Genomic DNA, 55,816 nt, shown 5'->3' on the forward strand with positions numbered 1-55,816 from the left:
ATTCCCAAGCACAGACCCAAAAAGGGGATTCCCTGCTCACGGGCATATTGAATGGCAGCAATTTTCCCCTCTACCCCCCGAATGCCAAAGCCCCCGGGCACTACGATGGCTGCAACGTTGCTGAGGGCATGTTCCACACCATTTTCAACGATTTCTTCGGAGTTGACCCAGCGGATGCGCAGTTCGTGGTCCAGGGCAATCGCTGAATGGCGCAGGGCTTCGACCACCGAAAGATAGGCATCACTCAGGCGCACGTATTTACCGACAATTGCCACTTCTAGCGGGCTACGGGAACGGTAAAGTCGCTCCACCAGTGCCTGCCATTGACTGAGATCTGGCTGCCGTTGTTCCAGGTTCAGGAGGTTGAGGACTTGGGTGGCCAGGCCTTCGCGCTCCAATAGCAGCGGCACTTCATAGATACTGTTGGCATCCGGGGAAGGAATCACACACTCCACCGGCACATCGCAAAACTGGGAGAGTTTTTCCTTGATGCCGGGGACAAGGGGGCGATCGCACCGGCAAATGAGAATATCCGGCTGAATACCAATGGAGCGCAACTCCTTCACCGAGTGCTGGGTGGGTTTTGTTTTCATTTCCCCTGCCGAGGGAATCCAAGGCACCAAAGTCACGTGCATAAACAGCACATGGTGCCGCCCCACCTCCGTGCGAAACTGACGAATCGCCTCCAGAAAGGGCAGCGACTCAATATCGCCAACGGTGCCGCCAATTTCAATAATCACCACGTCGGGGTTTTTGTCCTTGGCAACGCGCAAAATACGTTCTTTAATCTCATTCGTAATGTGGGGGATGACCTGCACTGTTCCGCCCCTATAGTCACCCCGTCGCTCTTTGTTAATAACTGCTTGGTAAATGGATCCCGTCGTGACGCTATTAAGGCGGGACATGGGCGTATCGGTAAAGCGCTCGTAGTGCCCCAAGTCCAAATCCGTTTCCGCCCCATCGTCGGTCACAAACACTTCCCCATGCTGGAAGGGACTCATCGTGCCCGGATCAACATTGATGTAGGGATCCAGCTTGAGAATAGACACAGAATACTGCCGCGATTTCAGCAACCGTCCTAGACTGGCGGCAACAATTCCTTTACCAATGCTGGAGACAACACCGCCGGTCACAAAAACATATTTGGTCATTGTTGAATGCTGATACTAAACCCCAGAGGGCATACTCATCAAAACCTACGCCCCTATTCTCGCATATTGCGGCTTAGGAGAAATTATTCACCAATTTCTTGACGACTTGGGATTGCTCCTCAATGCGCTGCCTCAGCCGCTGACAGACTAAATCACACAGCGGAAAAATTGTCGGGTCGGCAATTTCGTAATAGACGGTAACCCCTTGAGGCTGTCGGCGCACCAGACCAGCCTGGGCAAGGGTTTTCAAGTGCTTTGAGACATTGGCCTGCCCTAACCCCGTCTCTTGAATAATCTCCGAGACATTGCGCCGTCCTTGTTTTAGGGCACAGAGCACTTGCAGGCGGCTCGGTTCCGACAGCACTTTGAAATACTCGGCAACGTGGGTGAGCAACTCAGGGGAAGGGAGGTCAACCATCGGAGGTATCGCACATTAGGACCATAGATTAATATATTATTAATATAGTCTAGGTTAGCAATTCTTTCATATAGCTGCACAGTAAGTAAAGTACTTTACCCTAGAGAGGGGAAATCCCGCGAGAAGCCTTAACGCAGTTTTACTGGCAACTTGATGGCAGGTTTAGGCGAGTCAGATGTTGTCTTTTTTGGGCGTAGCCGTTGGGCATAGAAGGAGGCCGCTTCATCACCGCGGGCACATTCTTGGGCAAAGTGAATCAGATGATGCCCCACCACACCCACGTGGATCACTTGTTCAATCTGGCCTTTTTTTAGGGCAGGCCATGCCAGTTTCCAGAAGGTTTTGCGGTAGCTCCCCCAAAGTCCCACGTGCCAGAGGAGATTTTTCATAATCCGCAGTCCCCGCAGGATATTTTCACGGCTGAGGCGAGCTGGACTATTGGGCACTGCAATGCGGTTGGGATAGGTGTGTTCCATTTGATAGGCAAATCGCTCGTAGAGAAATTCCGGCTCATAGGCTGTTGTGATAGTGCGGCGCCACATTTCCACCACTTCTTCGTAGGGCATGAGGAACTCAACATTGGACTCGCGGCTTTCGTCGTGGTTGAGGCGGCCTTCCGCTTCCAAGCGACGCCAGAGGGGAGTATGAGGCAGGGCGTGCAGCAGGTTAATCGTCAGTGTGGGGATGTGGGAAGCGCGAATAAACTCAAGGATGCGATCGCCCGTTTCTGGCGTGTCCGTATCAAAGCCAATAATGATGCCGGAGACCACTTCCATGCCATAGCGATTTAAAGTTTGCACAGCCTCCAAAATTGGCATACTCAGGTTTTGATCCTTGTGGATAGCGTGGAGAGCTTCAGGTTCTGGGGTTTCAATGCCACAGAAAATCGTACAGAAATAGGCTTCCCGCATCATTTCTAGCAGTCTGGGGCTTTGAGCAATATTCAGTGTTGCTTCGCAGGCAAATTGCAGCGGGTAGCCATTGGCCTTTTGCCAGTCAATAAGATGGGGCAGCAGTTCCATGACAGCGCGGCGATTGCCAATGAAGTTATCATCCACAAAATAGACCGCCCCCGGATTCCCTGAGGCCAGCATGGTGTCCAATTCCTTGAGGATCTGCTGTGGCGTTTTCAAACGCGGATTGCGGCCATAGAGTTCAGGGATGTCGCAAAACTCACAGCGAAAGGGACAGCCACTGGAAAACTGAACACTGCCGAGAAAATAGTTTTCCATGCGCACATGCTGGTAGGCCGGCACAGGAAATTCACTGAGGGGCAAGCGAGCAGTGGTTTCAAAAATGAGTTGCTGGGGTGGACGCTGGCTACCGTATTCATCAAAGTAGGCAATCATCTTGTCGGTAGCATCCCCCAGTTCCCCTACATGGAGAATATCCACATCGGGATAGTATTCGGGACAACTGGAGACCGAGGGCCCGCCAAGGGCAGTGAGCTTACCATGACGATGGGCAATTTCGTTGATTTCTAAAATTTGTGGCCGCTGAATGTGCATGCCACTGGTAATGACAATATCAGCCCAAGCATAGTCAGCATCGGTTGCTGGGCGTACATTTTCATCAATCAGGCGCACCTCCCACGATTCTGGAAGATAGGCGGCCACTAGCAAAATCCCTTGGGGTGGCATAAAGGCGCGTACCGTACCCATGAGGGGGTAGGCGTGGTGAAACGTGCCAAAGGAGCGGCTGTAGCGGGGAAAAATGCAGAGGATGCGGCGATGGTTACGGGGGGTATAGGGGACTCGACCACTGGTCATCTCAGGAACCAGTTTTATCTCATCGGTGCTCCGACTGAGGTTCATCGCCCACCACTCCTACCTACACGCACTTTTCAACAGGTATAGCCTACAAATGCGGCTATCGCCTAGGTTTTAGTACCCTTTGGCACTAAAGTCCAGTGTGAGGGGAATCTCTACCCGCTCAATGTGGGTTTTAAATGTGCCATCGGGGTATAGCGATAGATGACGAAAACCGGGACCCACGGGTTCAAGGGAAAATTCAGGGGCGCGGGGCAAAAACTGGATACAGGTGGAGGGACAGCCGAGATACGTCACCCCTTGCCGCTCAGCTGCTAAATTCTTGATGGATGTGGCCGAAGAGGACGAGCTTCACCTGCCGATGGCGAATCTAATACGGCAAAAAGGTGCTCAGGGTTTTGTAGGCGGCTACTATCGAGCCAAGGGGTACCGGTCTCAAAGGGGGGATGGTGCAGGGCAATGAACGTGGGCCGATCGCCCGTGTGACTCAAGGTTGCATCTAGCCAACTGAGGGTCTCAGGACTCAATTCACCATGAACTTTGCCATCCGCTTGGGAACTGAGGAGCAGGCCTTGCCAAGTCCCAAGATTGACGTGGCGATCGCCCCGTAGCGGCGGACGCTCTAGCGCCGGCACCATTGCCCTTGGCTCATCATGGTTGCCGGGAATCCAGTATACGGGACAGGTAAAGTCCCCAAAGGCGGTGGCCAAACGCTCGTAGGTTGCAGGAACCGGTTCTTGGGCCAAGTCTCCCGTCAGCAGTAGGGCATTGGGACTGTGGCGGCGAACTGCCTCTAAAACAGCGGCCAGGGATTGAGCCGTAGGCAGGCCAAGGAGTCTGCCTTCATCGGTGGCAAATAAATGCAGATCGGATAACTGGATCAGGTAAAGGGGTTCATTCATAAGCTCGTTGAGGTCTGGGAACGCTGTAGCCCGAATGCTCAGGCTACTTCATCTGATCAACCACCTTAACGCTGACAGACGTTGCTGACTCCCGCAAGCGCGTGGATAAGGGGAGTTGTTGCCACCACTGCCCAAGCACTTGGCGCTGATTAATGAGGTAAATGCTAACGAGTGTCAGACCCACTCCTAGTAACTGAACCTGACTCAGGGTTTCCCCCAAGAACCAATGCCCAAAGGTGAGAGCAAATACTGGGGTGAGAAACGTCAGGGCACTGAGACTGGTGAGATTCCCCTTGGCAGCGAAATAGAAAAAGACACCGTAGGACAGCGCACTACCAAAGAGAGTCGCATAGCCAAGGTGGAGGAGATCCGACCCCTGGAGGGCTGCCCAAGGCGCTGGGGTATTTAAGCTCGGCCAGATCAACAGCGGCAACCCGCCCAAGACCATGTGCCAGCCGGTAGCGACCACGGGATCGGCATGGTTTGCCAAGGGGCGCATTAAAATGGTGCCCACTGCCATTGAAAGCGCCGCCAACAGCATCCACAGCTCACCGCGCTGCCACCACTGTCCCCAGGGCATTCCTTGCCATGCTGTGGGTTGCTGGAGCAGGGTTAACAGATCGTCCCCTAGACCAATGCTGCTAATGCCCACCAAGCCAAGGAATAGTCCCAGCCAGCCCCAACCGCCAACCCGCTCTCCATAGAGCCAGCGAGACAACAGTGCCACCGCTAGGGGTTGGGAGTCAATCATCACAGAGCCAAGACCGGCGCCCGTTTTGGAGAGGCCAGTGGCCAGAAGCCCTTGAAATAAAAAGCCATCCACAAGGGCAAAAAGCGCAATCCATCCCCAGGCGCGCAGGCCAGTGGGCTGGGGCTTACCGCGGGCGATCGCCACCACTAAAACTAGCAGACCTGCCGGCACAAGGCGCACACCAGCAACCCACAGCGGCGAGGTATGGGGCATGACCTCCTTCATGGCCACCATGGCCGTTCCCCAAAAGAAAAAGGGGGAGATTAAAATTAAGCGTTGCCAGAGTGCGGTCACGGGCGTTGCCAAGCCAGGAGAATGTTAAGGATTATTGCAATTCGTATCCTTAAATTATAATCCTGCCGTGGGCAACGGCAACTTCAGGAGGGAATTGTCAACTTGATTTGCTATAACGAGTTCTAATGACCTCCCTGGCATCCTAGGGAAATTTCAGGCAGTGGGTGAGGAGCCGCAGCAGGAGATGAAAGCACTAGAGGTTTGGCAACGGTGGTTCCGGCGGGTTCCTAAGTCAGCGGCGCTAGCGATCGCCCCCGTGGAGACAACAGTCACTGAATCGATGCCCTCCCGCTGGCAAGTCTATCGTCAACGACTCATGGCCTATGAGGGGTGGCCTTGGCTTATCCCCTTTTTTATCTCCGGGGCAACGCTCATGGCGGCCAGTGCTTGGCTATTGCTGTTACCCCCCTTGCCCGATTGCCGTCAGCCCGTCTTGATCATGAGCGATGGCGATCGCCTCTACTGCGCCGATCAAGCAGCCCGCCACGGCAACCTAGCTTCCCTGGCTCAGGCACTGCAAACGGTCAGTGGTTGGTCCCAAAATCACCCCCTCTTTCCCCAGGCCCAGCGGCGGGTTGATGAATGGTCGGCTGCCCTCTTGGTCGTCGCCCGCCAACAGTTGAGCCAAGGCAATATCAAACTGGCAAGGCTGCTCCTGAAAAAAATCCCCACCACCGCAGCGAGCTACTCCCAAGCCCAAGAGCTACTAACCGCAACGCATGGGGGAGAAGGTGGAACCTTATTGGCGACAGCTGAGGCGGCCCTGCGCCAGCAGGATTGGGGATTGGCTTTGCTGCAAGTGAAACTCATGAACCAGCTGGGTACTGACTACTGGCGCGAACAGGCACAAAAGCTCTCGGTGCGCATCTCCCAAGAACAGGATGCGTGGGTACAACTGGTGCAGGCTCGGGATTTGGCGGCTTGGTTGACGGCCAATGAACTGGCGGAGGCAGTTATGCTGGCTCTGAAAATTTCCCCAGAGGCGGTTGTCTATCCCCAGGCCCAGGCGGATATTCGCCGTTGGCTTCCTGAAGTGTTTGCGTATGCTGAGGAACGCTTAGCGGCCGGCGATCGCGAGGGGGCCTTAGCCCTTGTTGAAAAAATTGCCCCGGCTCTCGATGTTTCCTACCACGATCGCCCAATCGTCATCCTCGGTCAGGCCAAAGCCCTTGCGGCGAAGGGAACGGTTCTCGGTTACTGGGAGGCGATCGCCCGCGTGCAGCAGATTCCTACTACTGACCCCTTCTATGAATTGGCCCAAGCCTACCTCAAAACCTGGCAGCAACAGTTGCGCAACCAGCAGCAGCTGCAGTGGGCGACGTGGCTTGCCAATACCCGTTTGCGCTGGGGCTATGCGTTGGCCATTGCCCAGGCGCAGCAAGTCCCCCTTGGTCAGTCGCAGCGGGATCAAGCGCAGGCCTTAATTGCTCTTTGGCAGCGGGATCTGGCCACAATTGACGAACGGCCCTTGCTCAATGCCGCGATTGCCTTTGCAGAGCAGCAGCAGTATCGAACTGCCCTTGAAGTTCTCAAACACTTCCCCAACAAGGCAGTCCTTGCCCCCCTAGTGGCCAAGTACCACGATCAGTGGCAGGAAACACTGGAGGCGATCGAGGATCGGCCAATTCTGGATCGGGCGATGCGCTTAGCACAGGCGGGGAAGTTGGAAGAGGCCATCGGCACTGCAGAGCGAATCGCACCGGGTCGTGCCCTTTACCGTGAAGCTCTCAACAGAATTTGGCAGTGGGATTATGAACTGGCGCAGCGCCAGCGCCCACCAGCAGTTTCCACAACCCCCTGGTGGGAAAGCCCAAGCCCCACTGAGCCTACCCCCTCGCCAGAGCCCCCTGCCCCAGCCGCCCCCCCAGCGGCGGCAGTCACACCCTCGCCACCGCCTGAGGTTGCTCCTACCCCTACCCCCGAAGCCACGGCTGCCCCTGATCCTGCCAGGGCGACCCCTACCCCAGAGGCCACTCCTGAGCCAGCGCCTGCGCCGCCCCCGGCGGACCAACCTGAGCCATCCCCCACCCCCTAGGGATACGAGTCGTCGTAAAATAAAAGCTTTGTGCAGTATCAGTTGCCCAGTCATGCGCCTATCGCAAATGCTCTTTGTGACGCTTCGCGATGATCCCGCAGAAGCGGAAATTCCCAGCCACAAATTACTCCTGCGGGCGGGATATATTCGACGGATCGCCAGTGGCATCTATAGCTATCTGCCTTTGATGTGGCGAGTGTTGCAAAAAGTGAGTGCAATTGTTCGCGAGGAAATGAACCGCAGTGGCGCCTTGGAATGTTTACTGCCGCAACTGCAGCCCGCTGAGCTGTGGCAAGAATCGGGACGCTGGGATACCTACACTAAAGCCGAAGGAATCATGTTTTCCCTGACGGATCGCAGCGATCGCCAGCTGGGACTGGGGCCCACCCATGAGGAGGTGATCACTGCCCTGGCCAAGGACTTGATTCGCTCCTATCGGCAGTTACCGGTGCACCTCTACCAAATTCAAACGAAATTCCGCGACGAGATTCGCCCCCGCTTTGGCCTAATGCGGGGACGGGAATTCATCATGAAGGACGGCTATTCCTTCCACGCCGATATGGCCAGTCTCAAGGAAACCTATCAGCAGATGTATGACACCTACAGCCGGATTCTCCGGCGCTGTGGCCTGACGTTTCGAGCCGTGGAGGCCGATTCGGGTGCGATCGGCGGATCGGGTTCCCATGAGTTTATGGTGTTGGCTGCCGCCGGTGAAGATGAGGTGCTCTATACTCCTGATGGCCGATACGCTGCCAATGGGGAAAAGGCCGTTTCGCTCCCCCCTGACGCGGTGCCGACAACCTACAAAAAGGTGGCGACGCTGGATACCCCCAATGCAGCGACGATTGATGCCCTGGTTGAGCAGTTGCAGTGCCATCCTACGCAAATTGTGAAAAATGTGCTCTATCGAGCAGTCTTCGATAATGGGCGAGTGGGTCTTGTGCTGGTGAGTATTCGCGGCGATCAAGAGGTGAACAGCGTCAAGCTGCACAACACCCTCACTTCCCTTGCGCCCAATTACGGGGCAACAAAACTGCTGGATCTGCGGCTGGCAGATGCCAATACAGCCCAAGAGTGGGCAGCCACCCCCATTCCCTTTGGTTACATTGGCCCTGATTTAGAAGATGCTGTTATTAAAGCCGATTCCCAAATTATTCCCCAGTGGATTCGCATTGCCGATCCCACTGTCACTGAGTTGAAGCGATTTATTACGGGGGCAAATCGGGATCAACAGCATCGTGTCGGGGTCAATTGGGGGAAATCCTGTCCCTTGCCGGCCATTGTGGCGGATGTGCGCAAAGCCCAGGCGGGCGATCGCGCCTGTCACGATCCAACCCAGCACCTAGAAACCGCCCGTGGCATTGAGATTGGCCATATCTTCCAGTTGGGAACCAAGTACTCTGAGGCAATGAAGGCCACCTACACCAATGAACAGGGGGAAGAGGTGCCCTTGGTCATGGGCTGCTATGGCATTGGTGTTTCTCGCTTGGCTCAGGCCGCAGTAGAACAGCACCACGATCACAACGGCATTATTTGGCCGCTGGCGATCGCCCCCTATCAAGTGATTATTGTGGTGCCCAACATTGAGGACCAACAGCAAAGGCAGACGGCCACTGATCTTTACGAGCAGCTTCAGGCGGCAGGGATTGAGGTGCTCCTCGACGATCGCGATGAGCGGGCAGGGGTGAAATTCAAAGATGCGGATTTGATTGGCATTCCCTATCGGCTAGTGACGGGACGCGCGATCGCCCATGGGGAAGTGGAACTGGTGATTCGGGCCACCGGTGCCAAGTCCAGCCTCCCGCTAGCCGAAGTTGTGGGTTATCTTCAAAGGGAAATTGCTCAGCAGCTCAGCACATGATTCTCACCCCCCAACAGCGCACAAAACTAGATAGCCGTAGGGATGATCTCTTTTACGCGACAGCGCGCTTTGTCACCCATGTGGACGGGTTCTTTTTGGCTCGCCTCACGGAGCTCTATCGCCAATACTTGCGGCCACAGATGCGAGTCTTAGACCTAATGAGTAGTTGGGTGTCGCACTTACCGCCAGAGCTGTCCTTTCAAGAAGTGGTGGGGCACGGGATGAACGCCACGGAGCTAGCCCGCAACCCCCGGCTGGATCGTTATTTTGTTCAGAATCTCAATAAAGAGTTGGCCTTGCCCCTAGAGGATGCCAGTTTTGATGCCGTGTTGATGGCGGTGTCGGTGCAGTACCTCCAATATCCTGAGGCAACTTTTACGGAAATTGCCCGCATCCTTAAGCCCCAGGGGGTAGTTATTGTCAGCTTCTCAAATCGCATGTTTTTTGAAAAAGCGATTCAGGCGTGGCGTGAGGGTAGCGAGGGCGATCGCCTGCAGTTGGTGCAAACCTATATCAACAGCATTCCTTCCCTCAAGGTGATCGAAACGCATCTGCCTCGCCCTTGGTCTTGGTTGGGACTTACCGATCCCTTCTATGCAGTTGTTGGTCAAAAACAGGCGGCCTAATGGTTCAAGGGGGAGTCTATGAGCAGTTTCGTGGTGCCCTCCTTGGACTCCTCTGGGGGATCGCTAAAGAGCATGGTAATCTAGCGCAGACACTGCCCCACCAATGGTTAACTCGCAACCAAGGGGAGTGGCTAGTTCAGCTGCCACAGTTGTTGGCATCATGGGATCAACCTTTGGTTCCAGTCCCCGAAGGGCTGCAGGAGATTCAAGCCCTGCTCCATGAGTACCTAGAAGCAGCTTGGGCGCCTGAGCCTTTGCCTGTCCCCCCCGAGAGAGGGGACATGCTCCGCTATGCCTTGGCGATCGCCCCTTGGGACTTAGAACTGGCCCATCAAATTGTCAGCAAACACCAACCCAGTGCCGCTTTGCGCTTAAGCTGTCTTTTTGGTGCCTATTGGGGGGCATTGGCCCTACCCCTAGGTGCTTGGGAGTATTGGACGCCCACCGTGGCTGAAGTGCTCAGGAAGGTGATGGCGCAATGGACAGGGGGGATGGGAAACGAGATTGGGATTGCCCCCCAGGCCAGACTACAAAACTGGCGAAGAAACTGGACTGGGAACATAGCGCTCTAGCTGTGCGCCCAAACCCCGCAATTTGGCTTCGATTTGCCAGTAGCCCCGATCTAAGTGCTGCAAACCATAGACGTGGGTTTCCCCGCGGGCAGCGAGTCCAGCAACGACTAAAGCCGCTGTGGCGCGCAAATCTGTACCTGTTACCGGTGCACCGGAAAGATAGCGCACCCCGCGAATGGCAGCGTGATTCCCCTTGACGCGAATATCGGCACCCATGCGATTCAGTTCAGGCACATGGCCAAAGCGATTTTCAAACACGGTTTCACTGACTAAACTATTCCCCTCACTAATGGCCAGCAACGTCATCATCAGCGCCTGCATATCCGTGGGAAAGCCGGGGTAGGGGAGCGTTTCAATGTCGGTGGCACGATAGCGCTGGGCAGGGGTGAAGCAGACGCGGGTGGGATCGGGAAATTCGATCTTCGCTCCCATCTCTTCGAGCTTGGCAACCACAGGCGTCAGGTGACTGGGAATCACAGGCGCAAGAGTAATTGCCGAGCGGGTGACAGCAGCGGCCAAGAGAAATGTACCCGCTTCGATGCGATCGGGGATGATTTCGTATTCAGTGCCGTGGAGGCGATCCACCCCAACAATCGTGATCGAATTGGTGCCGGCGCCATAGATTTTGGCTCCCATCGTGATACAGAAGTTGGCCAAATCCACCACTTCGGGTTCTTGGGCAGCATTTTCAATCGTGGTTTCCCCCTCGGCAAGGGTGGCAGCCATCATTAATGTTTCGGTGGCACCGACGCTGGGATAGTCCAAGTAAATCCGCGTTCCTTTAAGTTTGGTCGCACTGGCGGTGACAACACCGTGATCAATGGTGACTTCGGCACCCATGGCTTGCAGACCACGCACATGCAGTTCCACCGGACGGGCGCCAATGGCGCACCCCCCCGGCAAGGGGACGCGGGCAACACCCAACCGTGCCACCAAAGGGCCAATGACAAAAAAACTTGCCCGCAGTTGGCTAACGAGGGTATAGGGGGGATCGTTGGTATTTAATGCTGTGGCATCAATGGCGATCACCTCACTCCCAAGGCGTTGTACCTTGACCCCCAAGGCCTGTAAAATTTTTCCCAGGCGGCGAATATCTGCTAGATCAGGCACGGCACGGAGAATCGTTGTATCCGCTGCGAGGAGTGCCCCCGCCATCAAGACCAATGCTGAATTCTTGGCTCCGCTAATCCTCACCTCACCCGATAACCGATAGCCCCCCTGAATCTTGAGGTGTGCCTGCTCTGTGGTCAGCGGCGTTGTGGTCGAGGCTAGCATATTTCACTCTCACAGCCAAAAGAATTCCAAGCGATTATATCCTATCAGTGCGGATTTTATGCAAAGATCAACAGAAAAAAGACGGTTGTTGTGCAAGTAATTTAATCCTTTGATGGAACCTCAAAATCTCAGCGATTTCCTGCGGCAAGAGCTAGCTAAACAGGGTCAAGCGCCCCGCAAGCGGAGTCGCCACCAGCCCACTAAGGCAGAACTAGAGCAAGAACTGGCCACCCTCAAAGCAGCCTTAGCAGCCGTAGAAGCTGAGAAAACCGCTCAGAGCGCCCAGATAGAGCAACTGCAACAGGAATTACAAAGGTGGCGCGATCGCGCCCAAGCCCTAGAAACAGACCTTCAGGAACTGCAAACCCGTCATCAAGCGCTAGAAGCCGAATTTGAAGAGGCCAAGGCAGTCATTCGCCAACTCACTGTCCCGCAGCCTTACCGTTTCGAGGATGTGGGATTTAAGCCCCTCGTCAATGAAATTCCTACCCCTAATCCCAACACCTCTCCCCTTGGGGATGCGGAAATGGGGTGGTTTGACTAGGGATCGTCCGAGCCCTTCGGAGACTCTTTGAGAAGATTAAAAAAATGTAAAGGCAGATAAATCAATTATTAAAATTCCCGCAGCGGTAATCTAATGTACATTTCACAAATCTGTATTAGCCTTAAGTTATTGCCGATTCCTGCAGAGCCACAGTTTTCATGAATAATCCCGCCACACCTAACGGTTACCCTGTTAATTCAGTCTCCCACACCAACCCTGCTGCCAACGACGAACACTGCGATTTGTATATCGAGAGCGATCGCACAGGGATGACAGTGCAAACCCTGAAGCGCGCCTTTGTTGATAATCTCCACTACATCCAGGGCAAGGATGCCATGTTTGCCACACCCTACGACTACTTCATGGCCCTGGCCTACACGGTGCGCGATCGCCTGCTGCATCGGCGGATTAAAACCGCCCAAACCTATTTTGAGCAGGATGCCAAGGTGGTCTATTACCTGTCGGCAGAGTTTCTCATTGGTCGCTTGCTCCTGAACAACCTAATTAACGTCGGCCTCTACGAGCAAACCAAACAGGCCATGGCCGATTTTGGCCTTGACCTGAATGAACTGATGGAGCGTGAACCGGAACCGGGGCTAGGCAATGGCGGTTTAGGACGCTTGGCGGCTTGTTTCCTCGACTCTCTCGCGACCCTTGAAATTCCCGCTGTTGGCTACGGCATTCGCTACGAGTTTGGCATTTTTGAGCAAATTATCACCAATGGCTGGCAGCACGAAGTCCCCGACAACTGGTTGCGCTTTGGCAACCCCTGGGAGATTGCCCGTCCTGATTATAACGTTGAAGTTAAGTTTGGCGGTTATACCGAAGCCTACACCGATGCCCAAGGGCACTACCGCGTCCGTTGGCTCCCCAGCACTACCGTTTTTGGCACGCCCTACGACACGCCCATTCCCGGCTATGGCAAAAATACGGTGAACACGCTCCGTCTGTGGAGTGCCCGTGCAGCCCAAGACTTCAACCTTCAGGTGTTTAACGCGGGGGACTACACCCAAGCAGTCTCTGAAAAAACCTTTAGTGAGAACATCTCGAAGGTCCTCTACCCCAACGACAACACCCCCCAGGGGAAAGAATTGCGGCTGCGGCAACAGTATTTCTTTGTCTCCTGTTCATTGCAAGACATTATCCGCCTCTACTTGCGTCGGCACACCAGCTTTGATGCCTTCCCCGACAAGGTGGCCATTCAGCTCAACGATACCCACCCCGCTATTGCTGTGGCTGAACTGATGCGATTGCTGGTGGATGAGTACCAACTGACGTGGGAAAAAGCGTGGGACATCACCCAGCGCACTTTTGCCTATACCAACCACACGCTGCTGGCGGAAGCCCTTGAACGCTGGTCGGTGGATCTCTTTGGTCAACTGCTACCACGCCACTTGGAAATCATTTACGAGATTAACTATCGTTTTCTGAATGAAGTTCGCCTCCGCTACCCTGGCAATACCGCGCGGTTGGCACGGATGTCCCTGATTGAGGAAGGTTATCCCAAGCAGGTGCGCATGGCGCATCTGGCCTGTGTTGGCAGTCATACGGTCAATGGCGTGGCAGAACTGCACACAGAGCTGATCAAACAGGAGCTGATGCGGGACTTCTATGAGATGTACCCAAACAAGTTCCAGAACAAAACCAATGGCATTACTCCCCGCCGTTGGCTCCTGATGAGTAATCCCCGCTTGGCCAGTCTGATTACCGAAACGCTGCAGAGCGATCGCTGGATTACCCACCTTGAGGACCTGCGCGGCCTAGAACCCTACGCGAGTGATCCCGCTTTTCAGGCGAAGTGGCAACAAATCAAACAAGCCAACAAAGAGCGCTTAGCGGAGTACATCTGGCGCAACAACCAAATCGAGGTGGATCCCTACTCCCTCTTTGACATTCAAATTAAGCGCATCCACGAGTACAAACGTCAACATTTGGCTGTCCTCCACATCATTACGCTCTACGAGCAGATCAAAGCCAACCCGCACATTGACATTCAACCGCGCACATTTATTTTTGGCGGCAAGGCAGCTCCCGGCTACTTTATGGCCAAGATGATCATCAAGCTGATCAATTCGGTGGCCGATATGGTCAACCACGACAGCGATGTGAATGGTCGCCTCAAAGTGGTGTTCCTCAGCAACTACTCTGTCTCCCTTGGGGAAATGGTTTATCCTGCCGCAGATCTGTCGGAGCAGATTTCTACCGCCGGCAAGGAGGCCTCTGGCACTGGGAATATGAAGTTTGCCCTCAACGGAGCGCTGACCATTGGCACGCTAGATGGCGCAAATGTGGAAATCCGCCAAGAAGTGGGGGCAGAGAACTTCTTCCTCTTTGGTTTGACAGCTCAAGAGGTGATAAGCCTAAAAGCAGAGGGCTACAATCCCCGCGAGTACTACAACAGCAACCCAATGCTCAAGAAAGTGATTGATAGCCTCATTTCCAATTACTTTAATCCCCGCGAACCAGGGCTGTTTGAGCCTATTGTCAGTTCCCTGCTCAATGAGGATCCATATATGCTCTTGGCGGACTACCAATCCTACGTGGACTGTCAACAACGAGCAGCTCAGGCCTTTCGCGACAAAACCCACTGGACACAGATGTCTATTCTCAATGTGGCGCGCATGGGCAAATTCTCCAGCGATCGCACGATTGCCGAGTACTGCAAGGACATCTGGCGCGTTGAACCTGTTCCTGTTTCCTTGGACACGTGTCGGCCTGCTTTTCGCCCTAGCCGCATCAGTTAGGTCAGTGGTCTTTAGGTGACTGCCGCTTTTGCTCTACACTAGGGCAAGTCTCAAGCAGTGGAACGAAATGAATGGCGGGAATCGGCGCAGCCCTACGGGTTTTTCAAAGTCGCAAAATGGCGGCACTGCTCTTGTTAGGTTTTTCGTCAGGGTTGCCCCTGTTTCTCACCAGCCGAACACTGCAAGCCTGGATGACCGTTGAGGGCATTGACTTGACGGCCATTGGCCTCTTTAGCCTGGTGGCGTTGCCCTACTCCCTGAAGTTTCTCTGGTCACCCTTGCTGGATCGCTATAGGATTCCCTTTTTGGGACGGCGGCGGGGCTGGTTGCTGCTGATTCAGGTGCTGCTGTTGGGGGCGATCGCCCTGATGGCGGTGCAGGATCCCAGTAGGAGCCTGCAGCTGTTGGCGATCAATGCCTTCGCTATTGCCTTCTTGAGCGCCAGTCAAGATATTGCTGTGGATGCCTACCGTGCCGATGTCCTCGAACCCCTTGAAATGGGAGCAGGTGCGGGTATTTATGTCCTTGGCTATCGCATTGCGCTTTTGGTCACCGGTTCCCTCGCCTTGATCCTTGCGGATCAACTGCCCTGGCCAGTGGTTTACGCCCTGATGGCGCTGCTTATGGTGGTGGGCATGGTCACTACCCTTTGGGCACCAGAACCAGAGGTGCATCCCCCGGCTCCTCCGTCATTGGCACAGGCAGTCATTCGACCCTTCCTTGATTTTTTCCAGCGCTACGGCTGGGGAACGGGGTTAATTATCTTGCTCTTTATCTGCCTCTATCGCTTGGGGGATGCCCTCACGGGCAACATGATGACTCCTTTCCTGTTGCAGCAGGGCTTTAGCCAAACCCAAATTGGCGCCGTACAGGGGGGGGTGGGGCTGATTGCCACCCTCTTTGGCGCCCTTGTCGGGGGAGCGGTGATCAGTCAAATTGGTATTCACCGTGCCCTGTGGATTATGGGGGGATTGCAAGCTTCTAGCAATATCTCCTACTTTGCTTTGGCCAATGCCGGTGCCAATCCAACAGTGATGGTGGCTGCCATTGGCATTGATAACTTCTGCGGTGGGCTGGCGATCGCTGCTTTGACGGCTCTTTTAATGAGTCTTTGCAACCCCCAATTTAGTGCCACACAGTATGCGCTGCTTTCTAGTCTCTTTGCTTTTAGTCGGGATATCCTGGCGGCCCCTGCGGGTAAAGCGGCAGAAATGATGGGGTGGCCACTCTTTTTTCTCTTTACAATTGGCGCTGCCTTACCAGCGCTGCTGCTTTTGCCGTTTTTTGCGCCTTGGCAAGCAAGGCCAGCCTTTCCCCGCCCCGGCAGTGATGATTGAAAATACATTGAAAATACAAAATACCGAGTGTCGATGTCCCCAGCAAATCCGACAATGACAACGCTGATTCCCGTTCCCCTTGGTGAGCACTCCTACTGGATTGCCATTGGTGCCAACAGCCGGCGGCAGTTGCCTGCCCTTTTGGCCGAATATACGCCCTTGACCCCGCAAGCCCCCGCCCTCATTGTGTCTAATCCACAAATTTGGCGGCACTACGGCACGGATGTGCAAGAGGCATTAACACAAGGGGGCTGGCGGGTTGTTCCCTGCATCCTACCGGCGGGGGAACGCTACAAAACCCTCAGAACTGTTGAAAAAATTTATGATGCTGCCCTAAGTCAGCGTTTAGAACGGGGTTCCACCCTCTTTGCCCTTGGCGGTGGTGTCATTGGCGACATGACTGGCTTTGCGGCAGCGACATGGCTGCGGGGAATTGCGGTGGTTCAGATTCCCACCAGTCTGTTGGCGATGGTGGATGCGGCCATTGGCGGGAAAACAGGGGTAAACCATCCCCAAGGCAAAAATCTCATTGGTGCCTTTCATCAACCCCGTCTGGTGGTCATTGATCCCGATGTTTTGGCAACCCTGCCCCCGCGAGAATTTCGTGCTGGCATGGCCGAGGTAATTAAGTACGGCGTTATTTGGGATGCTGAGCTATTTGATTTGTTAAGTCAGCTGCCGCGCTTGGATCGCATGGGTGCTTTGCCCTCTGAGCAGTTGATCCAAGTCCTGCAGCGTTCCTGCCAAGCGAAGGTGGATGTAGTTAGCAAGGATGAGCGGGAGGCGGGGCTGCGTGCCATTTTGAATTATGGGCATACGATTGGCCATGCCCTTGAAAGTATGGGCAATTACCGGCTCTTGAACCACGGCGAGGCGGTGGCCATTGGTATGATTGCCGCTGCGGAACTGGCTGTGGCCTTGGGATATTGGTCAGCGGCAGCCGCCGCTGCCCAACGGGCACTGATTCTCAAAGCAAAGCTGCCAACAACGATCCCCGCCCACTTTGATGTGGAGGGACTGCTGGCACTCCTGCAGCACGACAAGAAGGTTCAGGCGCAAAATGTACGGTTTATTCTCCCCACCGCCATTGGTCATGGGGAAATTTTTGATCAGGTACCGGCAGAACTGATTCGAGAGACACTCCATCGCCTGCAGGCCTAGCTAGAGGGTGGGGTATCTAGCAAACATTTTTTGCTGGCTTTTAATTCTTTCCAGAGATTTTTAATTTGCCTATAGGCTTCCTGCGGGGAGAGTTTGCCGCTGTTTTCGAGGCTGGCAATGTAGCTCACGCGGGTCGCAAATTCCTGCAAGTTGGCGTCAAATAAAAAGTTTTCAGGTGTAAACTTACCATGGTAACGGCTCTGGGGATATAAAAACTCGTATTTATCCATTGCTTATCTATCCTTTGCCGGCAGGCGTTAACCTATTTTTAACCTTATTTTAATCAATTTTCCCTGGCGTCACTGTAGCTGCTGTAACAAAACTCTGATCTCCCTAGGGGTAAAACGGGGTTTTGTTAACAAATATTAGCAAAAAATTAAGCATTATTAACTTCGATTGATTAAATAAAGCAGACTTATCACACTACATAAGGGAAGCGTGATCCCTAGCGATCGCCCGATATCAATGCTGTGATTTAGGAAATGGGTAAATGATGCACGGACTCTCCTTGGCTCCCCGTTATCGCTTAGATGATGTTGATCCTTGGCTTTTGGGAATTGATCCCAGTCGTCACTATTGGCTGCAAGTCAATGGAGATCCCCAGCAGCGGGTGGCCATTCCGGGAGTCTGCGTCCAGAGCATCTCCGAGCTACGGGAGATCATGGCGGCGGTGCGATCGCTCCTACCGGGGCAGCAATTGCAAATTCAGCGGGCGGCTACCTGCTTAGAAATTCACTGTGTTGCTGAAAATCTGCTGGCGATCGCCCACCCTGTTGCTGGTGCGCCCGTTTGGCATCTTTTTGATCGCGAAACCCTCGAAAGTTTAGTGATGAGTGCCCATCCCCACTGGCAATGCCGGCCTGAGGACGTGGAGTTGGGGCGGCAGCAATTGTGGCAGTCCTTTCAGTTACCAGTGGCTGCCTGAGCCGTGTTAAGGACTTCGCTAATCCGTCGCAGCACGCCATTGATAAAGCGGTGGCTGCCCTCATCGCTATAGCGTTTGGCCAGTTCAATAGCCTCGTTAATTGCCACCTGCTTAGCGACCTCAAGGTAACGCATTTCGACTACAGCAATTTCAATAATGGCACGATCTAGCTGCGTCAGCCGCTCCAATTGCCAATCCACCATTGAGCGATTTACCAGTTCTTCAATCTCCGTTTGGTATCGCTGTAAACAGCGAAGGAGGGCGATCGCGTAGGCCTGAACCTCCTCCTGATGGGCAAAGTAGAGGATCTCAGGTAAATCCAGAGCAGCGCCTATTTTGTTCAAGCCCTTTTCCGCCCGCTGCAGGGCATCCTGCAGCACCATCTGTGCCTTTTCCAGGTGGGGCAACTGGAATTCACTGTGCCGGAGCAGGCGTTGACTTTCACTAAGTTCGGTGCCGGCCTGTTCGAGGGTATCGCGCACATCACTCGCCAGTGTACGTACAGCCATCAGGATCAAACTGCGGCAGTCGCTTTCATCCAGCAGTTTCGGTTGGCGTAACAGTTGAGCGGCACTGAGCAACGCAAGTTCCCGAGCAACGCGGCGAGCGGTGGTCATAGGTTCATCCTTCAGGGAGGGCAATAGCAGTCTTTTTCTAGCTTAGCGGTTGCTGCCACTGCGGGCACGGTGAAAGGCCAAACTGCTGTAGAGCATGAAGGCGGCATCCCAAGGACTGTCCTCACGGCGAAAGAGGTGAATATGCGGGGGGATTTTACTCAAGAGTTCTGTAAAGTCCAAGGCGGTTTCTGCAAAGCTGGTAAAGTCTTGCCAGACGGGGCGATCGCCACAGTGCTGCTGCCAAAGACTCGATAACTGCCGCCACTTCGCCCATGAGGTATTTTGATCCAAATGCAACTCACTCTGGATTACCTCTGCCACTTTACTCAGGGGAATCCCTTGGTGAAACTGGTAACCACCGCGATAAAAGCGCAGGATTTGATTTTGCTGCAACAGGTGGAGATCACAGCACTGGGCATGATCCTGAATTTGTTCTTTGCGGGTGACTTTCCCTTGGCGATCGCGGTCGAACACCTGCTCAAAAATCGGCAGCAACCCCTCCACTCGCTGGCTGACCTGTGACCAAGTAAACGTAAACTCCACTGGCTCTGAGGATAGGGAAGTGGTACACACCACACGCGGCTGTGGCTCTAAGGCTGCAAAATAACGCACCTGCAGGACGGGTGTGGCCGTCAGCGCCTCAAGGGGGACACAAAAGAGGGCAAACCCCTGCTGCTTTAGTTCTTGGCAATAAACGGTGAGTTCCGCAAAGTTGCCCGTGCGGATCAAACGCCAGCCCTGCGACGGGATCAAAAGGCGCGCCGTGTAGGGATCAATCTTAAACATGGTGGCCAAAAGGCGGGCAAGAAGCAGCCGCTGCTCCGAGGCGGTCACCCCTTCGAGGATCAGAACGCCCTGCTGCTCTACCCCCAAGACAGTATGGGTTTCTAAAATGGCCTGCTGCCGCTGCTGTTGGCGAATTTGCTCAATTTTTTCAAGGCCGCGCCGTGCCATTTGCATCAGCTTGGGGCCACAGTTTAGCCGCAGTAATTGGCGAAAGTCTGACTCAGCCGCCTCTAGCCGGTTTGTCTTGAGATAGAGTTGGCCTCGGCATAGAAGTACACGGGCATCCCCCGGAGGCAAAGTAGCCAGCAATTGCTCTGCCTGCTGAAAATTTCCTTGATCCAAGGCTGTCAAAACCTCAGTCAGCATCGCCAGCGCCCCCAACATTTTTTCTATTTTAGGCAATACTCCCTAGCCACCAAATAGACTGCCGAGGAAGCCCTCTAAACCGCCTTTGCCCAGGCGCTCACCGCGAATTTTCGCCAATTTCTCCAGCAGCTCTCGCTCCTCATGGGTGATATGGGTGGGAATTTCGACATCAACGGTAATGAGGTGATCGCCCCGCGCCACGGGATTGCCTACCCGGGGAACACCGCGACCTTCTAGGACTAACACGGTCCCGGGTTGGGTCCCTGCGGGAATTTTCAGTTCTGCCTCCCCATCCACCGTGCTGACGGGAATCCGACAGCCCAGAATCGCTTGCAGGTAGCTAATTTTAATCCGCGACAGGATGTTGTTGCCTTCGCGCTGAAACTCAGGATCAGGTTGAACAAAAAGATAGACGTAGAGATCGCCAGGAGGCCCTCCCTGCAAACCGGCATCCCCTTCCCCTGAGACCCGCAGCCGCGTGCCGTTGTCCACCCCAGCGGGAATGGTAATTTTTAGCTTTTTGCTGACTTGGATATGGCCTTGGCCGCCACAGGACTCACAGCGATCTTCAATCACCACGCCGGAACCGCCACAGGTTGGACAGGTGGTTAGCTGGGTAAAACTGCCAAAGGGGGTTCGTGCCGATCGCCGCACCTGACCAATACCACCACAGGTACTACAGGTCACTGGTCGTGTGCCGGGCTTTGCCCCTGTGCCTTGACAGGTCTTACAGGTTTCCAAATGGTTAATGCGAATTTCCTTTTCACCGCCAAAAACGGCTTCGCGAAATTCCAGTTTCAGGTCATAGCGTAGATCATCACCTCGAGTCGGTCTTTGCTGCCGCCGACTGCCAGTGGCAAAGCCCCCAAAGAAGGTTTCAAAAATATCGGCGAAGCCACCCATATCGCCAATACCAAAGTCACTAAAGCCAGCAGCTCCGACACCACTCACGCCGGCTTCGCCAAAGCGATCGTAGTTGGCTCGCGCTTGGGGATCCGAGAGCACCTCGTAGGCGCGGTTGATTTCCTTGAACTTTTCTTCAGCGCCCGGTTCTTTGTTGACATCGGGGTGATACTTGCGAGCCAAGCGCCGATAGGCCCGTTTTAATTCTTCAGCATCTGCAGACCGTGAGACACCTAGGATCTCATAGAAATCACGAGCCATAGCCACCGTTACCTAAATTAATCAACCGCTTCATAATCTGAAACAACTGTTTCTTCATTATCGCTGATTATTGTGGCCTCACTATCTAAAACTTGAGTTGCTTGGGAACTCATCGTAGCTCCCCCTATTGTCGGGGTTGAGGTCATCATTGAACCGCCTGCCGTCTGTTGATACACCAGGCTCCCCAAGGTGACTAAGGCCTGCTGCAGGGCTTCCATGCGCTTGCGAATTTCATCGGGGGTAATGTTGTCATCCACCATCGCGGCCTGCATACTCTGAACCACTGGCTCAATGCGTGCCCGCAGATCTGGGGTCAGGGTAATGCCATGGTTTTTGATTGTTGATTCATAGCTGTAGAGCAGAGCATCCGCTTGGTTGCGCAGTTCGGCAATCTCTTTCTTGATTTGGTCTGCTTGGGCATAAATTTGCGCTTCTTGACGCATGCGCTCGATTTCCATGCTGCTGAGGCCACCGCGATTGGTGATGCGCACACTTTGTTGGCGGCCCGTGGCGCGATCGACGGCAGACACACTCAGGATACCGTTGGCATCAATATCAAACGTAACATCAATTTGCGGCACCCCCCGCGGGGCGGGGGCAATCCCCGTGAGTTCAAAGCAGGCCAGTTGTTTATTGTCCTTAGCAATGGGGCGCTCCCCTTGATAGACGGCAATTTCCACCACCGTTTGGCCATCGCTAGCGGTGGAAAAAGTCTGAGTTTTACTGGTGGGCAGGGTAGTGTTGCGTTCAATAATTTTTGTAAATACACCGCCCAGGGTTTCCAGCCCCAACGAGAGGGGCGTGACATCCAGCAGCAGGAGATCTTTGACGGTGGTTTCCTTGCCCAGAATCCCCCCTTGAATGGCGGCACCTATGGCAACTGCTTCATCGGGATTAACAGAGCGATCGGGATTTTTGCCACAGAATCGCTTCACCAACTCCTGAATAGCGGGAATACGGGTAGAACCACCGACGAGTAATACGCGGTCAATGTCTTCAACGGTAAGGCCGGCATCGGCGATCGCCTGCTGCATCGGTTCGAGGGTGGCCTGCACCAAGTGGGCGCAGAGTTCCTCAAATTTACTGCGGGTAAGTTCCATTTCAAGGTGCTTAGGCCCCGTTTCATCAGCGGTAATGAAGGGCAGGTTAATGGAAGTACTCAGGGTGCCCGATAACTCCACTTTTGCCTTTTCGGCAGCTTCGCGGAGGCGCTGCAGGGCCATTTTGTCCTTGGAGAGATCGATTCCCTCCTGCTCCTTGAAGCAGGCCAAGAGCCAATCAAGAATACATTCGTCAAAGTTGTCGCCCCCTAGGTGATTGTTGCCAGCTGTGGAGCGCACCTCAAAGACCCCATCCCCCAGTTGCAGAATCGAGACATCAAAGGTGCCACCGCCCAAGTCAAAAACCAGAATGGTTTGATCTTGATCCTGCTTGTCAATGCCGTAGGCCAAGGCGGCGGCGGTGGGTTCATTGATAATCCGCAGCACCTCTAGGCCGGCGATCGCCCCCGCATCTTTGGTCGCTTGGCGCTGCGCATCACTAAAATAGGCCGGCACCGTAATTACGGCTTGGGTCACGGGTTCCCCTAGATAGGCCTCCGCATCCTGCTTCAACTTTTGCAGGATCATGGCCGAAATTTCTTGGGGGGTGTAGGGGCGATCGCGAATCTGCACATCCACCATGCCATCGCGACCTGGCACACAGGTGTAGGGGACGCGGGCACGCTCTTCAGCGGTCTCTTCCCAACGGCGACCAATAAACCGCTTGATACTAAAAATGGTGTTTTCAGCATTGGTGACAGCTTGTCGCTTAGCCAGTTGACCCACCAGCCGTTCGCCCGATTTGCCAAAGGCGACAATACTCGGGGTGGTCCGCCCGCCCTCTGCACTGGGGATCACGACGGGATTTCCCCCTTCTAGGACCGCCACACAACTATTAGTCGTTCCCAAGTCAATACCAATGACCTTACCCATAGCCGTAATCGCCGCTTCCAAAAACGCGCTGTTAAGAGGAGACTCCTTGCAAAGAAGACTTCTTGCAAAAAGTCTTAACTCTTTAGGTTAGAATGCCGCAATGATGATGCTATCCTAACACCTGAACTCAGGGCAAAAGTATCTAGGAATAATCTTAGTCAACTGGCACAGGGTTGACCACAGGCCTAGTCGCGAATCAGCGCCACTGCTACACGGTCATTGCCCTGAGCGGTAATGGTTACCCGAATGTTCGGGCCAAAGAACGTCTGCATCTTGGCTTGCTTTGCTTGCCACACCTCAAGGGGAACCGCCGGGGAGTCAAATTCCAAAATTAATGTATAGGCGCCATCGGTTAGCGTCTCGGCGATCGCCACCAAGACAGGACGCTCGACATTCGAAGGACTCAGGCCTAAACTAGCCAATGTGCTATCGAGGTGGGCTTCTTGACCATAACGATAGCGGGTCACATCCCTGCGGATTTGGGTTTGGGTGGCTGTGGCTTGGGCACGGCCGGCGATCGCCGCTGGGGTCGGGGCTTCACGATAGGGCACCGGCTTCAGTTCTGCCGCCTTTAAGGCCAATCCGCCCAACAGTAGGGGCACACCATAGAAAAAGCCAGCTAGATTCAAGGTGGCATTCCCCGCCGCATAGGCCGCTACCCCCACCCCCGTCAGCAGTAAACCGACAATGAGCCCCAACGTTCCCAGCGATATAGACCCCACCATGGCCCTTCAACCCTTAACGATAATTGGTAAATTGTAATGGCACGGGATAATCTTCCGTTTTCAGGCGTTGAATTACCGCTTGTAGATCATCCTTTGACTTGGCACTGACTCGCACCACATCCCCTTGGATTGAGGCCTGCACCTTCTTAAATTCATTGCGGATGAGCTTGCTAATTTCCTTGGCTAGTTCTGAATGGATACCGCGCCGCAATTTAATAAACTGTTTGACCCGTTGGCCCCCCGCTGCCTCCACAGGCCCATAGTCAAAGATTTTCAGAGACAGCTGCCGCTTCGCTGCCTTCTGCTGCAGAATTGTTTGTACTGAATTGAGTGTAAACTCACTCTCGGTGTGAATCGTCAGTCCCTCTTTTGTCAGTTCAAGGGTAGTCTGGGTATCCTTAAGGTCATAGCGGGCTTTGATCTCTCGCTCAGTCTGATCCACCGCATTGACCAGCTCTTGCCAGTCAAAATCACTCACAATATCAAAGGAAAACGTGCTTGCCATGCCTAGGGTTTTTGGGGATTCACCTGACCAATTACCTTTAATTTACCGTCATTGGTGACCTCCCAAATGTCATAGACGCCCACAACATCGCCATTTTCATCAATATCCACATTGCCACTGGCGCCTTGGTAGTTAATATCTTTACCTTGCCGCAGTAAAGCTAGCCCGGCGCACACATCATCCACTTCTTCCCCTGGTGGATTGGCCACCTCTCGCACCTTGCTGCGAATCCCTTCACCGGTATTTTGTCCGGCGGCCTGGGCAGCCAATACAAGGAGCGCGGCGGCATCCCAAGCCTGAGCGCCAAAGGCAGGGAGATCACCACCTTTTTTTGTTCTCCAGAGTTTTTGCAGTTCAGCGAGAGCTTTACCATCGGCACCGGGAACGGTGCCCTTGGCGCCGGCAATAATGTATTTGCCATCGGGAGTGCGTCCCACTTGCTCTGGGAAACTTTCAGACTTCACACCATCGGTGAGGAGAATGGCCACGTTTTGGGTAAGGCCTTGCTCAAAAGCGGATTTTAGGAGCAAGCTGCCAGTTTCCGGATACAGAATGGCCACCACAGCATCCGGTTTGCCGCCAAAGGCAGCAGCGGCCTCTGTTGTGAAGGTGGTTGCCCGCTCATCATAACGGGTCGGGCGGTCTTCATTGATCACTGTGCCCCCTAGGGCTTTAAAAGCACGGGTAAATTCCTGCTCAAAGCTGCGGCCATAGTCGTTGTTGATGACAACTGTAGAAACCCTTTGATAGCCTTGCTGTTTGGCCAGTTGGGCGAGGGCTTGGGCTTGGTAGTTATCAGGGGGAGCAGTACGTGCCCAATAGCCCTTAAAGTCCCCTTTCTTAGCCCGTTCTGTGAGCAGTGTACTAGTACTGCCCGGCGAAATCAACATCACCTGACCGCGGGTGGCAATATCGGCTGCGGCGTTCGAGACACTGCTGCCAAAGGAGCCAACCACCCCTGCGACTCGGTCAATCTCGACCAGCTTCGTCATTGCTTCTGCCCCAGAGGCGGGATTAGATTGATCATCGGCAGCAATGAGCGTGACGGGCTGGCCATTAACACCACCACAGGCATTGACGGTTTCCACCAGCAGGGGCACTACCTCAGCAATGGGGGTTCCCACGGAGGCGAGGTCACCGGTTGCGGGCAATAATGAACCAATGCGCAGCCCTGCTGCTGTGGGAGTGGTGGTAGTAGTATCCGCCTCGCAGGCACCAATGGTAAAGAGAAGGAGTAACCCTGCCAAAATTTTGGCGGCTGCCCATCCGCTTGACGGCTGTTGACCCATAGCTATACAGTCTCGCAATTTGCCAGAATCCTACTGCAACTAGGGAGATATTGCAATGCACGGAGACGAGACCTTGGACAAAAAAAGGGGCATTCCGACATCACCAGCCCCTTTGCATCTAATGCTCTGTGAATGAGTTTTCCTAGGTCGAGGGACGAACTTGCCGCGCCATGTTCAAGAATGCAGCCATATTGGCTCCCGGACGCCGACGGGCAAAACGGGTGTAAGGAACACTGGGAACAACAGGGGTAGGTGTGGGTTCTGCGGGAGCGGTGGCAACGGCTTGAGCGGGTTGAGGCGCCGCAGCAGGTTCAGGGGTCGGAGCAGGTTCTGTTGCTTTAGTAGGGGTTGGCGGTGCAGCAGGGGCAGCCGTATTGCCATCTAATTCAATGTAAAATTCGCCCTTTTTGCCCAAGCCAAAGAGTTTGGCGATCGCCCCCAATAGACCAAAGATAGGACCAAACAGTTTCTTCAACAGATTCATCTCAAAGCCTCCCAAGCGGTCGTTATGCGTGCAGGTAGTAGAGGGTACAGCTCCAAGGCGTCCTGAAGCTGTTGAGACTTTATTATCGGACGGCAGGTGGCACCAATCAACCTGAAAGCGCCTGTGCATCCCTATTTCTATAAAGTGGGACACATCAAGGGGAGGCCAACCTCTAGGTTTTCACAGTTTTCAGGGTGTTCTACCCCTGGGAAAAGGGCTGTAGCTGAATGTGGAAAGTCTGAGAGGGCTTATGTTACATTTTTCAAAGTAAAGCAGCGGTTTCGCAGGACTAATCACTCTTATGAACAAAGTTTACGACTGGTTTGAGGAACGCCTCGAAATTCAGGCGATCGCTGACGATATCACCAGCAAGTATGTGCCGCCCCACGTAAACATTTTTTACTGTCTTGGTGGCATTACCCTCACCTGTTTTCTCATCCAATTTGCCACAGGCTTTGCCATGACGTTTTACTACAAACCTACGGTGGCTGAAGCCTTTGCTTCTGTGCAGTACATCATGAATGAGGTCAACTTTGGCTGGTTGATCCGCTCCATTCACAAGTGGTCCGCCAGCATGATGGTCTTGATGATGATTCTGCACGTCTTTCGTGTCTATCTTACCGGTGGCTTCAAGAAACCCCGCGAACTCACTTGGGTGACGGGTGTGGTCTTGGCGGTGATTACCGTCAGCTTTGGTGTCACGGGCTACTCCCTGCCTTGGGACCAAGTGGGCTATTGGGCGGTCAAAATCGTTTCCGGTATCCCTGCAGCGATTCCCGTGGTGGGTGACCAACTGGTGGAACTGATGCGTGGTGGTGAAAGTGTTGGTCAAGCCACCCTCACTCGCTTCTATAGCTTGCACACCTTTGTGCTCCCTTGGTCGATCGCCGTCTTTATGCTGATGCACTTCTTGATGATTCGTAAGCAGGGCATTTCGGGTCCCCTGTAATTTAGGCATCAAGAAATGTAACAGAGCCTGCTATTTTTAGCGGTTCTACTTGTTATGCTCCAAGTAATCTCCCCCTTGCTGACCCTCTAGGAGAACGATTGATTTATGGCAAAAGTTTTGAAAAAGCCTGATTTGACCAATCCGGCACTGCGGGCAAAGCTGAAAAAAGGCATGGGCCACAACTACTATGGCGAGCCCGCTTGGCCCAATGACCTGCTCTATATCTTCCCTGTGGTGATTATGGGCACGATCGCCCTTGTGATCGGGCTGGCGGTGATGGATCCTGCCATGGTGGGTGAACCGGCGGATCCCTTTGCCACCCCCTTGGAAATTTTGCCAGAGTGGTATCTCTATCCCACCTTCCAGATTTTCCGGGTGGTACCCAACAAGCTGTTGGGTGTGCTCATCAATGCCTCCATTCCCTTGGGCTTGATGCTGATTCCTTTCATTGAAAGTGTCAATAAGTTTCAAAACCCTTTCCGTCGTCCTGTGGCCATGACGGTCTTCCTCTTTGGCACACTGGTGACGCTGTGGCTGGGTATTGGTGCAGCTTTCCCCTTAGATAAGTCCCTCACTCTTGGCCTGTTCTAAGCACCTAGAAAATACGCCATGACTTGCGCATCTAGCAATGCTGGGTGCGCTTTTTAATTTGAATGTTGCGGGTCAATTTTTTCAATAAACGGGCGAATTTCATTGAGATCGATGTAACGATCAGTGGCGTTGCGCAGTTCCCGCGCAATCATCCCTTCGGTGGAAACAACTGTGATATGGGTGTTTTTGGAACGCAGCAGCTCGATCGCTCGCTCAAAATCACCATCGCCGCTAAAGAGAACCACGCGATCGTACTGACCAACGGTATTGAACATATCAATCACAATTTCAATGTCTAAATTGGCTTTTTGGTAGTACCTGCCAAGGGTTTCGTCGTAGTATTCTTTCAACAGCTTTGTGCGCACGGTATAGCCAAGGTTAATGAGTGCATCGCGAAACGAACGCTGATCTTGCATATCCTTGAGGCCGGTGTACCAAAAAGCATTCACCAATACAATGTTGGGATCGCGGGTGAAGAATTCGAGAACGCGACGGGGATCGAAAAACCAGCCGTTTTTCTGCTGGGCATAGAACATATTATTGCCATCGATAAAAATTGAGAGCCGTTCTTGAAAGGGAAGCATAATTAGGGGGAACCTATGGATCAGTAATGTATGGGTAATAGGAGAACAGTTGACAGAAGCTTGAATAGGGGATGGGTTTTATAGATTTCCTTAGGAGAGCGCTTAACAGGATTCAAAAGAAGAGGAGCCCGCCCATCAACAGGTAACAGGGTAAAAACATACGAACAGTTCTGCGATTGCTAGTAATCAGACAAATAAAAGTTGGCTATTAGTTCAGTGGGAACACTTTTAAGAAAGAGAAAACATTTATTAATGCTTTTTTAATCACTGCAATCTATTTTAATGGAACTCCATAGGAGATGCTACAGTTTTTTCCTTGGCGATCGCCCCTTAAAAGGCCAAAAAGGGGGCAGTGCCCCCAATCGTTAACGTTTTCCCACAAATTTTCAATACCGGGCACGTACTGGTGGAGCCGGCATCGCTGCTGGGCGGGGTGGGGGGGCAAAGAGGGGCGGTTGCGAGGGTGGCAGCGACGACTCCACCATCAAATTACAGGGAAAAGGCGTACCGTACATCGAGGTACAGAAGGGACTATCGAGATCACGGGTGCGAATGGGGGGGTGATTGCTTTGCTGATACCATGCATCCGTAGAAAAATAGTTAATTTGCTGTGCTCGGTTGCTGATGTCATTATCCCGATAGGTGGGTGCACCAAAGGTAAAGGCGGCATCGCCAGCGATCGAGTCATCCCGCCAGTATCCCTGCGTGCCACTGATGCGATCAATAGCCTCTGGTAGGGTGGGTTGGCTAATAGGAAGCTGATTGAGATCAACAGTTTGGCGGCGGCTTTGGGCAGTTGCCGGAGCGACCACCGCTGCCACCATTGCCACGCATACCAGTGGCACCAATTTCATGCCCATAGGTTCATCTCCATAAGCGTTTTACACTTCGGCAACAGTGATAGGTCTAAGGGGTGTTAGGCATCCTAGGATTTTTTGCTTAAAATTATTCTAAATTTATTCTAAATTGACTTCTCTTGCTGCCTCCAGAAGACTGTGCCGCTTTCTGCAGCGCTGACAATTCTTAAAATGATCTCAGGGTTTAGGCCAGTGTAATGCCAGACGCCGATTTAAAGCCGATACAGGCCGCCCTACGACATTACTGGGGCTATTCTGAGTTGCGATCGCCCCAAGCAGCGGTGATGACCGCACTCTTGCAACGACGGGACGCCTTAGTTGTCCTGCCGACGGGCGCGGGCAAAAGTCTTTGTTTTCAGTTGCCAGCCGTGCTTCAAGGGGGCTTGACGTTGGTGATCTCACCACTCCTTGCCCTCATGGAAAATCAGATCGCTGAATTGCGGCAACGGGGTCTTGCGGCCGCCGCCTATCACAGTGAACTGCCCAGCAGCCAACGCCGCCAGATTCTGTCGCATCTGCGGGACTACCGTTTGCTGTATCTTTCGCCGGAGTCGCTATTTTCTAGCCCGCTTTGGCAATCCCTCTGTTCAGGGCCGGTGCAACTCAATGGCTTGATTGTGGATGAAGCCCATTGCCTTGTGCAGTGGGGCGATCGCTTTCGACCCGCTTATCGTCGCTTGGGAACGGTGCGACCGGCCCTGCGTCAATGCCAACCCCAGCACCCCCCTTTCCCGATCGCGGCCTTTACCGCCACTGCCGCTCCCCATGCCCAACGCACTCTCATTGAGGTTTTGGGTCTAGAACAGCCTGTGCAGATCATTCACAGCCCCTATCGTGCCAATCTCCATTTGGCCGTACGTTCTGTGTGGAGTCGGGGGTATCGCCGCCATTGTCTTCGGCAATTTCTCAAACAGCAGGGGAGGACCTCAGGATTGATCTATGCCCGCACCCGCCATGACTGCGAAACGATTGCCACTTGGCTGCAGGGGCAGGGGCACTGCACCACCGCTTACCATGGTGGGCTACCGGCAGCACAGCGACGCCAAATTGAGAGCGATTGGTTACAGGGCAAACTGCCTTTTGTGGTCTGTACTAATGCCTTTGGTCTAGGAGTCAATAAACCCAATGTGCGTTGGATTTGCCACTATCAGCCGCCCCTGCAACTCAGTGAATATCTCCAGGAGGTGGGGCGCGCTGGGCGAGATGGTCAACCGGCACAGGCCCTGCTTTTGGTGAGCGATCGCTGGGGTTTGGATCGCGAAGATCAACAGCGTTGGTATTTTTTTCAGCGCCAAAGTCAAGACACCTACAATCGCGCCATGGCACTTCAGACGCAGCTGCCCCTCAGGGGCAATCTGCAGCAACTGCGGCAACACTTTCCTGAGGTGGAACTGACGCTGGCGTTACTGCATCAACAGGGGAGCCTCCGCTGGCAAGACCCCTTTCACTATTGCCGTCACCCCTTGGCCCAGGTGCCCTCCCCGCCCAAAGACACGCAAGAACAGTTGATGCAAGCATTTGTCTATCACCGGGGCTGCCGCTGGCAGTTTCTCCTCCAAGCCTTTGGTTTTGCCACTGAGGCAAGGGGATGGCATTGTGGCCATTGCGATCGCTGTTACGCCCCCAGTCATCCCTGTAAAATACCGTAAACTTAGAGATTTTAGAGATTTTTTCAACGGTGACTTTGTGTACACTGGCACATAGAGCAGTCGGTTTGCTGTTACCGGGGAAAAGTTGGGGAAAAGTTTTGTCAGCAGTGATTCTGTTGCTACCAAGTAAGGGTTGCGGCCATGGGGCTACTACAAGTTGAGCAAATTCGTGAAACCCTGCAGGATATACTTTCAGAACATGCCGTTGTTGTTCAAGTCAATCAGTTTCGCAACCAATTAAACATTGTTTTGAACAAGCGCCCCGGCACCGTTGCCCACTACTGTGCCCTGGTGGATCTCCTCAAGTCTCGCTTGGGACAGTTTCACCTCGACGATATTGCCCGCATTAAAATTATTGGCCGCATACAAGGTTCGCCTAAACCCGATTGGGAAGAGGTTATTGATCTGCGTCCCCCCAACCCCGCTTTAGCTGCCCCTGTGTATGCTTCCTCTGCCCCGTGGGTGGTGGCGATCGCCGCTGGGGTGGTGAGTTTACTGGTGATCTTTAGTTATCATCTCGGTCAGTGGCAGCAACAGCAACGAATGCAGCCGTTGATTGGCAGTACCCTGGGGCAAGAGGGCGTCACCATGACCGATTTTAAGTGGCACCTCGAGGGCGATGCCCTGTTTATCGTGGGCGTTCTGAAAAACTACACTCAAGAGCACTTGCGCATGATTCAGGCGGATTTTGAACTCCTGGATAAGGCGGGGCAGCAAGTCGGTGCCGTTTCGGTACAGGTCTATGGCCTTGGCCCCGAGGAAACCTGGCACTTCCGTGAACCTGTGGGCAATCATCAAGCAGTGCGGGCCCGACTAGTAAAATTACAGTCATTCCGTTAATTTTTTGCCTAAAAGGGTTCAGAAAAATTCTCTATGGCTCACCTCAAAGCCCTCATTTTTGATGTGGATGGCACCTTAGCAGATACGGAGCGGGATGGCCATCGTCTGGCCTTCAACAGGGCCTTTGCTGCGGCCGGTCTAGATTGGGAATGGGATGTTTCCCTCTATGGTCAGCTGCTGGCGGTGGCTGGGGGTAAGGAGCGGATGAAGTATTACCTTGATTGCTTTCGTCCCGATTGGCCACGCCCCCAAAATTTGGATGCTCTGATTGCCGATTTGCACCAGGCCAAGACCCGCTATTATACGGAGCTCTTAGCCGCAGGAGCAATTCCCCTGCGGCCGGGGGTCAAGCGGCTCCTTACAGAAGCCCGTGAAGCGGGATTACGGCTGGCGATCGCCACCACCACAACCCCAGAAAATGTGACTGCCCTCTTGGCAAATGCCCTTGCTACCGATGGCGTCAGTTGGTTTGAGGTTATTGCCGCCGGGGACGTGGTTCCGGCCAAGAAACCAGCCCCCGATATTTACTTCTACACCCTTGAAAAGATGCGCCTCTCCCCCCAAGAGTGCCTGGCCTTTGAGGATTCGGCCAATGGGATTCAGGCCGCCACCGCCAGTGGCCTAGCGACCATTATCACGATTACTGACTACACCAAGGATCATGATTTTCGTGATGCCGCACTTGTTTTGGATTGCCTAGGGGAACCGGACTATCCCTTTCAAGTTCTGCGCGGTGAGGTGGGTTGGACAACCTATGTAGATGTGCCCCTATTGCGATCGCTGCACCAGCAGTGGACAAGCACGGTGAGTCAGCGCTAATTTTCTGGCCACAGCGTTTTACATTGAATATTACCCCCTTAGTCTGAGAATGAAGGAACATAAATGTACACGATTGATTTAGTTCTGCGTCATGTCCCCATGCCCGTCAGCATTGAACGCAAAGAGAGTGCGGCAGCCCTGGCAGCCTATCAGCAAATTCAGCAGGCCATGGCCAGTGGCACGCCCTCTATCCTCGAACTGACGTGCGATCGCCAAGTAGGCAAGAAGTTAACGGTGCTCACCTCAGAAATTGTGGCCGTGCAAATGGCTGATAAGGATGCTCCCGCCGGTGTCACCAGTCGTGGGGGATTCTTTGCTCAATTGGTGCAGCAAACCAGCAACTAAGAAATAAGGTTCTCAATCAAGTTTGGTTTTTCGGCGCAAGGGTGATTCTTTGCCGTTAGGATACTAAGCAGACTGATCCGTAGGGGAACGTCAAGCAAGTCCTCCCCGTCTGAAAGTCAGGTATCTGTGGTGTTTTGTAATAGGGTTGTCTATGGTGAAGCGTTTCCTGCCGGTTCTGATTCTGTTGGGGTGTAGTCTTGGTCCTGTGACCCCCGCCCTTGTGCGCGCCCAAGCCAATCAGGGCTTTACGTTTACATTTGGTGACGGGCCGACTGGACGACAGCAGTTGCAATACCACTTAGATAACGGCACCCCCGGCTTCATGGGCGATCGCTATTGGCTGCGTCTGGGGCAGCAAAAAGTGGCCATCAACCGCATTAATATTACCTATCCTGACTATTACACTGGCATCATTGATCCCAAGGGCATTGAAGTGCGCATCGGGGGTAATCGCGGCAACAGCTTCTTCCAGTTTCGCCGTGACCTGGGTCAGAAAATCCCACTTGCTGAAGTGTCGGTTGACCGCGATAATCGCGTCATTGACATTGTGCCTGCGGAAGTGATTCCGGCTGGAACCCCTGTACAGGTAATCCTCAACAATGTCCGCAACCCCAACAATGGCGGCATGTACTATTTCAATGCCCGCATTGGTTCCCCTGGGGATATTCCCCTGATGCGCTACGTTGGCACTTGGATTCTCAGTATTGCCAACAACTAGGGCTTGGTCATTTAGCAACAGTCCCCCGCTAGTGGAGAGCGATCGCCCCTGCTCTTTCTAGGGCGCTTCAGCCGATTCGGGGGGGCGCCGGGGTTTGACATAGATTACCGGCTCTTTAAGCCTCGGTGGCAACAATCAGGGCTTCAAATTGTTGGCGAATCTGGTCAGTCACTTCCTTGACGGCTTGCCGTGCCCCCTGGCGATCGCGCCGATACAGAGGCCAATAGCTCTCTAAATTAAGAGGCTTGCCGACGCTGAGGCGCACCTGCCGCAACCCCACCAAGCGATTTACATTTGGTCTTTTTCCCTCCAGCCAATCAAACGTGCGCCAGAGAATCAGCACGATATCCGCAAAGCGATCAATTGTGAATTTCTCACGGATGTAGCGGCCCGTCATTGAGGTAAATCGCTCCGCAAGACGCATGTGACGTAATCGCACATTGGCTTCCTCAGCCAACCAATCGGCTAAACAGCGCTCTACGGCAGAAAGCTGTGCCAAATCACTGCGAAACATCCGCTCCCAAGCAGCCTGCTCAATCCGGCGGCAGCGGCTCACAAAGTCTTCGCTGGGCTTAAGACCAAAGTAGGACTCCGCCACCACAAGGGCACTATTGAGGAGTCGTTGAATTCGGGCCGCCAATTCAGCATTGGGGGAGTCAAAGGGGGGCAGTTCAGGAAAATTTTGACGATAGGAGGTGGCATAGAAGGCCTCTAGGCGCTCCAAAAGGTGCATTGCTAAATTCAGCAGGCGGCGGTAGAGGTCTTCCGGCTCGGTACTGCCGGAATCGGTGGGGCACCCAAGGCGGTTCTCCAGCTGGGCTATGAGCACTGCCATACGCTCCCAAGAGGGCTGACTAAGCCTGTACTGAATGCCAATGGGAAGGATGACCACAGGGAGCGATCGCCCCGCCTTGGCCAAATCTTCCAGACACCAAAATCCCAACTGGGCCACCCCCGGTTCCAAGGGTGCCACCAATTCGTTGTGTTCATTCGTTGCTCCCTCCGGTGCCGCCGCTAGGGGAAATCGTCCCTCTAGAAGCAACTCCCGCGCCGCTCGCAGGGCTTGGCTATCGAGCTTGCCGCGCATGATTGAAATCCCCCCCAACCGCGAAAAGAGCCAACCAATCTGCTCCCCTGCCCAGAGGGGAATCCCGCGATCGTAGAGAAAATACCCGTTTGTGGGGGGCCGCAAGGAAATGCCCAGCCGCCGTGCTGTTTGCGGCAGTAGATGCCACATCAAATAGCCCATGACCAACGGATCATCCGTACAGGGATGGCGAAAGGCAATGAGGAGCCGCAGCTGTCCCTGCTGAAACTGCTGGTAATAACGGGCAAGGGTCTCCACATTCACCCCTTCAACCCGCTTGAGACCAAGGCCATAGCGGATGTAAAAGGGCAGGAGCCGCGCTACTGTCCACCAGACGGGGTAGCTAAACCGCTGGGGCAGAAAATGCAACGGAGGTTGGGCAGTGGCAACCACACTGGACATGATGCAGACTCCTCACGGACAAGGGTTTAGACTGAGGCAGTGGCCAACTCCGCAATCAACTGCTCCAACATCGGCTGATCCGCCCAATAGACGGCATTACAGAACTGACAGGTGGCTTCTGCCTTCGCCTCTGTGGCTAGAATATCTTTTAATTCTGCCTCCCCTAACAGCTTGAGTGCCCCTAACATCCGTTCGTGGGAACAGCCACAGTGGAAGCGCACCATTTGCCGTTGGGGCAAGATTTGCAGATCCAGATCCCCTAAGAGTTCCTGAAAGATATCTGGCAGTGTCCGCCCTGCCTGTAGCAGTGGTGTAAAGCCCTGAAGATTGGCCACCCGTTGTTCAAGGGTCGCGATCAGGTGTTCATCATTGGCAGCTTTGGGTAGCACCTGTAACATCAACCCACCGGCAGCAGTCACCCCGGCCTCTTCGACAAAAACCCCCAACATCAGGGCGGAGGGGGTTTGCTCTGAGGTAGCGAGGTAGTAGGTGATATCTTCAGCAATTTCGCCGGAGACTAGCTCCACGGTGCTGGAATAGGGGTAGCCGTAGCCAAGGTCGTGGATGACGTAGAGATATCCCTGATGGCCCACCGCCGCACCCACATCCAGTTTGCCCTTGGCATTGGGGGGCAGTTCAACACTAGGGTACTGCACATACCCACGAACGGTGCCATCGGCACCGGCATCGGCAAAAATGGTTCCTAAGGGACCGTTGCCCTGAATGCGCACATTCACCCGTGCTTGGGGCTGTTTGAAACTAGCGGCAAGAATTAAGCCGGCGGCCATGGTTCGCCCCAACGCCGCTGTGGCCACGTAGGACAGTTGGTGACGTTTGCGGGCTTCATCAGTGAGTTGAGTGGTAATGACACCTACGGCACGGATGCCTTCGGCCGCAGCAGTTGCTCGCAACAGAAAATCGGCCATGTTCAACCTACGAAATGTTTTGTTACATTTAGTGTGACATACTCCCACCACTGACCAGAGCAAAATGGGGCAAAAAACCTTCAATCCTGCCTTTGGTGATCGATCCAGTCCAGCCAGCCAGTGGTTAAGACTGGGGAGACCCCTAGCACTGGGGCTGGAAAATTGGCGATGATAGGCAAGCAATAGTCATTCAGCGTCCAGTCATTCCGCCTATGGCCATGCCCCTCACTGTCTTGCCTGCCACAACCGTTTTGACAGAAGCGATCCAATTGCCTCAGGGCGGCTTGATTACCGAGATTCCGACGCTGGCGATCGCCCACCGTTTGGCACAGCAGTTGCGCCGCCATTGGCCCTTAGAGACGCCCTTAACGCTGATTGATGCGCAACACCAGAGTATCCCCCTGACCCTTGGGGAATTGGCGGAGCTCACCGACGCCAACTGTCCTTTACAGCTCTATGTGCCGCCCCCCTTGCCAGAGGCCTTGACGCAATTTCAACGCCTGATTGATGTGGTAAGGGAACTACGCCATCCGGAGCGAGGCTGTCCTTGGGATTTGCAGCAAACCCCCACCAGTCTCATTCCCTATGTTCTTGAGGAAGCCTATGAAGTGGTACATGCCCTGCAGGAGGGAGAGGCGGGGGCGATCGCCGAAGAATTGGGAGACCTGTTGCTTCAAGTTGTTCTCCAGAGTCAACTGGCCCAAGAAGCCGGTCAATTTACCCTTGCTCAAGTCCTTCAAGGAATTACCGAGAAACTGATCCGTCGCCATCCCCACGTCTTTGGTGAAGTAGCACTCACCACTGCTCAAGAGGTGCGGGAGCAATGGGAGCAAATCAAAGCGGCTGAAAAAGGGACCAAAGACCCCCTCCCCCTGAGTCAAAAGCTGCAACACTATGCCCGTACCCTCCCACCCCTGATGGCGGGGATGAAAATTGGTGAGGGAGCTAGTCGCGCTGGCCTAGACTGGCCGACTATTAGCGGTGCATGGCAGAAATTTTACGAGGAACTGGCGGAGTTTCAGGAGGCGCTTTTGCAAGGGAATGCTGAGCAACAGACTGCGGAATTGGGAGACCTCCTCTTTAGTGTGATTAACCTCGCCCGCTGGTGCCAACTGGATCCTGTTCATGCCCTGCAACAGACCTATCAACGCTTTATTCAACGCTTGGCGTGCATTGAGGCGGCCATTGATCGCCCCCTGGAGACCTACACCCTAGAAGAACTCGAAGCCCTTTGGCAACAGGCCAAGGTACAGCTAGCCGCAGATAACCAGCCAAACCCTAGAGAACCTGACTCTGAAGGGGCCTAGTCCGCTGCCGCCATTTCCACTTTCAGTTCATCGAGATTCCACAGGGCCCCCCCCAGGGCCGTGGGCTGGGCACCAATGACATGATTGCGAAAAGCGGTGAGGGAGAGGGGATTCACCAGGTAGATAAAGGGGAGATATTCTTGGGCCAGGCGTTGGGCTTCAGCATAGATTTGCTTGCGTCGTTCCAGATTTAGCTCCTGGGCGCCTTGGACATACAGATCACTGATGCGCTGCTCCCAGTCAGCGACGACTCGGCCCGTAATGGGTGGTTGATTCGGTGACGGTTGCTGATTGAATGTGTGCAAAAGGCCATCCACGCGCCAGATATTGGCCCCGCTATTGGGCTCATTGCCCCCCCCGGTAAAGCCGAGGATATGGGCTTCCCACTCGAGGGAATTGGAGAGGCGATCCACAAGGGTACCAAAGGCCAAAAATTGCAGATCCACCTGCATGCCGATCGCCCCCAAGTCCTGCTGAATTTGCGTTGCTATCGCCTCACGGATTTTGTTGCCAGCATTGGTTATCAGTGAAAAGCGGACGCGGTTCCCCTTGGCGTCAAAGAGGCGACCTTGATCGTCGTAGCGGAAGCCTGCCTCCTGGAGTAATGCCTTGGCTTTGGCCACATCGTAACTGTAGGTGGGCAGCCCCTGCGCCGGCGAGAAGTAAAAGGGACTTTGGACGGGAATCGTTGAATGTTGGGGCGCCCCTAGACCTTGGTAGATGTTGTTAATCATCCGCTGGCGATCGAGGGCATAGGCCACTGCCTGACGGAACCGCACATCATTAAACCACTCGGACTTCACGGGATCCACCAGCGGCTTGCCATTGCGCCGCCCGCGATTGAGATTAAAGCAAAGGAAGAGGGTGTTGGGACTTGGCCCACTATTGTAGATGCGTGAACTGGCCGCGCTTTTCCTCGCGTTTCAAAAGGGCAAACATCTCAGGGGTGATGGCAAATAAATCCAGGCCGCCTGAGCGAAACTGCAGCATGGCGGTGTCGGTGGATTCCACAATTTGCCAAATAAAGCGTTCCAGATGGGGCAGCGGCGATCGCCAATAGAAGGGATTGCGGCGAAAAATCAACCGCTGGCCATTCACATAGCGATCCATGACAAAAGGGCCATTGCCGACAATTTGCCGCGGGTCGGTGTCTGTGCCCCACATAGACAGGAACTTCAACCGTCCTTGGCTATCCCGCTGTCGTACCGCTTCCCGCAGCAGATGGGCGGGCAAAATCGGTAATCCAGCATTGCGTAAAAAAGGCGCAAAGGGTTCCGGGAGCTTAAAGGTGACTTGGCGATCGCCTTGGGCCGTCACTGCCGGCAGCAGCCCCTTCTGGCCAATGCGGAGAATATCGCGGCTACTGGTGGGAATTTCAGGATTGAAGTAGATTTCATTGTAGGTAAAAACCACATCCTCACTGGTGAGGGGCACACCATCCGACCATTTCAGATTCGGCCTGAGTCGAAAGACAATTTCGAGGGTGTCAGGCTTAATTTCCCAAGATTCAGCAAGGGCAGGCTCTAGTTCACCCGTGAAGCCATTTTCTTGAATTAACCCTGTGTAGAGATAGCCAAAGACATTGGGGGATTCTTGGCTCAGGGCATAGTTAAAGGTTTTCGGGTCTGAGGTGACGGCGGTCACCAATTGGTTGCCACGGGGCGTAATCAGCCCAGCACAGCTTCCAAGGCTAAGGGTGCACAGATAAACCAGCAGCGCAATCAGAGGCCATCGCCACCAGCGCATCAGCCGCCACCGACAATTGTGACAATTTCCAAGCGATCGCCCGCCTGTACATAGGTCGTTTCCCAAAACTGCCGATGTAAAATCTCACCATTGTATTCGATGGCAACCAGGCGGGGATGAATATTGAGTAGATTGCAGAGTTCTGGAATCGAGAGCGATCGCCTCAGGGTGTGAGGAGTGCCATTGACATGAACGACGATCGCTGGCTCAGCAGGAACCATGGCTGTAGGGGTCAATTTGACCTACAGGAACTGGGCAAGAGTCGCCTCAATTTTGGTTTTTGGCACCGCGCCTACCAAAATATCCACCTTTTGGCCGCCCTTAAAAATCATCAGCGTCGGGATACTGCGAATACCAAAGTCAGTCGCCACCTTAGAGTTTTCGTCAGTATTGACCTTGACGACCTTGACCCGGCCCTGATATTCATTGGCGATTTCATCAACAACGGGTGCCACCATGCGGCACGGCCCACACCAAGGCGCCCAAAAGTCCACCAATACGGGAATATCGCTATTTAATACTTCTTGCTCAAATGTAGCATCTGTAACGGACAGTGCACTGGACATAAACAGAACCCTTATAGTGAATCAGCAACCTTAAAAATATACTCTAGCAACCTTGAGGCTGACCTTGGGCTTTGGATTATTTTTTAATTTTCCAGACCCTAGGCAGTCTAGCTCGCGACTAGGTTTGATTTGCAGTATATCACGTCCCCTTCCGCGGACAGCAGACCATTGGCCTATAATAAAATTGCCGTTTCCTATCAAGAGGATGTCAACTATGGCAACAAAATCTGCAAAACCCACCTATGCTTTCCGCACCTTCTGGGCTGTGCTGCTGTTAGCCATTAACTTCTTGGTTGCCGCCTACTACTTTGGCATCCTCAAGTAGGACGTTAGACTAAGACGTTAGACTAAGTATCGAGGGGGCACCCTAGCCCCCAATTATTGGCTTATTCACATTATTCACACTCACCTCAACTGGCGGCCAAAGGGCAGTAATCCTAAAATCATTAGTTTGAAGTGCTGCTGCGCAAAGGGCAGGCCAATAATGGTCACTGCCAAGAGCAACCCCCAAAAGAGGTGATTCAGGGCAATGCCCCAGCCCACGATCAAAAGCCACAGGATATTAAAAATCATCGTTAGAGTGCTATTGGCATCAGGCGCCTCAACAATTTGCTTGCCAAAGGGGAGTAGGGTACTCCAACCCAGTTGAATGGCTTTAATCCCAAAGGGGATGCCAATGATCGTCAGGCACAGCGTCACACCGCCAAGCATATAGCCAATGCCCGTCAGGAAGCCGCCAAAGATCAACCAAATGATATTGCCAAGAAGACTCATGAGCCGCTGCTCCAAACATTGCCTAGGCCCACTCTAGCAGCCACCTAGTACTATTTTGGTAGCGTAATGCGGAATCCGGGGGGAAGATAGTCCTCCCCTAAGTAGTTGCTGGGAATCGTGCTGGTGTTGCCATCCCGCAGTGCTAAATAGCTCGGTGACATGATTTCAATACCTGCTTCATTGCAGGCATCTTGGAGGTTTTGATGCAATTCAGAAAGGGTATAGCGCAGCTCCTGCCAGTTACGGGTGTAAACATTCAGCTCATAGGTGACGTGGTAGTCATTTAGGGCAGTTTGCAGGACAAAGGGGGGAGGATCGTCAAGGATGTTGGCGGTGCGGCGGCCCGCCTCAACCATGACCTTATAAACATCGCGCCAAGGGACATCATAGCCAAGGGTAATCGTGGTTTGCACAATCAAGGGCTGGTCCATTTCGCGAATGGCCACAGCATAATTGATGACCGTGTTGTTGAGCAGTGATGAGTTGGGGACTGTAATCACCTGATTGTTGAAGGCACAAATGCGGGTGACAAGGAGTGTTTTTTGTACCACAATCCCCTTGACATCCCCGATTTGGATGAGGTCGCCCACCTGAAAGGAGCGAGTATAGATGAGAATGACGCCACCCACGACGTTGGCGATCGCCGAGGTGGAACCCAAGGAAAAGAGAATCCCCAAAAACACAGAAATACCTCGGAAGGCTGGGGAATCAAAGCCAGGTAAGTAGGGAAAGACAACGACTGCCGCCAAGGCAATAATTAAAATTTGCAGCAAGTTGTAGGTGGGTTTTGCCCAATCAGTATAAAAACCGGGGATGACGAGGCGTTCACTTTCAATCGCGCTAAAAATCGCCCGCACCCCTTTCAAGATGTAATAGGTGATGGCAACAATGGTGGCGATCGCCACCAAATTAGGGAGATAGTTTCCAATACTCGTGAGAATAAATTCAAGGGAACCCAGGAAGTGATTGAGAAAATTCTTGCCAAAGGCGCGCGTCCAGGGAAAGAGATTAAAAACAAATGTCAGGTACAGATAGAGAATAAATAGCAGCAGCGCCAGCCGGCTAAACTGCAATATCCGCAATAGCCAAAGCTCAACCTTTTCCCGAGAAATAATCTCAAAATTTTGCAGGCGCAAGGGGGGAATCCGCTCCCCACCCCAGCGGCTCACCGGTGGGAAAATCTTACCAGAGATGCGAACCACCACCGAACAGAGCATCAGCGTCAGAGTCGTTGCTAAAATCGCAAAAATAGTATTTTTGAGCAGGTTTTGGGGAACCCGATCTTGGCGATAACGGGTAATGGCCTCACGAATGCGCTGGGCCAGTGCGATCGCTACTTCTGCTTGACTTTCTGGGCGATCACCCACATCCGCTTTTGTAATGGTGACGAGGGGGCGGTTCCCTTGAACAACCGTAACATTGTCGCGATCGCCCACTCTTTTGATGGTAATGCTGTCAACGGGGATATCTTCATCCTCTGCCACTTGTCGGATACGGCGTTGAATCGCTGCGGCCCGCTCCTCGGGGGTAAAGGAGCCAACCCCTTCGCGCACCTCAAGCAAAACCTCGCCATCGAGGGTAACTGGGTATTCCTGAATCTCAGCCGGGGCTGGGGGGGCTTGGGCATCTTGCGCCATTAGGGGCCAGTGTGTCTGCGCCGCCACCAGCAAAAAAGTCAAGAACAGGCCCAGGAAAAAGCGCGGCTTTGTCATAGATGGCGAGGATGCAGGCAGTTCATTCTCCATTTTGGGTAAAATCCTTGCCTGCCGCTGCTTTAGCCAAAATCCTTAACAATGGGTGGCCAAGTATTCCGCCAGCGCCTCGGAACCGCCAATATATTTGCCGTCAATAAAGACTTGGGGAACTGTTGTTGCGCCGGTAACGGCTTGGAGCGATCGCAGGCTAGCCCCCTCACCGATGACAATCTCATCGTAGTGAATGCCCTTTGCCGCAAGCATCGTTTTGGCCTTGGCGCAGTAGGGACAGCCCCGCTTCGTAAACAGGGAGACACATTGCCGCTTGTAGTTGGGGTTGAGGTAGCAGAGCATTGTTTCCGCATCCGAGACCTTAAAGGGGTCGCCGGGTTCTTCGGGTTCAATGAACATTTTCGCAATGATGCCATCCTTCACCAGCATTGAATAACGCCAAGAGCGTTTACCAAAACCAAGGTCTTCCTTATCCACCAGCATTCCCATGCCGGCGGTAAATTCACCATTACCATCGGGAATCAGACGCACATTCTCTGCCTGTTGGGTTTTGCCCCACTCATTCATGACAAAAGCATCATTGACGGAAATGCAGAGGATATCATCCACGCCACATTCACGAAACAGAGGTGCCAATTCGTTGTAGCCAGGGAGATGGGTTGAAGAACAGGTGGGCGTGAAGGCACCCGGCAAAGCAAACACAACAACGGTTTTGCCGTTGAATAGATCATTGGTGGTCACATTGACCCATTGATCGCCTTCGCGGGTGCGAAAGGTAACTTCAGGAATACGTTGGCCTTCACGGTTGGGTAGCATGGTGGAATCCTCTACGGAACGTTGCTTTCTAAAGCGTAGTCGTTATGACTTTGTTTTGTCAAGTTGTTATGGAACAGCAAATTGTTCATGCCACAACAGGGCGGGTGCGCTTTCGAGTGCCGCGCGTGCAACGGGATCCTGCCTATGGCAAGTTATTGGTGCAGTTGCTGGAGTCTTTGGCAATTGTTGAGCAGGTGCGTCTCAATCCGCAGGCAGCGACAGTGGTGGTGCAGTATCAGCCCCATTTGCTCGATGAGGCGGCAGTCTATGAACGTTTGAATCAGTGTTTTGAACAGGCAATGGTGGCCATGCCGCAGCCCTTTCCGGAGAGTGCGGCTCCTGCGGATGCGATCGCCCTTGAAGACTACGAAGCACAGGTAGAGGCGGATGCTCGCCTTGAAACCGATTGGGAACGCTTGGGGCTGCCCTTGGTGGCCTTAGGGGTCTCGCTCCTCAGTGCGCCCTTGGAATTGCCCTTCGCGGTTGTCGGGGCTACGGTCTTGGCCAGTGCCTGGCCTTGGTTTCAGCGGGTGGGGCAGCAGATGAGTCAGGGGCATCCCCCCAATGTAGATCTGCTCGATAGCCTCTGGATGGTACTGCATACTGTCAATGGCCAGTTCTTAGCGCCTGCATTGAAGACCACGTTGGCCGGGGCACGGGCAGATGTGCGCGATCGCCAGCGACGGCAACAGGTGCAGCGATATCCCAGTGTCTTGATGGCTCACTATGAACACCTGACGGTGGAACGTCAGGGTCACTTCCTCACGATTGAAACTCAGGAGTTGCAAGCAGAGGATCTGCTGTGGTTGCAGCCCGGGGATGTTGTGCCTGCGGATGGCCGCGTTGTGGCGGGATTGGCAGAAGTGGAGCCTGCCCACTTTGAACCCTCCCGACAGGTGTGGATCTGCCGCCCCGGCGATGCCCTCTATGCAGGCTGTCAAATTCTTACGGGACAGGTTCAACTGTGGGTGATCCGCAGCGGTTGGCAAACGCGCCTTGGTTTAATAACGGATCTGCTGCACACTGAACCGGTCTATGACAGTGCCCTTGCCCACCAACAGGGAGAATTTGCCCGCCATGCGGTGCTGCCAACGCTTGCCCTCAGTAGTGCCCTCTGGCTGACCACGGGTGCCTATGGACCCGCGATCGCTCCCCTACAATTTGACTTTGGCAGCGGTGTGCAACTGTCACTGCGGACGGTGATGCTCTCGGCCCAGGTATTCGCCGTACAACAGGGGGTGTATCTACCCACTGCCGGTACGTTAGAACAACTGGCGCAACTGGAGAGCTTAGTGATTGATGCTCGCGCAGGTCTGCCCCAGCCTCAAGAGGCCCAAATCCTGATTCAGCAATTGCGACAGCTTGGCCTTGATATCTATCTGCTTCAAGATCAAGTTCAAGATCAAGGTAGGCCCCTTGAGGGGACCACAGAGGTCACGGGCGATCGCCTCCCTGAGCTTCAAGCCTATCTCGTGGGTAAGCGGCGGCGGGTCGGCTGGATCAGCTTTGGTGAAACCTGCTCCTGTCCTGAACCCCCATGGTTACCGATTCGCTGGCGGCCTCCTACCTTTGACCCCAATGCCAAAGTGGTTGTTCTTTTGGACGGCGACTGGTCTGCCCTTGGCCGTGGCATTGCCATTGCCCGCGATGCCCTAAAGCGAACCTATCAAAATGTAGCCCTGATTGCTCTGCCAAATTTAGCGGTTACCTTTGGCGGCATGTTTTTGGGCTTGCATCCTGTGGTCAATGTCGTCACCAACAACGCTGCTGCCTTTATTGCTGAGTTTTGGCATGGAAACTCAACCCAGTTTCGTACTGCCCTATTGCCAAGCGTGTCAACGACCGTCCCCCTGCGATCGCTGCCCCTAGACTCTCCTCAACTGGCGGTGGCCTCATAGAGGGAAGGCATCCAGGGGTTAATAGCGCTGCTTCAAAAATGTGAGAACCGACCAAAGCCCCGTAAACCAACTGGCAAGGGCAAGGGTTAGGAAAATTCCCCCCGGCAGCATCGTCAGCCAACCGATTCCTCTTAACACGTAGAGAATGAGGAAGATGCTAAAACAGGCAGCAAAAGCATAATAGGCAAGGCGCACGGCAAATTCAGTAATGAAGTGTTATAGTGATCTCGTAATGTAAGGGCATGGGACTTGTCAACAGTGAAACAATTGACGTTGATGGGCTATCCCAACATCGCAACTTGGTATCTCGAAATGGGGTTGCGCCAGCGGCGAGCAGCCATCCCTGCACTGTCGGTTGTGGATAATTGCGAAGGACCGAGTATGAACTGATCGGCCTGCAACTGGAGGTTCACACCGTTGTGAACTGGGTCGATCAGAAGTGTTGAGCGTGTTCGTCACTGTTACTGCACTTCAAGTTTTTAACAACTTAAACCAATTAGACACCCCTCAGCGGGCTCAGCAGTGCTGCGGTTAGGAATGTTCCTGCCTGAGTGGCTGGACCGGCTGTGGAATTAGCTTGCGAGGAACGACCGATGTCTGCATTTGCTACCCCCATTACCCCCGCACCTATTCCCGATAACATCAGCTTGACAGAATTAGTTGACAAATACTTCACCGCCTATAACTCAGCACGGCTACGGGAAATTTGCCAACTCCTGAGTCAACGGGTGTTTAAGCCAGAGGTGACGGTTGGCCTGAGCCTCTCAGGGGCGATGACCCCCACGGGGTTGGGCATCTCAGCCTTAGCGCCTTTAGTGCGGGCTGGCTTTGTCGATTACATCATTAGCACTGGGGCAAACCTCTACCACGACATCCACTATGCCCTGGGCATGGATCTCTATGCGGCACATCCTTTTGTCGATGATGTGCAACTGCGCAAAGAAAGCAAAATCCGCATTTATGACATTATCTTTGACTACGATGTGCTCCTGGAAACCGATGCCTTTTTGCGGCAGGTGCTGCGCAGTGAAACGTTCCAACGCCGCATGGGTACAGCTGAGTTTCACTATCACTTGGGGCGCTACGTGCGCGAACTGGAGGTGCAGCGGGGACAGCCCCATTCCTGTTTGTTGGCCACGGCCTATGAGTGCGGTGTGCCCATTTACACCTCCTCGCCGGGGGATAGCTCCATTGGCATGAATGTGGCGGCGATCGCCCTCGAAGGATCAAAACTGATGATTGACCCCGCCATTGATGTCAATGAAACCGCCGCCATTGCCTACTTTGCCCGTGAAGCCGCTGAGGGCAAGGGCAAAAGTGCCGCCTTGATTATTGGTGGTGGCAGTCCGAAAAACTTCCTGCTGCAAACCCAGCCCCAGATCCACGAAGTGTTAGGGCTCGAGGAACGGGGGCACGATTACTTTATTCAGATTACCGATGCCCGTCCGGATACCGGTGGCCTGTCGGGTGCCGTGCCCAGTGAAGCGGTCAGTTGGGGCAAAGTGGATCCCCAAGGGTTGCGGGATACCGTCGTTTGCTACACCGATAGCACGATCGCCCTCCCCATTCTCACCGCCTACTGCCTCAATCGCTGTCAACCCCGTCCTCTGAAACGGCTCTACGATCGCCGCGGCGAAATGGTCGAACGCCTCCAGCAGCTCTACCTGCAAGCCCAACTTCAGCATAAGGTGAAGGAGCTACCCACTGAAGCACCTGTAGCCACCTATCCCTGTGGTACGCCGATTCCTCGCCGTTAGTCACAGCGCCGGGGGATCCTCAGGGATCCCTCGAAGGCGCGGGCTAGATTTTCTGGCGTAAATACCTCACTGGTGCGGCCATAGGCTAGGATGCTGCGGTTCACTAGCACCACCTGATCACAGAAGGTGGTGATCGAGGAGAGATCGTGGGTAGAGATGAGAATTGTGTGCCCTTTCTGCCGCTCCGCCATGAGGAGATCAATCATCAGTTTCTCCGTTTTCACATCCACACCGGCAAAGGGTTCATCCAACAGCAGCACCTGTGCTTCTTGGGCAAAGGCCCGAGCAAGAAACATTCGTTTCTTTTGTCCGCCGGAGAGTTCGCCAATTTGGCGCTGCCGCAAGGGCCAGAGTTCCACCTGCTCTAGGCTTTCCCGTACCCGTTGGCGATCGCGCCCCCGCGGTTGGCGCAGCCAGTTCATCTTGCCGTAGCGTCCCATCATCACCACATCCCAGACCCGCAGCGGAAATTGCCAATCCACATCTTCACTTTGGGGCACATAGGCCACAAGGGACTGCCGTTGTACCTGCTGGCGGGGTAAGCCATGAATGCGCACCTGACCGCGGATGGGCTTGACAAATCCCATGATGGCCTTGAAAAGGGTGGATTTACCGGCACCATTCATGCCCACAACCCCACAGATCGTGCCGGCGGGCAGTTGCAGCGTTGCCCCATGGAGGGCGAGATGGCGGTGATAGGCCACCGTTACATCTTGTAAATTAATGGCAGGGCTAGAAATCATGGGGCTGTCCTCCCGCTGAGACCACGGATAAAGGTGTTGATGTTGTACTTGAGTAGGTCAAGGTAAGTCGGGGCATTTCCCTCAGGGGGCGATAGGGAATCCACATAGAAAATGCCAGCAAATGTAGCGCCAGACTCCCGTGCCACCTGTCGTTGGGGATTTGCATTGACGGTACTTTCGCAAAAGACCGCGGGAATCTGTTGCTGTCGCACAATGTCAATCACCCGCGTGATTTGGCGGGGTGTCCCCTCCTGATCGGCATTCACTGGCCAGAGATACACTTCTGTAAGGTCATAGTCGCGCGCGAGGTAGGAGAAGGCACCTTCACAGGTGACGATGTAGCGTTTGTGGGCAGGAAGGGTAGCAAGGGCTTGACGTAGCTCTTGATCAAGGGCGCGAATTTGGGCTTTATAGGCTTTGGCATTGGCGGCATAGATCTCGGCGCCAGCAGGATCGAGGTCTGTGAGAGCCTTGCGAATATTGTCAACATAAATCAGGGCATTCTGGGGGGACATCCAAGCGTGGGGGTTGGGTTGTCCTCGGTAGGTATCCTCTTGAATGGGAATGGGGCTAATTCCCTTTGTGAGCGTGACACGGGGCACATTTGGTAGGCTGTTGTAGAAGCGATCGCCCCAGCGCTCGAGGCCAAGGCCATTTTCTAAAATGAGGGCAGCTTCCTGTCCCCGCACCAGGTCACTGGGGGTAAATTCATAGCCGTGAACTTCCGCTCCCGGTTTAATCAGTGACTCTACCCGCAGGCGATCGCCTGCCACCTGCTGCGCCATATCGGCAAGGACTGTAAACGTGGTCAGCACTAAGGGGCGTTCATCCCTATTGGTTTGGGTGGGGCGGGTTTCTTGGCGATTCTCCGGGGCTGGGACTCCACACCCACCCAGCAAGAGAATTCCTACCAGTAACCACCTCAGACCACGCATGGTGGGCAACCTTTCATAATTCTTTCATAATTCTCAGCCTAACACAGGATGCCGCGGAAAATGAAGGAAAAATGAAAAGCTCCCCCTTGGAGGGCGATCGCCCCGTCCGATACACTGAGGGGAGACAGTCATGGAAAGAAACGGTGAAAGGACGGACACGCTGGCTTGCTTTTCTGGTGATCCTGCTCCTGTGGTTGGGGACATGTCTGGCCTCGCCGCGGGCGATCGCGCTGCCTGTTGAACCTCCATTAATTGCTGCCCTGCCCCAAGGGAATGCCATTACTGATCCCAAAGCCCTGCTCCGTTGGGCCTTACCTATTGACAATCCAACGGTGCGAGAACTGCAAAGGGATCTGGAACAAATCTCTTTTTGGGTGCGGGGCAAACAGTGGTCAAAAATTGCCAGCAACATCAGTAAGGCGAAAACCATTATCCGCGATCGCGCCGATGAACTCCTCAGCAGTATCCCTGCCGAGCAACAGGAGGCTGCCAAAACACTATTGGCCGAGTTAGAGACTGCCCTTGATACACTCCAGGAGGCCGCCAAAGCTAAGGATCGCAGTCAACTCTTGCCCGCCAAAGCAGCCGCCCTCGACAAAGTCGGGGACCTAGAGGCTATGATGGTGCAAAACTTTAGCTATACGCCCCCCAAAGGCTATGAGCACCTGCCGCAATTGTTAGGTCGGGCAACCGTAGAAATGGAAACCACCAAAGGCAAGCTGACGATAGTTGTTGACGGCTACAGCGCACCCCTGACCGCGGGTAACTTCGTGGATTTGGTACAACGCCACTTCTACGACGGCCTGCCCTTCACCCGTGCCGAAGAATCCTATGTCCTGCAAGCAGGAGATCCACCGGGACCAGAGGTGGGGTTTATCGATCCTAAAACCAATGAGTACCGCGCCATTCCCTTGGAAATTCTTGTGGAAGGGGATAAGTATCCCCTCTATGGCATTACCCTTGAGGATGCAGGACGCTACCTAGAACACCCCGTATTGCCCTTTTCCGCCTATGGCACGGTTGCGCTGGCACGGCCCAACGATGATCCCAACGGTGGCTCGTCACAATTTTTCTTTTTGCTCTTTGAACCCGAGCTGACCCCAGCAGGGTTAAACCTCTTGGACGGTCGCTACGCCGTCTTTGGCTATGTTGTGGAGGGAGAAGAAACCCTGCGGCAACTGCGGCAAGGGGATAAAATTCTCTCAGCTAAGGTTGTAGACGGGCTTGAACATTTGGTGCAGCCCACCTAGGCCCCCTACTAGTTAGGGCAGCATGAAAAGTTATTCAGTGACTACGGGTATTATGAATAACCAACCAAACTTACTTGATATCTCAAGCATCGCTTCCACCCGGGCCAAACCACGATTGAGCATTGGCATGCCAGTATATAACGGTGCCAAATTTATTCGTGACGCTCTCGATTCATTATTGGGACAAAGCTTTACCAATTTTGAACTGATCATCTCAGATAATGCCTCAACGGACGAGACCGAGGCCATCTGCCGCGAGTACGCAGCAAAAGACAGCCGGATAAGGTATGTCCGCCAAACGCACAACAGGGGCGCAGCTGCCAACTTTAAGTATGTTCTAGATCAAGCAGTTGCCGAATACTTCATGTGGGCCGCTGCAGACGATGTATGGGATAGGGATTGGGTTGCTGCACTCTTGCCTATAGCCGTTAAAAATTCTTGCCTTGCATTCGGCAGTATCCGAACAATAGATGAAGTCGGTACCCTAATTAGCCACCCTGCAAACAACGGCACTTTTACTTATTCCGGAAGTAAACCGTTGCGTCGCTTAAAGTACGTACTAGAACCCAATTTTCTCGGAAAAGCCAACCCAATTTATGGGATTTTTCCAAAAAAAATTATAGGTGACGACGCAATAAACATCCTTTCTTCAGGACTCTGGGCTGCCGATACGCACTTCTTGTACCATATCCTAGGGAAGTGCGACATTAAGTCCACTAAAGAGGTGTTTCTCTATAAGAGAATTCACAGCCTAGGTGCCAGCAACCCTGAACATTCAGATTTTGACCGTGCTGTCGCCAACCTGAGAGGTTACGGAGCACAGAGTAGCATCTTCGAGCGCATTCTTTTGGTGTCCCTTCTCCCAGTTGCCCCCCTTGCACGTATTTACGGTATGTTCATCCAGGTGAAGCGCCAGATTGAAGAGGCGATGTTTTTGAACTCTAGGGTATAATCGCTTCTCAGTTGTATTGCAGAATTGGCATGCAGATGCTTCAGTAGGCAGCAAAGCTGCTCCTAGCGCTCCAGAAAATGTACCATTGGGCTTCGCCACTTAAATATCTTGACCGCCTGCGTTTGAACTAGGGATTGAATTTGGGCTGCGTATGCAGCCTTGATTGCCACAGTTAAACCCTTCGAGGTGCAGCAGGTGGTTGGTCTATTTGGGCACCCACTGGTACAGCCTTTGTTCGATACGACCAAACCCAACAGTATGCCGAGAAAAGTCTCGGATATAAGCCGGCCATAAATCTGGTATTCTCGTATTGGCGTTTTTTGCTTCCCTTACTAGTGGCCTTATAGCATCATATTGCGGCTACACCGATTAGTCAAACTAACAATGAAAGCTGTTATACTTGCTGGTGGCTTAGGCAGCCGCATCTCCGAGGAAACTCATCTTAAACCAAAGCCGATGATTGAAATTGGTGGTAAGCCAATCCTGTGGGACATCATGAAGATCTACTCTGCCCACGGTGTGCACGACTTCATCGTCTGCTGTGGCTACAAGGGATACGTGATCAAAGAGTATTTCGCCAACTATTTTCTGCATATGTCTGATGTTACTTTTGACATGGTGCATAACACGATGGAGGTACACAGGCGGCAGGCCGAACCATGGCGAGTGACCTTGGTGGATACGGGGGAAGACACCTTAACCGGCGGTCGCTTGAAACGCGTCGCCGAATATGTGCGCGCAGAAAACGCTTTTTGTTTCACCTATGGCGACGGTTTGGCGGATATAGACATCACCCAGGAAATCGCCTTTCACAAAAGCCACGGGAAGCTGGCGACTGTCGCAGCCGTTCAGCCACCCGGGCGTTATGGCGCATTGCAAATGGACGCCAGTAAGGTCACAGGCTTTACAGAAAAACCGCGTGGAGATGGCGGGTAAATCAATGGGGGTTTCTTTATCCTGTCACCAAAGTGCATAGATTTCATCGAAGGGGATGCAACCAGCTTCGAGAGCGATACACTGGTTCGCCTTGCGAACAGGGGCGAGCTGATGGCGTTCGCGCACCACGGTTTCTGGCAGCCGATGGACACGCTCCGCGACAAGAACCACCTCGAGGGGTTATGGAATTCCGGCAAGGCCCCCTGGAAAGTGTGGACATGAACAGCTTCTTTTGGCAGGGCAAGCGGGTTTTAATCACCGGCCACACGGGTTTCAAAGGCGGGTGGCTTGCCCTGTGGCTACGCGAGCTCGGAGCCACGCTATGTGGCATTTCGCTGCCACCTGCAACACAACCATGCCTCTTTGAGCTCGCGCGGGTCGGGGAAGGCATGGAAAGTCACTTCATCGACATTCGTGATGTGGAAAGCCTCGCGCGCACCGTCCGCAAATTTGCCCCCCAGATTGTCGTCCATTTGGCGGCGCAGCCGCTGGTGCGTGCCAGCTATCGCGATCCGCTGCTGACCTTTGCGACCAATATCATGGGAACCGCTCAGGTGCTGGATTCCCTTCGTGGGCTGGATTCCGTGCGTGTGGCGGTTTTCGTGACCACCGACAAGGTCTATGAAAACCGCGAGTGGCCCTACCCCTACCGTGAAACGGACTCCCTGGGCGGTCATGACCCTTACAGTGCGAGCAAGGCGGCGAGTGAACTCGTCGTGGCCAGCTACCGCGAGGCATTCTTACGCGAGCAAGGGATAGCAGTCGCCACCGCACGGGCGGGCAACGTCATCGGCGGTGGTGACTGGTCTGAGGATCGGCTCATTCCAGATGCGATCCGCGCGTGGCAATCGGGAAAACAGCTTTTCGTGCGTCGCCCAGAGGCGATCCGACCTTGGCAGCATGTTCTCGAACCGCTCTATGGCTATCTGGTTTTGGCCGAGAGGTTGTGGGACCAGCCACACTTAGCCGGGGCATACAATTTCGGCCCTGATCCCGCCGAGGCCGCCACTGTGCGCGCAGTTATCGAGTATGCCCGCGCTGCCGTGGCCAGGTACAAATAGACTTCGCCGCTGCCCCCGAGGGTCCGCACGAAGCCCATTGGCTGGCGCTGGAAACGGTTAAGGCACGTGCCACCCTAGGTGTCAGACCCCGATGGAACCTGGCCACTGCCATCAGGCGCACCATATCGTGGTACAAGGCCCTGAGCCAAGGAGCCGATGCGCGCGCATTGTGTCTTGCCGATATCCTCGATTATCAGCAAGGCATTAGCCAAGGAGGGGAGAGCCCTCAATGAGCCGTTTTACCATTACCGCAACTCCCCTAGCCGGGCTTATGGTGCTTGAACGCCATCCTCGTATGGATGCACGGGGCTACCTTGAGCGGCTTTTTTGCATTGATGAGCTGAAAACGTTGCTCGCAGGCCGAACCATCCTACAAATCAACCACACATTCACGGCGCAAAAGGGCACTGTGCGCGGCCTGCACTTCCAGCATCCGCCACACGCGGAGATGAAATTCGTCCACTGCCTGCGCGGTGAAGTGTTCGACGTCGCGGTGGACCTGCGCAAAGGGTCGCCGACCTTCTTGAAATGGCATGCCGAGGTACTCACACCTGATAATCACAAGACCCTCGTCATTCCTGAAGGCTTTGCCCACGGCTTCCAGACTCTCACCGACGATTGCGAAATGCTCTACTTCCATACCGCAGCCTACCATCCCAACGCGGAAGCAGGACTTCATCCCCTTGACCTGCGTCTCGCTATCCATTGGCCGCTGCCGGTGGCGCAGCTCTCAACGCGTGACGGGAACCATCCGATGCTGGATGACCGGTTCGAGGGGCTCGTGTTATGAAATGCCGCCACTGTGGCTCCCCGCTTGATCTCGTGCTGATCGACTTGGGTGCCCAACCTCCCTCGAACGCCTACCTCACTCCGGATGCATTGCGCGCGCCGGAGCGGTGGTACCCGTTGCGGGTCTTGGTTTGCGAACACTGCTGGCTGGTGCAAACGGAGGATTTCACGCGCGCCGAAGAACTGTTCAGTCCCGATTACGCCTATTTCAGCGGCTTCTCCACCTCGTGGCTTGCCCACTGCAAACGCTTTGTCGAGGAAGCCAGCCAACGTTTCGGGCTGGGGCCTGAGAGCTACGTGGTCGAGGTGGCCGCCAATGATGGCTATCTCCTGCAATACGTGCAGGCACACGGCATCCCTTGTCTTGGCATCGAGCCCACCGCGAGTACGGCTGCCGCCGCACGGACCAAAGGCATTGCCATCGTCCAGGATTTCTTCGGGGTTCGCCTAGCCCAAACGCTCGTCAGCGAGGGCAAGCAAGCCGATCTCATGATTGCCAACAACGTGCTCGCCCATGTGCCCGATATCAACGACTTCGTGGGGGGCTTTTCAATCCTGCTCAAGCCTCGCGGGGTGGCCACCTTTGAATTTCCGCATCTATTGCGGCTCATCGTCGAAGCGCAGTTCGACACCATCTATCACGAACACTTCTCCTATCTTTCCCTCACCGCCGTCGAACGCATTTTCTCCAGTGTGGGGCTGATCGTCTTCGACGTGGAAGAGCTGCCCACGCACGGCGGCAGCCTGCGGGTCTATGCCCAGCGTGCCGATACGGGTACATACCCAAGGAGCATTCGTGTCGATGCCATGCTCGAAAAGGAGCGCGCCGCCGGGCTTATGGACAGCGCGACCTATTCCGGCTTTCAGGCGCGCGCCGAACGCATCAAGGACGACTTCCTCGGCTTTTTGCTCACGGCAAAGCGCGAGGGCAAGCGCGTCGCCGCTTATGGGGCGGCCGCCAAGGGCAACACGCTGCTCAACTTTGCTGGCGTCAAGCCAGATCTTCTCCCTTTCGTCGTAGACAGAAACCCTGCCAAACAAGGCAAGTATCTACCTGGCAGCCGCATTCCCATTGTGGGGGAGCAAAAACTCGAGGCAACCCGGCCAGACTACATCGTGATCCTACCCTGGAATCTCCGCGAGGAGATCATGGCTCAGCTCGTTTATGCTAGAAGTTGGGGCGCGCGTTTCGTGACGGCGGTACCGAAGCTGGAGGTTGTATGAAATCCCGCATCCTTTATACCAAGCCATCGATCACCGAACTTGAAGTCCGTTATGCAACCGAGGCCGCTGCCAATGGCTGGGGCGAGCGGTGTTATGAATACATCGAGCGCTTCGAATCTCTGTTCAAGAAATACCTGGGTGTCGAATTCGCTATCAGCTAACACAAAAGCTTCCTCGCGCCAGTGAAAGGAATGGTCTGTCGCCTATTTTTATGTGTCAAACCCTTCAATTTCTCGGAAGTAGTAAATGCTTGTAATTCACCCGACTGCGACAATTTCACCTCTTGCAGATGTTGAAGACTCGGTACGTGGTACGTTGATCAGCATCGGGGCCCGCTCAGTCATTGATGCTTTCGTGAAGATCAAGCCGGCAGGCGGCACCGGACATTTGCGGATCGGTGAAGACTGTATCATAAACTCTGGTTGTGTTCTTTATACCGGAAATGGCATAACGATGGGAAATAGTGTGCTTGTCGCAGCAAACTGTACTTTTGCCCCTGTTAATCACCAATACCAACGACGAGACCTGCTCATTCGCCAGCAAGGATTTTGTCCGAGCAAGGGTGGCATTGTCGTCGAGGATGATGTCTGGATCGGTGCGAACTGCGTGATCCTGGATGGGGCGATTCTGCGCCGTGGATGTGTGATTGGCGCCGGATCGCTTGTGCGCGGAGAAATTGCCGCGTATTCGATCAATGCTGGCCAGCCGCTCGCGGTAATTGGGTGGCGGAAATGAAAAAAGAAGTGTTTACTGTGCTTGGTGCGGGAGGTTTTGTCGGCCAAGCCCTGACCCAGTGGTTGCGACATCGCGGCCATGATGTGCACACCCCAGAGCGCCAATTGTCGCCTAACGAATTGGTGACAAAACTAAGTGGTCATGTGGTGTACTGTATTGGCCTGACCTCTGACTTTCGTAGAAGGCCATGGGATACAGTGGACGCGCATGTCTGCATGCTGCGCCACGTGCTTAGCCACGGTGAGTTTTCTTCGTTCACCTATCTATCCTCAACTCGCGTTTACCTTGGCGGTCAGGCAGGGAACGAAGGGGCAGCCCTGACAGTGCAACCAGAGCTAGCTGACCAATTGTATAACGTGTCCAAGTTGCTAGGAGAGTCTATGTGCCACACGGCTCATTCTGCGGAGCGCCCTGTTCGTGTGGTTCGTCTTTCCAATGTTGTAGGTGGCGATCTTTCGTCAGAAAATTTTATATATACGCTGCTCCGTGAGGCGCTGACAAGAGGGGTTATTCAACTAAATAGTAGCCTGGACTCATCGAAAGATTATATCGCCATAAGTGATGTGGTTCGCATGATTGA

55 protein-coding genes and 4 pseudogenes (2 of these 59 cut by a window edge) are annotated in these 55,816 nt (G+C 53.9%); 30 read left to right on the forward strand and 29 right to left on the reverse strand.

Annotated features, from left to right (window positions below; translation table 11 throughout):
• From Q0W94_RS05000 to Q0W94_RS05025, 6 genes are all read right to left on the reverse strand, one after another.
• A protein-coding gene (locus Q0W94_RS05000; protein ID WP_297761929.1) for a CTP synthase crosses the window boundary here: on the reverse strand, positions 1-1,151 show its 5' portion. The gene continues 481 nt to the left of window position 1, outside the view; 1,151 of the gene's 1,632 nt are visible here — the first part of the coding sequence; its start codon is at positions 1,149-1,151; its stop codon lies off the left edge, out of view.
• A gap of 73 nt (positions 1,152-1,224) precedes the next feature.
• Positions 1,225-1,569 carry a helix-turn-helix transcriptional regulator gene (locus Q0W94_RS05005; RefSeq protein ID WP_297761930.1) on the reverse strand — a complete coding sequence of 115 codons (345 nt, stop codon included), beginning with the start codon at positions 1,567-1,569 and terminating at the stop codon, positions 1,225-1,227.
• Between the two features lie 128 nt (positions 1,570-1,697).
• Complete coding sequence (locus Q0W94_RS05010; RefSeq protein ID WP_297761931.1) at positions 1,698-3,383, reverse strand: B12-binding domain-containing radical SAM protein; 1,686 nt, start codon at positions 3,381-3,383, stop codon at positions 1,698-1,700.
• Positions 3,384-3,452: 69 nt separating this feature from the next.
• Complete coding sequence (locus Q0W94_RS05015; RefSeq protein WP_297761932.1) at positions 3,453-3,635, reverse strand: hypothetical protein; 183 nt, start codon at positions 3,633-3,635, stop codon at positions 3,453-3,455.
• A 17-nt stretch (positions 3,636-3,652) separates the two neighbouring features.
• A complete protein-coding gene (locus Q0W94_RS05020) occupies positions 3,653-4,240 on the reverse strand; it encodes a metallophosphoesterase (protein WP_297761933.1) in 588 nt (195 codons plus the stop codon).
• 43 nt (positions 4,241-4,283) lie between these two features.
• The gene (locus tag Q0W94_RS05025; RefSeq protein WP_399372389.1) at positions 4,284-5,225 is read right to left on the reverse strand and encodes a DMT family transporter; all 942 of its coding nucleotides are present in this window, start codon (positions 5,223-5,225) and stop codon (positions 4,284-4,286) included.
• A 244-nt stretch (positions 5,226-5,469) separates the two neighbouring features.
• Here Q0W94_RS05025 and Q0W94_RS05030 point away from each other — a divergent pair, with 244 nt between their 5' ends.
• The 4 genes from Q0W94_RS05030 to Q0W94_RS05045 are packed head-to-tail and all read left to right on the forward strand — an operon-like array spanning position 5,470 to position 10,379.
• Entirely contained in the window at positions 5,470-7,320 is a 1,851-nt protein-coding gene (locus Q0W94_RS05030; RefSeq protein ID WP_297761936.1) for a hypothetical protein, read from the forward strand.
• 52 nt (positions 7,321-7,372) lie between these two features.
• Positions 7,373-9,181 (forward strand): proline--tRNA ligase, encoded by a 1,809-nt coding sequence (locus Q0W94_RS05035; RefSeq protein ID WP_297762361.1) that lies wholly within the window; start codon positions 7,373-7,375, stop codon positions 9,179-9,181.
• Positions 9,178-9,807, forward strand: coding sequence for a class I SAM-dependent methyltransferase (locus Q0W94_RS05040; protein ID WP_297761938.1), 630 nt, complete (start codon positions 9,178-9,180; stop codon positions 9,805-9,807). Before Q0W94_RS05035 ends, Q0W94_RS05040 begins: the two co-directional genes overlap by 4 nt.
• The gene (locus tag Q0W94_RS05045; RefSeq protein ID WP_297761940.1) at positions 9,807-10,379 is read left to right on the forward strand and encodes a hypothetical protein; all 573 of its coding nucleotides are present in this window, start codon (positions 9,807-9,809) and stop codon (positions 10,377-10,379) included. Before Q0W94_RS05040 ends, Q0W94_RS05045 begins: the two co-directional genes overlap by 1 nt.
• On the opposite strand, the gene murA is transcribed toward Q0W94_RS05045, so the two are convergent.
• Entirely contained in the window at positions 10,335-11,654 is a 1,320-nt protein-coding gene (murA, locus tag Q0W94_RS05050; RefSeq protein ID WP_297761942.1) for a UDP-N-acetylglucosamine 1-carboxyvinyltransferase, read from the reverse strand. The genes Q0W94_RS05045 and murA overlap by 45 nt on opposite strands.
• A gap of 112 nt (positions 11,655-11,766) precedes the next feature.
• Here murA and Q0W94_RS05055 point away from each other — a divergent pair, with 112 nt between their 5' ends.
• The 4 genes from Q0W94_RS05055 to aroB all read left to right on the forward strand — a co-directional run bounded on the left by Q0W94_RS05055 (position 11,767) and on the right by aroB (position 17,440).
• The gene (locus Q0W94_RS05055) at positions 11,767-12,198 is read left to right on the forward strand and encodes a hypothetical protein (protein ID WP_297761944.1); all 432 of its coding nucleotides are present in this window, start codon (positions 11,767-11,769) and stop codon (positions 12,196-12,198) included.
• 158 nt (positions 12,199-12,356) lie between these two features.
• Positions 12,357-14,942 carry a glycogen/starch/alpha-glucan phosphorylase gene (locus Q0W94_RS05060; protein WP_297761946.1) on the forward strand — a complete coding sequence of 862 codons (2,586 nt, stop codon included), beginning with the start codon at positions 12,357-12,359 and terminating at the stop codon, positions 14,940-14,942.
• Positions 14,943-15,013: 71 nt separating this feature from the next.
• Entirely contained in the window at positions 15,014-16,279 is a 1,266-nt protein-coding gene (locus tag Q0W94_RS05065; protein WP_297761948.1) for an AmpG family muropeptide MFS transporter, read from the forward strand.
• A gap of 54 nt (positions 16,280-16,333) precedes the next feature.
• On the forward strand, positions 16,334-17,440 hold the full coding sequence (aroB, locus tag Q0W94_RS05070) for a 3-dehydroquinate synthase (RefSeq protein ID WP_297761949.1): 1,107 nt from the start codon (positions 16,334-16,336) through the stop codon (positions 17,438-17,440).
• Here aroB and Q0W94_RS05075 read toward each other — a convergent pair.
• The gene (locus Q0W94_RS05075; RefSeq protein WP_297761951.1) at positions 17,437-17,670 is read right to left on the reverse strand and encodes a hypothetical protein; all 234 of its coding nucleotides are present in this window, start codon (positions 17,668-17,670) and stop codon (positions 17,437-17,439) included. The genes aroB and Q0W94_RS05075 overlap by 4 nt on opposite strands.
• A gap of 260 nt (positions 17,671-17,930) precedes the next feature.
• Here Q0W94_RS05075 and Q0W94_RS05080 point away from each other — a divergent pair, with 260 nt between their 5' ends.
• A complete protein-coding gene (locus tag Q0W94_RS05080) occupies positions 17,931-18,365 on the forward strand; it encodes a hypothetical protein (protein WP_297761953.1) in 435 nt (144 codons plus the stop codon).
• On the opposite strand, the gene nusB is transcribed toward Q0W94_RS05080, so the two are convergent.
• From nusB to Q0W94_RS05120, 8 genes are all read right to left on the reverse strand, one after another.
• Positions 18,344-18,982, reverse strand: coding sequence for a transcription antitermination factor NusB (nusB, locus tag Q0W94_RS05085; RefSeq protein ID WP_297761955.1), 639 nt, complete (start codon positions 18,980-18,982; stop codon positions 18,344-18,346). The genes Q0W94_RS05080 and nusB overlap by 22 nt on opposite strands.
• Positions 18,983-19,024: 42 nt before the next feature.
• A complete protein-coding gene (locus Q0W94_RS05090) occupies positions 19,025-20,134 on the reverse strand; it encodes a M48 family metallopeptidase (RefSeq protein ID WP_297761957.1) in 1,110 nt (369 codons plus the stop codon).
• 42 nt (positions 20,135-20,176) lie between these two features.
• The gene (gene dnaJ / locus Q0W94_RS05095) at positions 20,177-21,298 is read right to left on the reverse strand and encodes a molecular chaperone DnaJ (RefSeq protein WP_297761959.1); all 1,122 of its coding nucleotides are present in this window, start codon (positions 21,296-21,298) and stop codon (positions 20,177-20,179) included.
• Between the two features lie 17 nt (positions 21,299-21,315).
• On the reverse strand, positions 21,316-23,271 hold the full coding sequence (dnaK, locus tag Q0W94_RS05100; RefSeq protein ID WP_297762363.1) for a molecular chaperone DnaK: 1,956 nt from the start codon (positions 23,269-23,271) through the stop codon (positions 21,316-21,318).
• Between the two features lie 185 nt (positions 23,272-23,456).
• Positions 23,457-23,996 carry a DUF2854 domain-containing protein gene (locus tag Q0W94_RS05105; protein WP_297761961.1) on the reverse strand — a complete coding sequence of 180 codons (540 nt, stop codon included), beginning with the start codon at positions 23,994-23,996 and terminating at the stop codon, positions 23,457-23,459.
• A 13-nt stretch (positions 23,997-24,009) separates the two neighbouring features.
• Positions 24,010-24,501, reverse strand: coding sequence for a YajQ family cyclic di-GMP-binding protein (locus Q0W94_RS05110; RefSeq protein WP_297761963.1), 492 nt, complete (start codon positions 24,499-24,501; stop codon positions 24,010-24,012).
• Between the two features lie 2 nt (positions 24,502-24,503).
• On the reverse strand, positions 24,504-25,790 hold the full coding sequence (locus tag Q0W94_RS05115; RefSeq protein ID WP_297761965.1) for an ABC transporter substrate-binding protein: 1,287 nt from the start codon (positions 25,788-25,790) through the stop codon (positions 24,504-24,506).
• Between the two features lie 142 nt (positions 25,791-25,932).
• Positions 25,933-26,274 (reverse strand): hypothetical protein, encoded by a 342-nt coding sequence (locus Q0W94_RS05120; protein ID WP_297761967.1) that lies wholly within the window; start codon positions 26,272-26,274, stop codon positions 25,933-25,935.
• Between the two features lie 301 nt (positions 26,275-26,575).
• On the opposite strand from Q0W94_RS05120, the gene petB reads away from it, so the two are divergent.
• Together petB and petD are read left to right on the forward strand one after the other, a co-directional pair.
• Positions 26,576-27,223 (forward strand): cytochrome b6, encoded by a 648-nt coding sequence (petB, locus tag Q0W94_RS05125; RefSeq protein WP_011056639.1) that lies wholly within the window; start codon positions 26,576-26,578, stop codon positions 27,221-27,223.
• Between the two features lie 105 nt (positions 27,224-27,328).
• Entirely contained in the window at positions 27,329-27,814 is a 486-nt protein-coding gene (petD, locus tag Q0W94_RS05130) for a cytochrome b6-f complex subunit IV (RefSeq protein WP_024125716.1), read from the forward strand.
• Between the two features lie 53 nt (positions 27,815-27,867).
• Here petD and Q0W94_RS05135 read toward each other — a convergent pair whose 3' ends face one another.
• Positions 27,868-28,398: an NYN domain-containing protein gene (locus Q0W94_RS05135; protein WP_297761970.1), complete on the reverse strand. Its 531-nt coding sequence runs from the start codon at positions 28,396-28,398 to the stop codon at positions 27,868-27,870.
• Between the two features lie 386 nt (positions 28,399-28,784).
• Complete coding sequence (locus Q0W94_RS05140; protein ID WP_297761972.1) at positions 28,785-29,258, reverse strand: hypothetical protein; 474 nt, start codon at positions 29,256-29,258, stop codon at positions 28,785-28,787.
• Between the two features lie 194 nt (positions 29,259-29,452).
• On the opposite strand from Q0W94_RS05140, the gene Q0W94_RS05145 reads away from it, so the two are divergent.
• The 5 genes from Q0W94_RS05145 (at position 29,453) to Q0W94_RS05165 (ending at position 33,626) form a co-directional block, all read left to right on the forward strand.
• Positions 29,453-30,904, forward strand: coding sequence for an ATP-dependent DNA helicase RecQ (locus Q0W94_RS05145; RefSeq protein WP_297761974.1), 1,452 nt, complete (start codon positions 29,453-29,455; stop codon positions 30,902-30,904).
• Positions 30,905-31,045: 141 nt separating this feature from the next.
• Entirely contained in the window at positions 31,046-31,744 is a 699-nt protein-coding gene (locus Q0W94_RS05150) for an FxLYD domain-containing protein (RefSeq protein WP_297761976.1), read from the forward strand.
• Positions 31,745-31,777: 33 nt separating this feature from the next.
• Positions 31,778-32,563: an HAD family hydrolase gene (locus tag Q0W94_RS05155; RefSeq protein WP_297761978.1), complete on the forward strand. Its 786-nt coding sequence runs from the start codon at positions 31,778-31,780 to the stop codon at positions 32,561-32,563.
• A 63-nt stretch (positions 32,564-32,626) separates the two neighbouring features.
• A complete protein-coding gene (locus Q0W94_RS05160) occupies positions 32,627-32,908 on the forward strand; it encodes a hypothetical protein (protein ID WP_297761980.1) in 282 nt (93 codons plus the stop codon).
• 151 nt (positions 32,909-33,059) lie between these two features.
• Positions 33,060-33,626, forward strand: coding sequence for a DUF2808 domain-containing protein (locus tag Q0W94_RS05165; RefSeq protein WP_297761983.1), 567 nt, complete (start codon positions 33,060-33,062; stop codon positions 33,624-33,626).
• 115 nt (positions 33,627-33,741) lie between these two features.
• Here Q0W94_RS05165 and Q0W94_RS05170 read toward each other — a convergent pair whose 3' ends face one another.
• Both Q0W94_RS05170 and hslO read right to left on the reverse strand, forming a co-directional pair.
• Positions 33,742-35,115 (reverse strand): 1-acyl-sn-glycerol-3-phosphate acyltransferase, encoded by a 1,374-nt coding sequence (locus tag Q0W94_RS05170; RefSeq protein ID WP_297761984.1) that lies wholly within the window; start codon positions 35,113-35,115, stop codon positions 33,742-33,744.
• Positions 35,116-35,141: 26 nt separating this feature from the next.
• Positions 35,142-36,041: an Hsp33 family molecular chaperone HslO gene (hslO, locus tag Q0W94_RS05175; RefSeq protein ID WP_297761986.1), complete on the reverse strand. Its 900-nt coding sequence runs from the start codon at positions 36,039-36,041 to the stop codon at positions 35,142-35,144.
• 212 nt (positions 36,042-36,253) lie between these two features.
• Here hslO and mazG point away from each other — a divergent pair, with 212 nt between their 5' ends.
• Entirely contained in the window at positions 36,254-37,348 is a 1,095-nt protein-coding gene (gene mazG, locus Q0W94_RS05180; protein WP_315863086.1) for a nucleoside triphosphate pyrophosphohydrolase, read from the forward strand.
• Here the strand turns inward: mazG and Q0W94_RS12270 are convergent.
• From Q0W94_RS12270 to trxA, 3 genes and pseudogenes are all read right to left on the reverse strand, one after another.
• A pseudogene (locus tag Q0W94_RS12270) lies at positions 37,345-39,094 on the reverse strand (ABC transporter substrate-binding protein). The gene mazG and the pseudogene Q0W94_RS12270 sit on opposite strands and share 4 nt — an antisense overlap.
• A complete protein-coding gene (thiS, locus tag Q0W94_RS05195) occupies positions 39,094-39,315 on the reverse strand; it encodes a sulfur carrier protein ThiS (protein ID WP_297761991.1) in 222 nt (73 codons plus the stop codon). The pseudogene Q0W94_RS12270 and the gene thiS overlap by 1 nt, the downstream one beginning before the upstream one ends.
• Positions 39,316-39,336: 21 nt before the next feature.
• Positions 39,337-39,660, reverse strand: coding sequence for a thioredoxin (gene trxA / locus Q0W94_RS05200; protein WP_024125729.1), 324 nt, complete (start codon positions 39,658-39,660; stop codon positions 39,337-39,339).
• A gap of 214 nt (positions 39,661-39,874) precedes the next feature.
• Here trxA and psaX point away from each other — a divergent pair, with 214 nt between their 5' ends.
• On the forward strand, positions 39,875-39,985 hold the full coding sequence (gene psaX / locus Q0W94_RS05205) for a photosystem I protein PsaX (protein WP_081711791.1): 111 nt from the start codon (positions 39,875-39,877) through the stop codon (positions 39,983-39,985).
• Between the two features lie 80 nt (positions 39,986-40,065).
• On the opposite strand, the gene Q0W94_RS05210 is transcribed toward psaX, so the two are convergent.
• The 3 genes from Q0W94_RS05210 to Q0W94_RS05220 all read right to left on the reverse strand — a co-directional run bounded on the left by Q0W94_RS05210 (position 40,066) and on the right by Q0W94_RS05220 (position 42,956).
• Entirely contained in the window at positions 40,066-40,434 is a 369-nt protein-coding gene (locus Q0W94_RS05210) for a YccF domain-containing protein (protein WP_297761993.1), read from the reverse strand.
• A 50-nt stretch (positions 40,435-40,484) separates the two neighbouring features.
• The gene (locus Q0W94_RS05215; protein WP_297761995.1) at positions 40,485-42,146 is read right to left on the reverse strand and encodes a mechanosensitive ion channel family protein; all 1,662 of its coding nucleotides are present in this window, start codon (positions 42,144-42,146) and stop codon (positions 40,485-40,487) included.
• Positions 42,147-42,221: 75 nt separating this feature from the next.
• The gene (locus Q0W94_RS05220) at positions 42,222-42,956 is read right to left on the reverse strand and encodes a glutathione peroxidase (RefSeq protein ID WP_297761997.1); all 735 of its coding nucleotides are present in this window, start codon (positions 42,954-42,956) and stop codon (positions 42,222-42,224) included.
• A 68-nt stretch (positions 42,957-43,024) separates the two neighbouring features.
• On the opposite strand from Q0W94_RS05220, the gene Q0W94_RS05225 reads away from it, so the two are divergent.
• Positions 43,025-44,854 carry an HMA2 domain-containing protein gene (locus Q0W94_RS05225; RefSeq protein WP_297761999.1) on the forward strand — a complete coding sequence of 610 codons (1,830 nt, stop codon included), beginning with the start codon at positions 43,025-43,027 and terminating at the stop codon, positions 44,852-44,854.
• Positions 44,855-44,872: 18 nt separating this feature from the next.
• On the opposite strand, the gene Q0W94_RS05230 is transcribed toward Q0W94_RS05225, so the two are convergent.
• Positions 44,873-45,049: a hypothetical protein gene (locus Q0W94_RS05230; protein WP_297762001.1), complete on the reverse strand. Its 177-nt coding sequence runs from the start codon at positions 45,047-45,049 to the stop codon at positions 44,873-44,875.
• Positions 45,050-45,112: 63 nt separating this feature from the next.
• Between Q0W94_RS05230 and Q0W94_RS05235 the strand changes: the two genes are divergently transcribed.
• A complete protein-coding gene (locus Q0W94_RS05235; protein WP_297762003.1) occupies positions 45,113-45,244 on the forward strand; it encodes a hypothetical protein in 132 nt (43 codons plus the stop codon).
• 203 nt (positions 45,245-45,447) lie between these two features.
• Complete coding sequence (gene speY / locus Q0W94_RS05240; protein ID WP_297762005.1) at positions 45,448-46,611, forward strand: homospermidine biosynthesis protein; 1,164 nt, start codon at positions 45,448-45,450, stop codon at positions 46,609-46,611.
• Here speY and Q0W94_RS05245 read toward each other — a convergent pair.
• A complete protein-coding gene (locus tag Q0W94_RS05245; protein ID WP_297762007.1) occupies positions 46,608-47,354 on the reverse strand; it encodes a metal ABC transporter ATP-binding protein in 747 nt (248 codons plus the stop codon). The genes speY and Q0W94_RS05245 overlap by 4 nt on opposite strands.
• Positions 47,351-48,289 (reverse strand): metal ABC transporter substrate-binding protein, encoded by a 939-nt coding sequence (locus Q0W94_RS05250; RefSeq protein WP_297762009.1) that lies wholly within the window; start codon positions 48,287-48,289, stop codon positions 47,351-47,353. The genes Q0W94_RS05245 and Q0W94_RS05250 overlap by 4 nt, the downstream gene beginning before the upstream one ends.
• 71 nt (positions 48,290-48,360) lie before the next feature.
• On the opposite strand from Q0W94_RS05250, the gene Q0W94_RS05255 reads away from it, so the two are divergent.
• The 9 genes and pseudogenes from Q0W94_RS05255 to Q0W94_RS05295 all read left to right on the forward strand — a co-directional run.
• A complete protein-coding gene (locus Q0W94_RS05255; protein WP_297762011.1) occupies positions 48,361-49,539 on the forward strand; it encodes a peptidylprolyl isomerase in 1,179 nt (392 codons plus the stop codon).
• A gap of 37 nt (positions 49,540-49,576) precedes the next feature.
• A complete protein-coding gene (locus Q0W94_RS05260; RefSeq protein WP_297762012.1) occupies positions 49,577-50,491 on the forward strand; it encodes a glycosyltransferase in 915 nt (304 codons plus the stop codon).
• Positions 50,492-50,875: 384 nt separating this feature from the next.
• A pseudogene (gene rfbF, locus Q0W94_RS05265) lies at positions 50,876-51,649 on the forward strand (glucose-1-phosphate cytidylyltransferase).
• A pseudogene (gene rfbG / locus Q0W94_RS05270) lies at positions 51,646-52,721 on the forward strand (CDP-glucose 4,6-dehydratase). Before rfbF ends, rfbG begins: the two co-directional pseudogenes overlap by 4 nt.
• A complete protein-coding gene (locus Q0W94_RS05275) occupies positions 52,718-53,278 on the forward strand; it encodes a dTDP-4-dehydrorhamnose 3,5-epimerase family protein (protein WP_297762018.1) in 561 nt (186 codons plus the stop codon). The pseudogene rfbG and the gene Q0W94_RS05275 overlap by 4 nt, the downstream one beginning before the upstream one ends.
• On the forward strand, positions 53,275-54,501 hold the full coding sequence (locus Q0W94_RS05280) for a class I SAM-dependent methyltransferase (RefSeq protein WP_297762020.1): 1,227 nt from the start codon (positions 53,275-53,277) through the stop codon (positions 54,499-54,501). The genes Q0W94_RS05275 and Q0W94_RS05280 overlap by 4 nt, the downstream gene beginning before the upstream one ends.
• A pseudogene (locus tag Q0W94_RS05285) lies at positions 54,498-54,659 on the forward strand (DegT/DnrJ/EryC1/StrS family aminotransferase); the annotation flags it as partial. The gene Q0W94_RS05280 and the pseudogene Q0W94_RS05285, both read left to right, overlap by 4 nt.
• A gap of 88 nt (positions 54,660-54,747) precedes the next feature.
• The gene (locus tag Q0W94_RS05290; RefSeq protein ID WP_297762024.1) at positions 54,748-55,236 is read left to right on the forward strand and encodes a DapH/DapD/GlmU-related protein; all 489 of its coding nucleotides are present in this window, start codon (positions 54,748-54,750) and stop codon (positions 55,234-55,236) included.
• On the forward strand, positions 55,233-55,816 hold the 5' portion of the coding sequence (locus Q0W94_RS05295; protein ID WP_297762026.1) for an NAD(P)-dependent oxidoreductase. 262 nt of this gene lie beyond the right edge of the window; only the first 584 of its 846 coding nucleotides appear in the window; its start codon is at positions 55,233-55,235; the stop codon falls past the right edge of the window. The genes Q0W94_RS05290 and Q0W94_RS05295 overlap by 4 nt, the downstream gene beginning before the upstream one ends.

Source organism: Thermosynechococcus sp., from assembly GCF_025999095.1.
GTDB lineage: Bacteria > Cyanobacteriota > Cyanobacteriia > Thermosynechococcales > Thermosynechococcaceae > Thermosynechococcus.

Bases quoted from the DNA above. Each gene is read 5' to 3' on its own strand.
- Q0W94_RS05005 (WP_297761930.1), bottom strand. From the start codon at position 1,569: ATGGTTGACCTCCCTTCCCCTGAGTTGCTCACCCACGTTGCCGAGTAT.
- Q0W94_RS05010 (WP_297761931.1), bottom strand. From the start codon at position 3,383: ATGAACCTCAGTCGGAGCACCGATGAGATAAAACTGGTTCCTGAGATG.
- Q0W94_RS05020 (WP_297761933.1), bottom strand. From the start codon at position 4,240: ATGAATGAACCCCTTTACCTGATCCAGTTATCCGATCTGCATTTATTT.
- Q0W94_RS05025 (WP_399372389.1), bottom strand. From the start codon at position 5,225: ATGGTGGCCATGAAGGAGGTCATGCCCCATACCTCGCCGCTGTGGGTT.
- Q0W94_RS05030 (WP_297761936.1), top strand. From the start codon at position 5,470: ATGAAAGCACTAGAGGTTTGGCAACGGTGGTTCCGGCGGGTTCCTAAG.
- Q0W94_RS05035 (WP_297762361.1), top strand. From the start codon at position 7,373: ATGCGCCTATCGCAAATGCTCTTTGTGACGCTTCGCGATGATCCCGCA.
- Q0W94_RS05040 (WP_297761938.1), top strand. From the start codon at position 9,178: ATGATTCTCACCCCCCAACAGCGCACAAAACTAGATAGCCGTAGGGAT.
- Q0W94_RS05045 (WP_297761940.1), top strand. From the start codon at position 9,807: ATGGTTCAAGGGGGAGTCTATGAGCAGTTTCGTGGTGCCCTCCTTGGA.
- murA (WP_297761942.1), bottom strand. From the start codon at position 11,654: ATGCTAGCCTCGACCACAACGCCGCTGACCACAGAGCAGGCACACCTC.
- Q0W94_RS05055 (WP_297761944.1), top strand. From the start codon at position 11,767: ATGGAACCTCAAAATCTCAGCGATTTCCTGCGGCAAGAGCTAGCTAAA.
- Q0W94_RS05060 (WP_297761946.1), top strand. From the start codon at position 12,357: ATGAATAATCCCGCCACACCTAACGGTTACCCTGTTAATTCAGTCTCC.
- Q0W94_RS05065 (WP_297761948.1), top strand. From the start codon at position 15,014: ATGGCGGGAATCGGCGCAGCCCTACGGGTTTTTCAAAGTCGCAAAATG.
- aroB (WP_297761949.1), top strand. From the start codon at position 16,334: ATGACAACGCTGATTCCCGTTCCCCTTGGTGAGCACTCCTACTGGATT.
- Q0W94_RS05075 (WP_297761951.1), bottom strand. From the start codon at position 17,670: ATGGATAAATACGAGTTTTTATATCCCCAGAGCCGTTACCATGGTAAG.
- Q0W94_RS05080 (WP_297761953.1), top strand. From the start codon at position 17,931: ATGATGCACGGACTCTCCTTGGCTCCCCGTTATCGCTTAGATGATGTT.
- nusB (WP_297761955.1), bottom strand. From the start codon at position 18,982: ATGACCACCGCTCGCCGCGTTGCTCGGGAACTTGCGTTGCTCAGTGCC.
- Q0W94_RS05090 (WP_297761957.1), bottom strand. From the start codon at position 20,134: ATGCTGACTGAGGTTTTGACAGCCTTGGATCAAGGAAATTTTCAGCAG.
- dnaJ (WP_297761959.1), bottom strand. From the start codon at position 21,298: ATGGCTCGTGATTTCTATGAGATCCTAGGTGTCTCACGGTCTGCAGAT.
- dnaK (WP_297762363.1), bottom strand. From the start codon at position 23,271: ATGGGTAAGGTCATTGGTATTGACTTGGGAACGACTAATAGTTGTGTG.
- Q0W94_RS05105 (WP_297761961.1), bottom strand. From the start codon at position 23,996: ATGGTGGGGTCTATATCGCTGGGAACGTTGGGGCTCATTGTCGGTTTA.
- Q0W94_RS05110 (WP_297761963.1), bottom strand. From the start codon at position 24,501: ATGGCAAGCACGTTTTCCTTTGATATTGTGAGTGATTTTGACTGGCAA.
- Q0W94_RS05115 (WP_297761965.1), bottom strand. From the start codon at position 25,790: ATGGGTCAACAGCCGTCAAGCGGATGGGCAGCCGCCAAAATTTTGGCA.
- Q0W94_RS05120 (WP_297761967.1), bottom strand. From the start codon at position 26,274: ATGAATCTGTTGAAGAAACTGTTTGGTCCTATCTTTGGTCTATTGGGG.
- petB (WP_011056639.1), top strand. From the start codon at position 26,576: ATGAACAAAGTTTACGACTGGTTTGAGGAACGCCTCGAAATTCAGGCG.
- petD (WP_024125716.1), top strand. From the start codon at position 27,329: ATGGCAAAAGTTTTGAAAAAGCCTGATTTGACCAATCCGGCACTGCGG.
- Q0W94_RS05135 (WP_297761970.1), bottom strand. From the start codon at position 28,398: ATGCTTCCCTTTCAAGAACGGCTCTCAATTTTTATCGATGGCAATAAT.
- Q0W94_RS05140 (WP_297761972.1), bottom strand. From the start codon at position 29,258: ATGGGCATGAAATTGGTGCCACTGGTATGCGTGGCAATGGTGGCAGCG.
- Q0W94_RS05145 (WP_297761974.1), top strand. From the start codon at position 29,453: ATGCCAGACGCCGATTTAAAGCCGATACAGGCCGCCCTACGACATTAC.
- Q0W94_RS05150 (WP_297761976.1), top strand. From the start codon at position 31,046: ATGGGGCTACTACAAGTTGAGCAAATTCGTGAAACCCTGCAGGATATA.
- Q0W94_RS05155 (WP_297761978.1), top strand. From the start codon at position 31,778: ATGGCTCACCTCAAAGCCCTCATTTTTGATGTGGATGGCACCTTAGCA.
- Q0W94_RS05160 (WP_297761980.1), top strand. From the start codon at position 32,627: ATGTACACGATTGATTTAGTTCTGCGTCATGTCCCCATGCCCGTCAGC.
- Q0W94_RS05165 (WP_297761983.1), top strand. From the start codon at position 33,060: ATGGTGAAGCGTTTCCTGCCGGTTCTGATTCTGTTGGGGTGTAGTCTT.
- Q0W94_RS05170 (WP_297761984.1), bottom strand. From the start codon at position 35,115: ATGTCCAGTGTGGTTGCCACTGCCCAACCTCCGTTGCATTTTCTGCCC.
- hslO (WP_297761986.1), bottom strand. From the start codon at position 36,041: ATGGCCGATTTTCTGTTGCGAGCAACTGCTGCGGCCGAAGGCATCCGT.
- mazG (WP_315863086.1), top strand. From the start codon at position 36,254: ATGGCCATGCCCCTCACTGTCTTGCCTGCCACAACCGTTTTGACAGAA.
- thiS (WP_297761991.1), bottom strand. From the start codon at position 39,315: ATGGTTCCTGCTGAGCCAGCGATCGTCGTTCATGTCAATGGCACTCCT.
- trxA (WP_024125729.1), bottom strand. From the start codon at position 39,660: ATGTCCAGTGCACTGTCCGTTACAGATGCTACATTTGAGCAAGAAGTA.
- psaX (WP_081711791.1), top strand. From the start codon at position 39,875: ATGGCAACAAAATCTGCAAAACCCACCTATGCTTTCCGCACCTTCTGG.
- Q0W94_RS05210 (WP_297761993.1), bottom strand. From the start codon at position 40,434: ATGAGTCTTCTTGGCAATATCATTTGGTTGATCTTTGGCGGCTTCCTG.
- Q0W94_RS05215 (WP_297761995.1), bottom strand. From the start codon at position 42,146: ATGACAAAGCCGCGCTTTTTCCTGGGCCTGTTCTTGACTTTTTTGCTG.
- Q0W94_RS05220 (WP_297761997.1), bottom strand. From the start codon at position 42,956: ATGCTACCCAACCGTGAAGGCCAACGTATTCCTGAAGTTACCTTTCGC.
- Q0W94_RS05225 (WP_297761999.1), top strand. From the start codon at position 43,025: ATGGAACAGCAAATTGTTCATGCCACAACAGGGCGGGTGCGCTTTCGA.
- speY (WP_297762005.1), top strand. From the start codon at position 45,448: ATGTCTGCATTTGCTACCCCCATTACCCCCGCACCTATTCCCGATAAC.
- Q0W94_RS05245 (WP_297762007.1), bottom strand. From the start codon at position 47,354: ATGATTTCTAGCCCTGCCATTAATTTACAAGATGTAACGGTGGCCTAT.
- Q0W94_RS05250 (WP_297762009.1), bottom strand. From the start codon at position 48,289: ATGCGTGGTCTGAGGTGGTTACTGGTAGGAATTCTCTTGCTGGGTGGG.
- Q0W94_RS05255 (WP_297762011.1), top strand. From the start codon at position 48,361: ATGAAAAGCTCCCCCTTGGAGGGCGATCGCCCCGTCCGATACACTGAG.
- Q0W94_RS05275 (WP_297762018.1), top strand. From the start codon at position 52,718: ATGAGCCGTTTTACCATTACCGCAACTCCCCTAGCCGGGCTTATGGTG.
- Q0W94_RS05280 (WP_297762020.1), top strand. From the start codon at position 53,275: ATGAAATGCCGCCACTGTGGCTCCCCGCTTGATCTCGTGCTGATCGAC.
- Q0W94_RS05290 (WP_297762024.1), top strand. From the start codon at position 54,748: ATGCTTGTAATTCACCCGACTGCGACAATTTCACCTCTTGCAGATGTT.